The 57,339-nt window shown below is 64.4% G+C and carries 54 protein-coding genes and 1 pseudogene (1 of these 55 only partly in view); 33 read left to right on the top strand and 22 right to left on the bottom strand.

What is annotated here, in order from left to right; genetic code table 11:
• A protein-coding gene (locus K2R93_14620) for a hypothetical protein (GenBank protein MBY0491073.1) crosses the window boundary here: on the bottom strand, positions 1–766 show its 5' portion. It extends 464 nt beyond the left edge of the window; the window shows 766 of its 1,230 coding nt (coding positions 1–766); the start codon lies at positions 764–766; the stop codon falls past the left edge of the window.
• A 94-nt stretch (positions 767–860) separates the two neighbouring features.
• Here K2R93_14620 and K2R93_14615 point away from each other — a divergent pair, with 94 nt between their 5' ends.
• The 8 genes from K2R93_14615 to K2R93_14580 all read left to right on the top strand — a co-directional run bounded on the left by K2R93_14615 (position 861) and on the right by K2R93_14580 (position 8,410).
• Positions 861–1,571 carry a hypothetical protein gene (locus K2R93_14615; protein ID MBY0491072.1) on the top strand — a complete coding sequence of 237 codons (711 nt, stop codon included), beginning with the start codon at positions 861–863 and terminating at the stop codon, positions 1,569–1,571.
• 172 nt (positions 1,572–1,743) lie between these two features.
• Entirely contained in the window at positions 1,744–2,298 is a 555-nt protein-coding gene (locus tag K2R93_14610) for a sigma-70 family RNA polymerase sigma factor (protein MBY0491071.1), read from the top strand.
• Positions 2,295–2,966, top strand: coding sequence for a hypothetical protein (locus K2R93_14605; GenBank protein MBY0491070.1), 672 nt, complete (start codon positions 2,295–2,297; stop codon positions 2,964–2,966). Before K2R93_14610 ends, K2R93_14605 begins: the two co-directional genes overlap by 4 nt.
• Positions 2,966–4,843: a HEAT repeat domain-containing protein gene (locus tag K2R93_14600; protein MBY0491069.1), complete on the top strand. Its 1,878-nt coding sequence runs from the start codon at positions 2,966–2,968 to the stop codon at positions 4,841–4,843. The genes K2R93_14605 and K2R93_14600 overlap by 1 nt, the downstream gene beginning before the upstream one ends.
• Complete coding sequence (locus K2R93_14595) at positions 4,840–5,649, top strand: HEAT repeat domain-containing protein (protein ID MBY0491068.1); 810 nt, start codon at positions 4,840–4,842, stop codon at positions 5,647–5,649. Before K2R93_14600 ends, K2R93_14595 begins: the two co-directional genes overlap by 4 nt.
• Before the next feature lie 93 nt (positions 5,650–5,742).
• Positions 5,743–7,056 (top strand): M24 family metallopeptidase, encoded by a 1,314-nt coding sequence (locus K2R93_14590; protein MBY0491067.1) that lies wholly within the window; start codon positions 5,743–5,745, stop codon positions 7,054–7,056.
• Positions 7,057–7,096: 40 nt separating this feature from the next.
• Positions 7,097–8,047 carry an Ig-like domain-containing protein gene (locus K2R93_14585; protein MBY0491066.1) on the top strand — a complete coding sequence of 317 codons (951 nt, stop codon included), beginning with the start codon at positions 7,097–7,099 and terminating at the stop codon, positions 8,045–8,047.
• Positions 8,048–8,068: 21 nt separating this feature from the next.
• Positions 8,069–8,410, top strand: a complete 342-nt coding sequence (locus K2R93_14580) for an Ig-like domain-containing protein (GenBank protein MBY0491065.1) — start codon at positions 8,069–8,071, stop codon at positions 8,408–8,410.
• 13 nt (positions 8,411–8,423) lie between these two features.
• On the opposite strand, the gene K2R93_14575 is transcribed toward K2R93_14580, so the two are convergent.
• The 4 genes from K2R93_14575 to K2R93_14560 all read right to left on the bottom strand — a co-directional run bounded on the left by K2R93_14575 (position 8,424) and on the right by K2R93_14560 (position 10,556).
• Positions 8,424–8,813, bottom strand: a complete 390-nt coding sequence (locus K2R93_14575; protein ID MBY0491064.1) for a type II toxin-antitoxin system VapC family toxin — start codon at positions 8,811–8,813, stop codon at positions 8,424–8,426.
• Complete coding sequence (locus K2R93_14570; GenBank protein MBY0491063.1) at positions 8,717–9,034, bottom strand: type II toxin-antitoxin system Phd/YefM family antitoxin; 318 nt, start codon at positions 9,032–9,034, stop codon at positions 8,717–8,719. The genes K2R93_14575 and K2R93_14570 overlap by 97 nt, the downstream gene beginning before the upstream one ends.
• A gap of 120 nt (positions 9,035–9,154) precedes the next feature.
• Positions 9,155–9,616 carry an OsmC family protein gene (locus K2R93_14565; GenBank protein ID MBY0491062.1) on the bottom strand — a complete coding sequence of 154 codons (462 nt, stop codon included), beginning with the start codon at positions 9,614–9,616 and terminating at the stop codon, positions 9,155–9,157.
• A 37-nt stretch (positions 9,617–9,653) separates the two neighbouring features.
• A complete protein-coding gene (locus tag K2R93_14560) occupies positions 9,654–10,556 on the bottom strand; it encodes a sulfurtransferase (GenBank protein ID MBY0491061.1) in 903 nt (300 codons plus the stop codon).
• A 64-nt stretch (positions 10,557–10,620) separates the two neighbouring features.
• Here K2R93_14560 and K2R93_14555 point away from each other — a divergent pair, with 64 nt between their 5' ends.
• The 3 genes from K2R93_14555 to K2R93_14545 are packed head-to-tail and all read left to right on the top strand — an operon-like array spanning position 10,621 to position 12,470.
• Positions 10,621–11,724, top strand: coding sequence for a hypothetical protein (locus K2R93_14555; GenBank protein ID MBY0491060.1), 1,104 nt, complete (start codon positions 10,621–10,623; stop codon positions 11,722–11,724).
• A 17-nt stretch (positions 11,725–11,741) separates the two neighbouring features.
• Positions 11,742–12,056, top strand: coding sequence for a hypothetical protein (locus K2R93_14550; GenBank protein MBY0491059.1), 315 nt, complete (start codon positions 11,742–11,744; stop codon positions 12,054–12,056).
• A gap of 48 nt (positions 12,057–12,104) precedes the next feature.
• Positions 12,105–12,470 carry a (2Fe-2S) ferredoxin domain-containing protein gene (locus K2R93_14545; GenBank protein MBY0491058.1) on the top strand — a complete coding sequence of 122 codons (366 nt, stop codon included), beginning with the start codon at positions 12,105–12,107 and terminating at the stop codon, positions 12,468–12,470.
• Between the two features lie 32 nt (positions 12,471–12,502).
• Here K2R93_14545 and K2R93_14540 read toward each other — a convergent pair whose 3' ends face one another.
• Entirely contained in the window at positions 12,503–12,928 is a 426-nt protein-coding gene (locus K2R93_14540; protein MBY0491057.1) for an HNH endonuclease, read from the bottom strand.
• A gap of 29 nt (positions 12,929–12,957) precedes the next feature.
• Between K2R93_14540 and K2R93_14535 the strand changes: the two genes are divergently transcribed.
• On the top strand, positions 12,958–13,269 hold the full coding sequence (locus K2R93_14535) for a hypothetical protein (protein ID MBY0491056.1): 312 nt from the start codon (positions 12,958–12,960) through the stop codon (positions 13,267–13,269).
• Positions 13,270–14,010: 741 nt separating this feature from the next.
• On the opposite strand, the gene K2R93_14530 is transcribed toward K2R93_14535, so the two are convergent.
• The 3 genes from K2R93_14530 to K2R93_14520 all read right to left on the bottom strand — a co-directional run bounded on the left by K2R93_14530 (position 14,011) and on the right by K2R93_14520 (position 18,604).
• Positions 14,011–15,786 (bottom strand): hypothetical protein, encoded by a 1,776-nt coding sequence (locus tag K2R93_14530; protein ID MBY0491055.1) that lies wholly within the window; start codon positions 15,784–15,786, stop codon positions 14,011–14,013.
• The gene (locus K2R93_14525) at positions 15,783–16,661 is read right to left on the bottom strand and encodes an ATP-binding protein (protein MBY0491054.1); all 879 of its coding nucleotides are present in this window, start codon (positions 16,659–16,661) and stop codon (positions 15,783–15,785) included. The genes K2R93_14530 and K2R93_14525 overlap by 4 nt, the downstream gene beginning before the upstream one ends.
• A 113-nt stretch (positions 16,662–16,774) precedes the next feature.
• Positions 16,775–18,604 carry a hypothetical protein gene (locus tag K2R93_14520; protein ID MBY0491053.1) on the bottom strand — a complete coding sequence of 610 codons (1,830 nt, stop codon included), beginning with the start codon at positions 18,602–18,604 and terminating at the stop codon, positions 16,775–16,777.
• 256 nt (positions 18,605–18,860) lie between these two features.
• On the opposite strand from K2R93_14520, the gene K2R93_14515 reads away from it, so the two are divergent.
• A complete protein-coding gene (locus K2R93_14515) occupies positions 18,861–19,181 on the top strand; it encodes a helix-turn-helix transcriptional regulator (protein ID MBY0491052.1) in 321 nt (106 codons plus the stop codon).
• A 92-nt stretch (positions 19,182–19,273) separates the two neighbouring features.
• On the opposite strand, the gene K2R93_14510 is transcribed toward K2R93_14515, so the two are convergent.
• The gene (locus K2R93_14510; protein MBY0491051.1) at positions 19,274–19,549 is read right to left on the bottom strand and encodes a hypothetical protein; all 276 of its coding nucleotides are present in this window, start codon (positions 19,547–19,549) and stop codon (positions 19,274–19,276) included.
• Between the two features lie 426 nt (positions 19,550–19,975).
• Here K2R93_14510 and K2R93_14505 point away from each other — a divergent pair, with 426 nt between their 5' ends.
• The 3 genes from K2R93_14505 (at position 19,976) to K2R93_14495 (ending at position 23,674) form a co-directional block, all read left to right on the top strand.
• Complete coding sequence (locus K2R93_14505) at positions 19,976–21,349, top strand: Ig-like domain-containing protein (GenBank protein ID MBY0491050.1); 1,374 nt, start codon at positions 19,976–19,978, stop codon at positions 21,347–21,349.
• A 261-nt stretch (positions 21,350–21,610) separates the two neighbouring features.
• The gene (locus K2R93_14500) at positions 21,611–22,171 is read left to right on the top strand and encodes a PDZ domain-containing protein (protein ID MBY0491049.1); all 561 of its coding nucleotides are present in this window, start codon (positions 21,611–21,613) and stop codon (positions 22,169–22,171) included.
• 93 nt (positions 22,172–22,264) lie between these two features.
• Positions 22,265–23,674, top strand: a complete 1,410-nt coding sequence (locus tag K2R93_14495) for a S1C family serine protease (GenBank protein ID MBY0491048.1) — start codon at positions 22,265–22,267, stop codon at positions 23,672–23,674.
• 44 nt (positions 23,675–23,718) lie between these two features.
• Here K2R93_14495 and K2R93_14490 read toward each other — a convergent pair whose 3' ends face one another.
• Positions 23,719–24,198 carry a hypothetical protein gene (locus K2R93_14490; GenBank protein MBY0491047.1) on the bottom strand — a complete coding sequence of 160 codons (480 nt, stop codon included), beginning with the start codon at positions 24,196–24,198 and terminating at the stop codon, positions 23,719–23,721.
• A 261-nt stretch (positions 24,199–24,459) separates the two neighbouring features.
• Between K2R93_14490 and K2R93_14485 the strand changes: the two are divergent.
• The 4 genes and pseudogenes from K2R93_14485 to K2R93_14470 all read left to right on the top strand — a co-directional run bounded on the left by K2R93_14485 (position 24,460) and on the right by K2R93_14470 (position 29,631).
• Positions 24,460–24,843 (top strand): annotated as a pseudogene (locus K2R93_14485) (ATP-binding protein).
• Positions 24,844–25,511: 668 nt separating this feature from the next.
• The gene (locus K2R93_14480) at positions 25,512–27,089 is read left to right on the top strand and encodes a hypothetical protein (protein ID MBY0491046.1); all 1,578 of its coding nucleotides are present in this window, start codon (positions 25,512–25,514) and stop codon (positions 27,087–27,089) included.
• A 1,418-nt stretch (positions 27,090–28,507) separates the two neighbouring features.
• Complete coding sequence (locus tag K2R93_14475; protein ID MBY0491045.1) at positions 28,508–28,702, top strand: hypothetical protein; 195 nt, start codon at positions 28,508–28,510, stop codon at positions 28,700–28,702.
• 134 nt (positions 28,703–28,836) lie between these two features.
• Entirely contained in the window at positions 28,837–29,631 is a 795-nt protein-coding gene (locus K2R93_14470) for a hypothetical protein (GenBank protein ID MBY0491044.1), read from the top strand.
• Positions 29,632–30,074: 443 nt separating this feature from the next.
• On the opposite strand, the gene K2R93_14465 is transcribed toward K2R93_14470, so the two are convergent.
• The 4 genes from K2R93_14465 to K2R93_14450 form a co-directional block, all read right to left on the bottom strand.
• On the bottom strand, positions 30,075–30,431 hold the full coding sequence (locus K2R93_14465) for a hypothetical protein (protein MBY0491043.1): 357 nt from the start codon (positions 30,429–30,431) through the stop codon (positions 30,075–30,077).
• 1,207 nt (positions 30,432–31,638) lie between these two features.
• Complete coding sequence (locus K2R93_14460) at positions 31,639–33,408, bottom strand: hypothetical protein (protein ID MBY0491042.1); 1,770 nt, start codon at positions 33,406–33,408, stop codon at positions 31,639–31,641.
• Positions 33,398–34,384: an ATP-binding protein gene (locus tag K2R93_14455; protein MBY0491041.1), complete on the bottom strand. Its 987-nt coding sequence runs from the start codon at positions 34,382–34,384 to the stop codon at positions 33,398–33,400. The genes K2R93_14460 and K2R93_14455 overlap by 11 nt, the downstream gene beginning before the upstream one ends.
• Positions 34,384–36,228, bottom strand: coding sequence for a hypothetical protein (locus tag K2R93_14450; protein MBY0491040.1), 1,845 nt, complete (start codon positions 36,226–36,228; stop codon positions 34,384–34,386). The genes K2R93_14455 and K2R93_14450 overlap by 1 nt, the downstream gene beginning before the upstream one ends.
• Positions 36,229–36,491: 263 nt before the next feature.
• On the opposite strand from K2R93_14450, the gene K2R93_14445 reads away from it, so the two are divergent.
• The 3 genes from K2R93_14445 to tcmP all read left to right on the top strand — a co-directional run bounded on the left by K2R93_14445 (position 36,492) and on the right by tcmP (position 39,111).
• Complete coding sequence (locus K2R93_14445) at positions 36,492–36,797, top strand: helix-turn-helix domain-containing protein (protein ID MBY0491039.1); 306 nt, start codon at positions 36,492–36,494, stop codon at positions 36,795–36,797.
• A gap of 430 nt (positions 36,798–37,227) precedes the next feature.
• Complete coding sequence (locus K2R93_14440; protein MBY0491038.1) at positions 37,228–37,965, top strand: hypothetical protein; 738 nt, start codon at positions 37,228–37,230, stop codon at positions 37,963–37,965.
• A gap of 237 nt (positions 37,966–38,202) precedes the next feature.
• Positions 38,203–39,111, top strand: a complete 909-nt coding sequence (gene tcmP, locus K2R93_14435) for a three-Cys-motif partner protein TcmP (protein ID MBY0491037.1) — start codon at positions 38,203–38,205, stop codon at positions 39,109–39,111.
• Positions 39,112–39,114: 3 nt separating this feature from the next.
• On the opposite strand, the gene K2R93_14430 is transcribed toward tcmP, so the two are convergent.
• Positions 39,115–39,870 carry a phage Gp37/Gp68 family protein gene (locus K2R93_14430; protein MBY0491036.1) on the bottom strand — a complete coding sequence of 252 codons (756 nt, stop codon included), beginning with the start codon at positions 39,868–39,870 and terminating at the stop codon, positions 39,115–39,117.
• Between the two features lie 142 nt (positions 39,871–40,012).
• Entirely contained in the window at positions 40,013–41,365 is a 1,353-nt protein-coding gene (locus K2R93_14425; GenBank protein ID MBY0491035.1) for an AAA family ATPase, read from the bottom strand.
• 511 nt (positions 41,366–41,876) lie between these two features.
• Between K2R93_14425 and K2R93_14420 the strand changes: the two genes are divergently transcribed.
• The 3 genes from K2R93_14420 (at position 41,877) to K2R93_14410 (ending at position 45,201) form a co-directional block, all read left to right on the top strand.
• Complete coding sequence (locus K2R93_14420) at positions 41,877–43,592, top strand: Ig-like domain-containing protein (GenBank protein MBY0491034.1); 1,716 nt, start codon at positions 41,877–41,879, stop codon at positions 43,590–43,592.
• 146 nt (positions 43,593–43,738) lie between these two features.
• A complete protein-coding gene (locus tag K2R93_14415) occupies positions 43,739–44,218 on the top strand; it encodes a hypothetical protein (GenBank protein MBY0491033.1) in 480 nt (159 codons plus the stop codon).
• Between the two features lie 542 nt (positions 44,219–44,760).
• Positions 44,761–45,201 carry a hypothetical protein gene (locus K2R93_14410; GenBank protein MBY0491032.1) on the top strand — a complete coding sequence of 147 codons (441 nt, stop codon included), beginning with the start codon at positions 44,761–44,763 and terminating at the stop codon, positions 45,199–45,201.
• Between the two features lie 300 nt (positions 45,202–45,501).
• Here K2R93_14410 and K2R93_14405 read toward each other — a convergent pair whose 3' ends face one another.
• Positions 45,502–46,431, bottom strand: coding sequence for an IS481 family transposase (locus K2R93_14405; protein MBY0491031.1), 930 nt, complete (start codon positions 46,429–46,431; stop codon positions 45,502–45,504).
• A 497-nt stretch (positions 46,432–46,928) separates the two neighbouring features.
• On the opposite strand from K2R93_14405, the gene K2R93_14400 reads away from it, so the two are divergent.
• From K2R93_14400 to K2R93_14385, 4 genes are all read left to right on the top strand, one after another.
• Positions 46,929–47,531: a hypothetical protein gene (locus K2R93_14400; GenBank protein MBY0491030.1), complete on the top strand. Its 603-nt coding sequence runs from the start codon at positions 46,929–46,931 to the stop codon at positions 47,529–47,531.
• Between the two features lie 11 nt (positions 47,532–47,542).
• Positions 47,543–47,815 (top strand): hypothetical protein, encoded by a 273-nt coding sequence (locus K2R93_14395; protein MBY0491029.1) that lies wholly within the window; start codon positions 47,543–47,545, stop codon positions 47,813–47,815.
• A 1,350-nt stretch (positions 47,816–49,165) separates the two neighbouring features.
• Positions 49,166–49,918 carry a hypothetical protein gene (locus K2R93_14390; protein MBY0491028.1) on the top strand — a complete coding sequence of 251 codons (753 nt, stop codon included), beginning with the start codon at positions 49,166–49,168 and terminating at the stop codon, positions 49,916–49,918.
• Positions 49,915–50,100: a hypothetical protein gene (locus K2R93_14385; GenBank protein MBY0491027.1), complete on the top strand. Its 186-nt coding sequence runs from the start codon at positions 49,915–49,917 to the stop codon at positions 50,098–50,100. The genes K2R93_14390 and K2R93_14385 overlap by 4 nt, the downstream gene beginning before the upstream one ends.
• On the opposite strand, the gene K2R93_14380 is transcribed toward K2R93_14385, so the two are convergent.
• Complete coding sequence (locus tag K2R93_14380) at positions 50,081–50,494, bottom strand: hypothetical protein (protein ID MBY0491026.1); 414 nt, start codon at positions 50,492–50,494, stop codon at positions 50,081–50,083. The two genes, K2R93_14385 and K2R93_14380, sit on opposite strands and share 20 nt — an antisense overlap.
• A 62-nt stretch (positions 50,495–50,556) precedes the next feature.
• Positions 50,557–51,288 (bottom strand): glutaminyl-peptide cyclotransferase, encoded by a 732-nt coding sequence (locus K2R93_14375; GenBank protein MBY0491025.1) that lies wholly within the window; start codon positions 51,286–51,288, stop codon positions 50,557–50,559.
• 328 nt (positions 51,289–51,616) lie between these two features.
• Between K2R93_14375 and K2R93_14370 the strand changes: the two genes are divergently transcribed.
• The 3 genes from K2R93_14370 (at position 51,617) to K2R93_14360 (ending at position 55,127) form a co-directional block, all read left to right on the top strand.
• Complete coding sequence (locus K2R93_14370; GenBank protein MBY0491024.1) at positions 51,617–52,402, top strand: bacteriocin fulvocin C-related protein; 786 nt, start codon at positions 51,617–51,619, stop codon at positions 52,400–52,402.
• 1,064 nt (positions 52,403–53,466) lie between these two features.
• Positions 53,467–54,657, top strand: a complete 1,191-nt coding sequence (locus K2R93_14365; GenBank protein ID MBY0491023.1) for a hypothetical protein — start codon at positions 53,467–53,469, stop codon at positions 54,655–54,657.
• Complete coding sequence (locus tag K2R93_14360; protein ID MBY0491022.1) at positions 54,648–55,127, top strand: hypothetical protein; 480 nt, start codon at positions 54,648–54,650, stop codon at positions 55,125–55,127. The genes K2R93_14365 and K2R93_14360 overlap by 10 nt, the downstream gene beginning before the upstream one ends.
• A 696-nt stretch (positions 55,128–55,823) precedes the next feature.
• Here K2R93_14360 and K2R93_14355 read toward each other — a convergent pair.
• Positions 55,824–56,711 (bottom strand): hypothetical protein, encoded by an 888-nt coding sequence (locus tag K2R93_14355; GenBank protein MBY0491021.1) that lies wholly within the window; start codon positions 56,709–56,711, stop codon positions 55,824–55,826.
• A 309-nt stretch (positions 56,712–57,020) separates the two neighbouring features.
• The gene (locus tag K2R93_14350) at positions 57,021–57,206 is read right to left on the bottom strand and encodes a hypothetical protein (protein MBY0491020.1); all 186 of its coding nucleotides are present in this window, start codon (positions 57,204–57,206) and stop codon (positions 57,021–57,023) included.
• Positions 57,207–57,339: the final 133 nt, after the last annotated feature.

Below are 57,339 nucleotides of genomic sequence, written 5' to 3'. Positions count from 1 at the left end.
TGCCGCGGCCGAAGCCACGTCCGCCAAAGCCGCCACCGGAGCCGCTCGAGTAGTTGAGGGAGCCCGGGCCGCTCGCAAAGAAGACGCCGTCTACGTAGCGCAGCGTGGCGAGATCGGCGCTGTCGAGCGTGAGCCCCCGCGTGCGGGTGAGGTGCGTGCGCACCTCGTCGAAGGTCTTGAGAAAGAAGGCCGTGTCAGGCGCGGTGTGTTCGAGACGCGCCATCAGCGAATCACTCGGCCACGCATCACCATGCGGGGCGCCATGCGCGAGCGGGCGGCCGAACAGGCGCGCCAGAAACACGTCCCGCGAGGGGGAGAGCTCGAAGACCGCCTTGTACCAGAGATGCTGGAGCAGATTCTGGCGGCGAATGTCCACGATGAACGCGATGCGCGGTTGGAGCGCCGCGATGTACGTGAAGTTCTGCTCCGGGCCGACGCCCACGTAGACGCCGCCGGGGGGCGCGATGGTCTTGAGTGTGGCCACGACGTACTGCAGCCCGAGCTCGTTCGACACGAAGTTCTCGGAGCGGAAGTAGCCGCCGGGCTCGGACAGCTCGCGCACCATGCGCCACCAGGTGCTGTCGGCGAGGCTGTCGGGGAGCCGCGCATTCTTGAGCGCCGGTGCCAGCCGCGTGAGGGGCTCACCCACGGGCGCCGGTGCGGGGGTGGCGCGCGGCGCCGGCGGGCCGGCGTGACAGCCCACGGTGAGCAGCGCGCCAGCGACGCACAGCCGGCGGATCGGCGAACGGTCCAGCAGTCGGAGCATGGGCGCGGGACGAAGGGCAGTGGCCGAAACCGGGGACGGGAGAGATCGTACAGTCCGTACCCGTCGAACGCACGGCCGCTGCCGCAGGTTGAGCATGCGGCCCGATTCTCTCAGCCCGCCCGATCGCATGCAGCCCACCCCGCCTCAGCCGCCCAGCGCCCCCAACGTCATCGAGGTCCCGGTGCCGAGCGGCCGGGTCACGGTCTCCCTCCCGGGGAACGCGTCGCCGTCGGCCTTCTACGAGGCGCAGGTGGCCGCGCGTCGCGAGATCCAGCGTCAGCTCGAACGGGTGCAGGAGACGCGCAACGAGGTCGCCAGCTGGCTCAAGAACGACGAGATCACCACTGCCGACCGCAGCGGCCTCGAGACGCGCCTCAAGGAGACCGATGCTCGCATCTCCGACCTCGAGAAGCAACTGGCGCAGGCCGATGCGGCGGTGACCAAAGCGGCTTCGGTTCCGGGGGCGATCGTCGAGAAGCCCGAGCCCGTGCGCCCCCCGCAGTACGATGAGACGGCGGCGATCATCGGCTCCTGCCTCACGATCTTCGTATTCGCCCCCATCGCGATCGCCTACGCCCGCCGCATCTGGAAGCGTGGCGCGACCGTCATCGCACCCGTTCCCAAGGAAGTGACCGACCGCCTCGACGCCATGGGCCAGGCCGTCGAGTCCATCGCCCTCGAAGTCGAGCGCATCGGGGAAGGGCAGCGGTTCATCACGAAGGTGATGGGCGACCGGCAGCTCGGCGCCGGGGCGGCGCAGCCGATCAGCGTGGGGCAGGGGGAGCGGGTCGAAGCCAACCGCTAACCCAACCCAAGAACCCCAAACCCGAGAACCCCTAACCCCCAACTGATCAGTTCGGGGTTGGGGGTTCTCGGGTTTGGGGTTCCTGGGTTCATACAACCCTTTCCGCGCCTCCCGTGTCTTTACCGCGCACATGCATGCGCCCCCCGTCACCGCCTCCCTTTCCCGGGTTCACGTGACCGACGCGGCCCTCCTCGACCGGCTCAAGGCTGGGGATCCCGCGGCGGAACGCGCGTTCTACGAGCAGCACGTGGATCGGATCTACCGCCTCATCCTCCGGATGAGCGGGCGGCCCGAGCTCGCCCAGGAGTGGACGCAGGACACCTTCGTTCGAGCCTTCGATCGCATCGGGCAGTTCCGGGGCGACGCCGCGCTCGGCAGTTGGCTCCATGCGATTGCGGTGTCGGTGGCCCTCAACGGGCTGCGTCAGCAAAAGCGTCGCGACGCCTTTGCCGCGCCACTCGATGAGGCCACGGCGGTGTCCACTCAGGCGAGCGACAGCGATCCGGACTTGAAGACGCGACTCAAGCACGCGATTGCTGCGCTCCCCGAGGGCACACGCCGGGTGTTCGTGATGCACGATGTGGAAGGATTCACGCACGAGGAGATCAGCGAGGCGCTCGGTGTCGCCGTCGGCACCAGCAAGTCGCAGCTCTTCCGGGCCCGCGAAAAGTTGCGCAGTGCGTTGGCCGCCTTTGCCCCCGTGTTGCGCACCCAGGAGTCCGCATGAACCAGCAGCCGCACGAACAACCGAACGACGACGTGCCCCTCGAGCCGTGGATGCTCGACCTCGCGAAAGCGGCGGTCGAGGATCTCGACACCGAGGTGGCGGTGCCGCGCGACCTGATGTGGAAGCGCATCGAGAAGCAGCGGGCGCCGAAGACCACGTGGCGCTGGCGGCAGATCGCGGCCATCGCGGCGGTGCTGGTGGGCGGCGTGGCGATTGGCCGGTATGTGGTGCCCTCGAACACCACGCCCGCCGTCAGCGTCGATACCCTGGCGCAGGGCGGCACGGACGCCGCGGCACTCGCAGCGAATGATCCGTCGCGCGTGGCGATGCAGGAACATCTGGTGCACACCGTCGCGCTGCTCGCGGCCGTCAACGAGGGCGGATCGGAACAGAAGACGGCGCCCGATATCGGGCCGCAGGCGCGTGATCTGCTCACGACGACGCGGCTCCTCCTTGATCAACCGCAGCTGCGCGACAGTACGACGCGCCGGCTGCTGCAGGACCTCGAGCTGGTGCTCGTGCAGGTCATCCAGGCGCGCGGCAGTGCGCCGGAAACGCAGCGCGCGCCCCGCGAAACCTTGAAGGAAACCAACCTGCTCACGCGGGTGCGGGCGGTCGTGACGGCCTCGTCGCGGACCGACGCCCCGGTGTACGGAGGCAGCAACTGATGAAGCGCACCACGTTTGCTCTGCTCGCGATCTGCACGCTCCGTGCGTCCACCCTGGTCGCACAGCCACGCCCGGCCAAGGCACCGCCGGCGCCGGCGCACGCGCCCGCTCCCGTGTCCAAGCCCGCACCGGTCGCCAAGCCGGCCCCGGCGGCGCCCCGCGCGCCACTCGATCCATTGGATGCGCTCGATGCGGCCGACGTGATGTCGCTCGATCTCGCACAGATCCGGGCCGAGGCGATGGCCGCGATCCCGCAGGCGCAGATCGAACTCGCGCGCATCCAGGCGCAGGACATGGCGGTGAGCGCCAGGGCGCTCGCCGAGGCGCAGGTCGCGCTCAATCTCGACGCGTCCAACCTCGCGGCGATCGCGGAAGCGCCCGTGAACATCGGCAGGGGGAATGCGTGGGGCGGTGCCTGGTCCAAGGGGTATCGCACCGCGGCGCCCGAACCGTGGGCGCCGCAGGATGTCGCCGACTCGCTCTATCGCGAAGCGCGCAAGGCGCTCTCGGCCGACCAGTATGAAAAGTCGGCCGACCTGTTCCGGAAGATCTGGCGCGTGTATCCGCAGAGCGCGTACGCCGCTGATGCCTACTACTGGCAGGCGTTTGCGCTGCAGCGCCAGGGGGGCGACCGGAACTTGGGCGAGGCGCTGGCGAGTCTCGAAACGCAGGCACAGAAGTTTCCCAAGGCTGCCACGCTCGGCGATGCCCGTTCGCTGCGGGCGCGCATTGAAGGGCAGCTGGGACGTGGTGGCGATCTGGCCATGGCGACGACGCTGCGCGGTCGCGCCGAGCGGGTGGCCAGCGATGGCTGCCCGCGTGCCGACGAAGACGAACGCATCGAGGCGCTCAACGCCGTGATGCAGATGGATCGCGAGCAGGCACTGCCGATCTTGAAGAAGGTGTTGGCGCGTCGCGAACCCTGCACGCAGGCGCTCCGCCGCACGGCGGTGATGCTGATCGCTCGCAACAAGCAGCCCGAAGTCGCGCAGACGCTGATGGGCGTGGCGAAGAACGATCCTGATCGCGAGGTGCGCGAGCAGGCGGTGTTCTGGCTGGCGAATGTGCAGACCGACGAAGCGGTGGACATGCTCATCGATCTCGCGAAGCGCGGCGATGACCTCGAGCTCCGCAAGCGGGCGGTGTACTCGCTGTCGCGTGCCAAGTCGCCCAAGGCGCAGGAGACGCTGCGGCAGATCGTGCTGGATGAGAATCAGCCCGAAGAGCTGCGCGGGGATGCGCTCACCTGGGTGACGTCGCGCGGCAACGGCCTCGATGCGGCGCAGGCGTTCGCGTACCTGAAGGAGGTGTACGCGAAGGGCGGCACGATGAACTTCCGGCAGCGCGTGCTGTCGCAGATCAGCGTGGCGCGGAGTGACGAGTCGCGGACGTTCTTCGTGAGCGTGGCGCTCAACGAGCGCGAACCGATGGACTTGCGGCGCACGGCCGTGTCGTACCTCGGGGCCAGCGGCCGCTGGTCGGTGCGCGGCGGGCAGTTCGGCATGACCTACGCCGCTTCGCCGGCGATGGCGTCGAATCTGGCGGTGGTTGGCTCGAGTGGCAGCGGGGTGAGCGGCACCGTCAATGTGGTGGCGGGGCAGGCGCCGGCGCCGCGCGCGGCGACCGAGAGCGAAAAGGCGTCGCAGAGTGCGGCCGCAACGGCCCTGACCACGGTGTACGAAAAGGTCAGCGATCTCGATCTCAAGCGGCAGGCGCTTTCGAGTCTGGCGACGATTGGCGAGCCGGGCATCGACAAGCTCCTCGATGTCGCGAAGAACGAGAAGAACACGGAGCTCCGTCGCAGTGCCGTGAGCTATCTGAGCCGCACGAAGGATCCGCGCGCGCTGCAGCTCCTGCAGGACATCATCAACAAGTGACCCGCCGCGGTGTGGTGTCGGCGCTTGCCCTCGCGGCGAGCGCCACCCTGTGGGGTGCCCGGGAGAGTGGCGCCCAATCGCTGGAGCAGCGCATCGGCAGCGTGCGCGATGGTCGCATCCGTCTCACCTTCGCGGCGGCGCTCGGCGTGTGCGGCAACGGCAACAACTGGTCGCGCACGCGCAACGGCGGCAGTGTGGCGCAGATGAGCGGGGTCTTCTACGACGGCGGCAGTCGCGATGTGGAGAACACCTGCGAGCGCGGCCCCGTGCGGCTCGTCGTGGTGCGCGAGCAGGGCGATACGAAGCAGCTTCGCACCTACGTCGGTGGGCGCTGGAAGGCCGACACGGGCATCACCGACCTGGGCGCGATCAGTGCCCGTGAGGTCGGCGCGTGGCTCTTGGCCCAGGCCGAGCGCGGCCCCGATCGCGTCGCACGGAGCGCGCTGCAGGCGGCGATCCTGGGCGATTCCATCGCCACCGGCCCAATCCTGCTGCGCATCGCCCGCGACGACTCGCGCCCACAGGATGTCCGCAACAGCGCCGTGAACTGGCTCGGGGAAGTGGTCGGCGAGCGCGTGAGCGCCACGCTCGATTCGATCGCCTACGAGCCCGGCGACCGCGAGCTCCGTCGCGCCGCCATTTTCGCCCTCGCCCGCCGCCCGGCGGACGAGGCCATTCCGGCACTGCAGAAGCTCGCCGAGAGTCTGCCCGACCGGGAATTGCGGCGGAGCGCGGTGATGGCCTTGGCGCAGACGCGCGACCCCCGAGCGTTGCAGTGGATAGAGGGGCGGCTGGGCAGCAGGTAAACCCACAACCCACGACCTAAAGCCCGAAACCCAGAACTGATCAGTTTGGGGTTCCGGGCTTTTGGTTGTGGGTCGTGGGTGTAAAATCGGGGTATGCGCACCCTCTCCCGCCTCTCCCTCGCCCTCCTCCTCGCCTCCCCCCTCGCCGCTCAGCCGCCCGCCGAGCCGGCCAAGGTCCGCTGGGAGCGTCAGTGTCAGATCCGCCGCGACAAGTTCGATCGCATCTTGCCGCGTGCCATGCGCGATAACGGCGTGGACATGTGGATCACGATGCAGAAGGAGAATCAGTTCGACCCGATGTACGAAGACTTCGGGCGCGGCTATGTCGGCAGCGTGGGTTACTACATCTTCACCGACCGGGGCGGCGATCGCATCGAGCGCATCGCGATCGGCGCGAGTGGCGCGTTGCTTGAGGCGTGCAAGGTGTACGACCGCGTGCTGGCGCTCGCGAACCTCAAGCAGTTCATCGCCGAGCGGAATCCCAAGCGCATTGCGATCAACATGTCGGAGGAGGTCGGTGCGGCCGACGGGCTCTCCAAGACGAGTTACGATCGCCTGGTCAAGGAGATCGGCCCGGAGTTCGCCGCGCGTCTCGTGAGCGCGGAGAAGGTCGTGAGTGATTACCGGAGCGGCTACACCGCGAGCCAGATCGTGGCGCTTGGTGAAGCGGGGGAGATTTCGCGGCGCATCGCCGAACGGGCGTTGAGCAACGAGGTCATCACGCCGGGCGTCACCACGCTGGAAGACGTGGCGTGGTGGATGATGGACCAGCTGCAGCAGCGCGGGCTGGGTTCGAGCTTCGACATGCCGAGCGTGTACATCACGGGCCCGAAGGGCATCGAAGCGACGAGCGACGGGCGCATTATTCAGCGCGGTGACTTGCTCATCATCGACTGGGGCGTGGGGTACCTCGGTTCGTGGACCGATGTGAAGCGCATGGCGTACGTGCTCAAGCCCGGCGAGACGGCGGTGCCCAAGGGCATTCAGGCGGCATTCGACAATGCGCTGGCGGTGCGCGATGTCATTCGCCGCACGATCAAGCCCGGGCCGACGGCGGGGGCCATGGTGGAGCAGCTCAAGGGCGAGATCGCGAAGGCCGGCTTCCGCATGCAGGGGACCTTCAACGAAGTGAGCAACGACGGGAAGGTGGAGGTCATGTTCGGCTGCCACAGCGTGGGCGACCGCGGGCATGGGAGCGGGCCGAGCATCGCGTGGTTCAACCCCCGGCAGATGACCTTTCCCATCAAGCCGTTCAATCCGTTCAGCATCGAGCTGTTCGCGTGGACCCCCAACCCCGAGTGGGGCGGCGCCAAGGTGCGCATTCCGCTGGAGGACGACGCGATCGTGACCGAGCGCGGGGTGGAGTGGCTCTATCCGGTGAACCAGCGGATCTGGGTGATCAAGTAAGCGCACGAACACTCGGGGCGGCGCGGCCGTAGTTTGGGATATGCAGAGGATCCGGCAGGTCATGCGCGCTGCGCTGCTGGCGCTGCTGGCTCTATGGGGCTGTGGGGGTGGGGAGACCGCACCCACCACCACGCTGCCACGTGCGGCCATTCAGTCGGTGTCGATCACGCCGTCCGGGTCGCTCTCGCTTGGCGTGGGCGACACGCTGCGCTTCTCTGCGACGGTCAGCACGGCGGCGGGGGCCCCAGCGCCCGTCGTGACCTGGCGGGTCTCGCCGTCCGGGCTGGCCAGTGTAAGCGCCGACGGGCTTCTGACGTCGCTGGCGCCCGGTACCTTCTCGCTGCTCGCCATCGCCGCGACACCGGCGCGTGGCGCGTTCCGCGCCGACTCCATGGCGGGCACGGTGCTCGTGAACTCCCAGCCGCTCGCGCTGACGTCGCTGGATGTGCAGCCCGGCATTCTTACCACGCCGGTGGGTGGCATCGTGCAGTTCGATCCGCAGGTCGTGAAGGCCTCGCCGGCGGTGCAGGTCACGTGGACGTATCAGATCCAGCAGCCCCTGCTTGGCAGCATCGATGTGAACGGCGTCATCACGACGTACTTCGCCGGCACCACGTCGGTTCGGCTCACCGCGACCGGCTCGGCGCCCGGGTATCAGACCACGAGTCTGGTGGCCACGCGCACACTCAACATCGTGCCGGCGCCGTCGTTGACGTTCTTCGATATGCCCACGAACCTCACCGTGCCCGTCGGCGGCACCGTGCGGATTCCCCTGACCGTCGTGGTGCCGCGGAACGCGCCCTATCCCGCGATCTCGGTGGCCGACTTCCCGCCCGGCCCCGTGACCGTCGCCGGCAGTGACAGCGTGTGGACCGTGACCGGCGTGCGGCCGGGGACGCAGAACCTCACGTTCCGCGCGGTCGCGCAAGCGGTGGCGGGGTACTTCGGGATCACGCGCACGGTGGGGACGACGGTGACGGTGGTGCCCTGATCTCAACGAGAGGAGTGTCTCATGCCCGTACGTCTCGCTCTGATCTCCGCAACACTCGCGGCACTCGCCGTCGCGCAGCCGCCTCAGGCGATGACCGCGCTCACGGTCTCGCCGGCGAACGCGACCCTCGTGATCGGCGGCAGTCAGTGGTTTGAGGCGCGCGCCAGGGCTGTGGCATCGGCTCGCGTGCGCCACGCGTACGTCGTGTACGACACGACGATCGCGCAGGTGGACAGCACCGGGTTGGTGTCGGCGCGCGCGACCGGCAGCACGCGGATGCAGGTGACGGCGCGCGCCGAGGCGGATGGCTATAGCGCCTCGGTGCTGACGGCGGAGGTGCCGGTGGTGGTCGCGGTGCGCTAGGACACGAGCGCCGCTACCAGCGCGTCTTCTTGTACGCCTGCGCAATGCGACGGTCGCGCGATACGAGGGGCGCATCGAGCAACCGCGCATGCGCAACGATCAGTCGATCGAACGGATCGCGGGTCCAGGACTCCGTGAGCGCGGTGACTACAATGCGCTCGAAGCTGTCGGCGGCCACCCGGACCGGAAGCAGTCGTTGAAGCGTCCGCAGGGCATCAGCCGCCGGCGTCGTTACGCGTCCGAGTTCGTGGAGATACTGCATCTCCAGCACCACCGCCGGCGAGAGGATGAGATCCGCGGTGTCGATCAGCGACCGCGCGCCTTTGCCGAGCTTTTCCGTTTGCCCGTTGAGGATCCACGCGACGACGTGGGTATCGAGGCAGGCGATTGGAGTTCGGACCATTCCTGAGACCAGTCGAGTTCCACAAGGTCATCTGGATCGCCGACGATGTACGGCGGACTCGCCTCCCGCACCGCCAGGCGCGGTGGGTTGGCCACCGGTTGCAGGCGGATGATGCGTCCATTCCGCTCGATGTCGACCGACTCGCCCGTGGCGAGGATCTGATCGAGGATCGCGTAGATGTTCGCGCGGAGGTGGGTGGCGGAGACCTTCATCGTGTGCATCCTAAATGCTCATACGTACGTACGCAAGCGTACGTACGTACTAGTGCCGTCAATGGCAGATCACGAAAAAGGCCCACCAAGCATTGGTGGGCCTCCGGTCTCGCGATTGGAGCGACGTCCTCACGCCCCATTCAACTCCAACCCCCACGTAATCGGCATGTTCGCATCCAGCGAATCCCGCACCGAGCAGTACTTCGTCACCGCCAGCTCGATCGCGCGCTCCGCGTGCTGGCGCTCGATGTCGGCGCCGATGATGCGGTAGACGAGGTGGATGCGTGTGATGCGCCCGGGCGTGCCGGCGAAGCGCTCGCCTTCCACCTCGATCGACAGCGCCTGTACGGGGGTGCGGCGCTTGGCGAGGATATCCACGACGTCCACGCCGGTGCAGCCGGCGAGGGCGCAGAGCAGGGTGTCCACCGGCGACGGGCCGGTCTGCCCGGTGGAATCCATGCGAATCGAGGGGCTCCCGCTCTGGCGCATGCCATCGAAGCGGTGCTCGCCAGCCCACGTCACGCTCACCTTGGCGGGCGGCTTGCCCACGGCGGGCATGGCGACGGTGTCCTTCAGCTGTTCGGAGCTCATGGCGTGACCCTCTCGAAGAAATGCGATGCCTGCCCAGTTACGGCGTCGGTCCTTTGCGGATCGGCGCCCGGACGGCGTTCCCCCACTCCGTCCACGACCCATCGTAATTTCGCACGGCTGTAAAGCCCAGCAGGTACGTCAGGACAAACCACGTGTGGCTCGACCGCTCGCCGATGCGGCAGTACGTCACCACCGCGTCGGCCGGGAACAGCCCCAGCTCCCCTTCATAGAGCGCCCGGAGCGCTGCGGCGTCCTTGAACGAGCCGTCCGCCTCGGCGGCCTTGGCCCAGGGCATACTCTTCGCCCCGGGAATATGGCCACCCCGCAGCGTGCCCTCCTGCGGGTAGTCGGGCATGTGCAGCCGTTCCCCGGTGTACTCCTGCGGCGACCGCACATCGATGAGCGGTTTCCCCGCGTCCATCTGCGCGCGGGCATCGGCAAAGAACGCCCGGATGCGCGCATCGTTGCGCTCCGGCGCCGTGTACCCGGTGGGCGCAAAGCGCGGGCGATCGGTGGTCATCTCCCGATCTTCCTCGAGCCACTTCGCGCGGCCGCCGTCGAGCACCCGCGTGTTGGTGAAGCCGTACAGCTTGAACACCCAGAGCGCGTAGGTCGCCCACCAGTTGTTCTTGTCGCCGTAGAAGATTACCGGCGTCGACTCGTCGATCCCCTTCGCGCGCAACAGTGCTTCGAACGCCGCCCGCCCGATGTAATCGCGCTCGACGCTGTCGTTGAGATCGATGTGCCAGTCGAGCTTCTGCGCGCCGGGGATGTGCTCGACGTCATAGAGCAGCACATCCTCGTTGCATTCGAGCAGACGCAGCCCCGGCGTGTTGAGATGCTCGGCGAGCCACTCGGTGCTCACCAGACGGTCCGGTATGGCGTAGCCCTTCGCAACCACACGCGGATCGGGCAAGCCGGGAAGCGGTGTCAGAGGCATATTGAATGGTACCGGCGCCGCCGGGAATCGGTAACCAGCCGAACGCGGCCCGGAGGAGGGAGGTATGCCCGTCGTCACGGGATCGGCCGTCTGCTATCGGCTCTTCGATATTGGCTACGCCATCGATCTGGAGCGCGCCCTCGACGTGCTGGCCACCAGCGCCCCCGAGCGGGTCCGGCCGCTCCGAGGGGAGGCGCAGGCGCTCCAGATCAGCAACCCGCCCATCACGGTGCTCCTGGGGGCAGAGTCGCTGCTCGTCGATGACCGGTCGTGCCCGGTCGAACTCTCGGCGCGCATCTTCGACTTTGGCGTCGTGTCCCTGCGCGCCCGCGTCCGCATGGCGCCCGAGATGCCGTGGGCCGAGTTCGCCCGACTGGCGCAGGGGATCGAACACCACCCGCAGATCGAGGCGATGGTGCAGCAACAGCTTCGCACGCTCGCGGAGCGCATCGCGCCCGCGGTTGAGCGACCGGCGCTCGCCGACGTCCGCGAGGAGTACACCGTCTTCCGGGTCTCCCACATCACCGACACCGCCGGAGCGCCACTCACCCCCGAGGCGCTGAGCGAACTGGATGTCGTCCCCCTGCTGCTCCAGGAAGCGCGCCCATTGAGCGCCGACGCGCGCCGCGAGCTGCTGCCGCATCGCTTCAGCTACTATGCCGACGACCTCGCCGTCGTGACGTGGGAGAACGCCCTCGTCATCGAAGACGGCGAGCATGACACCGATATCCAGTACATCGTGGAGTTCGCCAATGCGCAGCTCCTCGAACTGCGCTACTACGATGCGTTGCTCGATGCCGAACTGCCGCGGCTCTACGACGCCATTCAGGCCGCCCGCGCGAACCGGGCGGTCTTTCCGGGCCGACGCTTTGGGGCCCTCCTGTCACGGCTGCAGGCGCAGGTCGCCGATTCCACCGAACTGGTCGAGCGCGTGGAGAACGCCCTCAAGGTGACCGACGATGTCTATCTGGCCCGCGTGTACTCCGCGGCGCTCGAACTCTTCCGGGGGCGCGCCTGGCGCGCCGGGATCGATCGCAAGCTGGCGATCCTTCGGGATACGTACGCCATGCTCAACGACGAGGCCCAGGCCGCCCGCAGCGAGACGCTGGAGTTCGCCATCGTTGGCCTGATCGTGCTGGAGCTGCTCTTGGCGCTCTGGCGCCATTGAGGCACTAGATTCCGGACATGGTCCTCGACCGCGACACCCTCGCCTCCGCCATCGTCGGCACCGGCGGCGCCTGGCTTCTGGGCTCGGCGCTCCTGCACGCGCGGGACGGCCGGTGGAACAGCACCCAGCTCAAGGGGCTCGTCTACGCCGGCGGCGGCTTCCTGATGAGCGCGGCGGCCTCCCGCTGGCTCCAGGCGACGGGGAACCGGGGGATCGCGGTCGGGCTCATGGGAACCGCCTTTGCGCTTCGCGGCATGTATCTGCTGGTGCGCGAGCGCGCCGCCGAAAAGGCGGCCGCGGATGAGGCGCGCAAGAACCCGCCGGTGCCCTGAGTCTTCCGCGGCGCCGTCACACCCGCGGACCCTGAGTAGCCGAAGCCGATGTCGCAGTCGAGTGGGCAGTCGATGGTGCCGGAGATGGAGGCCTACAGTCGCCACGTGCTGGTGTGCACGGGGGGCTTCTGTCAGGAGAATCGGGCCGGACGCAGTCTCTACTCGCGTCTCGCCTCCCTGCTCCAGCGAGAAGGGCTGCTCTTCGGCCCCACCCGCGTCAAGCGCAGCGAAGCCCCCTGCCTGGGCGTGTGCGCCGGCGGCCCCATCGTGGCCGTCTACCCCGAGGGGGTCTGGTATCACCACGTCACCCCCGAGCTGCTGGAGCGGATCGTCCTCGAGCACCTGAAGGGTGGGCGGGTGCTGGAGGAGCATGTGTTTCATCGGATGCAGCCCGAACCCAGTACGAACCCATGACCCATAACCAAAAACCCGGAACCCCAAACTGATCAGTTTCGGGTTCCGGGCTTTTGGTCTTGGGTGTCGGGTGGCCTTTCGGCCTCCCCCAGCACCTCAGCGATGGCCTCGGAGCTGCGCAGCCCACGGACCCCCTCCACGAGTTCCGATGGGGCCTCCACAATGCCCCGGCGCACGAGCTCCTCGGCCACCGCCTTGAGATGCCGTGCCCAGACATACCGCGCCAACCGGAAGAAGTTCCGTCGACTCTCCGGCTCCTCGGCCAGGAACTGTGCCAGCGGGCGCCCCGCCTTCCGCGTGTTGCAGCCCCTGCACGCGCTTACTACGTTGCCGGGAGACCCATCCCCGCCGCGCATCCGCGGCTGGACGTGGTCCACGCTCAGCTCGTCCGGCTCCTTCTGCTCGCCGCAGTACACACAGCGGTAGCCGTCGCGGGCAAAGACCTCCGAGCGGTTCATCGTGTGACCACCTGCATCCCCCTCGACACGTGGACATTCAGGATCGCGGCCGTCGCTACATGCTGGAGCGACTGACGAAGTTCCTCGACCCCACGGAAAGTGTCGAGACGGATGACGACGCCCCGCCCCGCCTGACCTTCAAAGCCCTCGAGGCCCTGCGTATGTCGCGTTCCCGTGAGCGGATCCTGACCAATCTCGAAGAGATGTACCGCGAAGCCTTCGAGCGCGCCAAGGAGTCCGGTGATCCGGCCCAGATGGCCGCGCTCGATTTCTCGTATCGTCGCGAACAGCTCTACTTCGAGATCCTGCTCGACGTGCGCGACGCCATGGAGCGCCGCTAACACCGCACCGCGCGATGTCGGCTGTCGGCCTCCATATCTCTTGATAGGGGTTTCCGAAAGTTTTGAGAGGCGCGCCATAAGTCGAGAGAGGTGCGCGACGGTTCGACGGACACTATCGCGACAGCGATTGCGGTTTACAAAAAGTCAGCCCCGCGACCGTGTCGGCGCGGGGCTGAAGTGAGTGTAGGGTCGATGTTAACGCCGTATCGCAGACGTCATCTGGCTCGCCACGAAGGCGTCGATCTCACGGTAGGCGACGCCCTCCCTTTGCCAACGTCGCTCGAGCTGTGGACTCGATCCCCAAGGCATGCGTCGCGCGTCGCCGAGCCAGGCATCGAGACCGTCGGCCAACAAGGCCAGAATAGCCCGGGCGATGAGGTACGCCTCCCGGTCAAACGTCGCGCGCTCTCCCTGCCGAACTGCGTGTACGATGTATCGACGCCACAAGGCCGCATCGAACACGGGTCGGTCGCGCTGGTGCCATCGAACGGCAAGGTTTCTCATAGCCACCCGCGCGCTATCCCAAGGCGTCGGGCTTCCCTCGGGAGCGACCAGCAGAAAATGTCGAGTGGCTGAACCTGGCGGCCCGACCACCGCAATGCGTGCAGGTCTGGCCAGCCATGCCTCCTGGCCGCGAATACCCGGCAACCAGAGTCGATACTCTGCGCTCAAGACCGGCCGACGAAAGGCCAAGGTCGCGCACTCAATCGCCACGCAGCGACAGCTGTGTCGCGTCACACCTCACCAGACGTGCGTAAGCCCAAGGCGTGCGCCTTGCTCAGCGCGACGTATCAGCAATTCGGCGCGCGCACGCGTCGCCAGTGGGCGATCGGCGATAGGCGTTAATGCCGACACGATGCTCTCAAGGCTTGCGGAGGGTTCGAGTACGGCCGCCAAGGCCAACGCATCAAGATCGAGCTGCTGGTGGCCATACTCTACGGGATTGATCTCCAGATCGCCGCCGAGCATGGCTATCGCCACAAGCGCCGCGCGGCGAAGCAGCGGCGGCACGTGATCGTCCGGGGTGAGCAAGGGCGTCAGCTCCTCGGGCGCGCGCATCACACTCCCAAGCAGCATCCATACGCCGTCGAGCAGTGCCTTGGCGCCCGGCAATGGCGCGGTCGCTAGCAGTTGGCGCAGGGCATCGACGACGTCGAGCGCCGTCTCGGCGGTCTCGACTACGGACTGCTGATGGGGGACAGGAAAGCGGCGGGCCTCCGCCATGATGGACGATGCGCTGCGACTACGTGGCGCTAGATCGACCAGCTCCTCCTGCCACTGCTGCAGCACACCCCAATCTCGAAGGGCGGCATCTCCGGCGAGTTGCCAGCGTCGATCCTCCTCGAGAATCCCCGCTGCCTCGGCGTCCACCACCGCCGCATCCTCGAGAATCCGACGGGCACGTCGATAAGTGGAGCCCGCTCGTTTTTGCAGAGTAGACGTGGGCAGCCAGCGGATGATCTCCTCAGCCGCGGTCGTGGCGAGGTTCAGCCCGTCCCTCGTGGGGAGACCGGCCGGAATCGCGACCCGCAGCGCCGCCCGTCGATAGATCGCGCGACGTTCAAGCAGCTTCGCAATTACCGGTACGCGGACGTCCACCATCGCACGCAGTTGGCGCTCCGCGTCCAGATCCCAGCCGAAGCGGAAGCGCTCAATCGCGTCTTCAACCGACACCGCCGCCGCTTCAACAGCTGACAGCGAGTGGAGCGCATACCGCGGACCCAGCGTACCACGGGCGGCTGCGCTCGGTCGGTGTGCGACGAGTCGTTCGTGCTGGGTGAGCAGCGCCGGAAGCAGTCGCCGACTAATGTGATTCAGTGCTTCGGCATTCGCCTGCAGGGCCGTGGATGCATCAGGAAGTCCGGCGGCGACCCACGCCTTGATCTCGCCGCGTGCGGCCGGCCTCCCGAGGCGGGCCGTGAGTTCATCCACGCAGCGATAGAGCAGGTCCGCATGCGTCGCCATCACGTGCTCGACTCGCAGATTGCAGTCGGGCACGCCCCAGGCATAGCGAACGCGCCGTCTCGTGGTGTCCGTCGCTGGAATCTCTACGCGTACGGATCGCCCGTGTTTGCGCAGCCACGCCAAACCATGGCACACCGTCTGGCTCGTCACGGGATGTCCGGCGGCAACCATGGCACGTCGCAGTTCGCTGCCGAGTACGGCGCGTTCGCATCGCTGCACCTCCGATCGTAACACGCGTTCGATCGCATCCACCCACGGCACTACGCGCTCATCGAATTCCACGGCGTGGACGACGGCGCCCCATCTCCGGGTTGTCGGCGTGACCACCAGTTCCGATTCATGCCAGTGACCGATAACAACCTGCTCGGGGTGTAGTCTCCGCAGCGCTTGCTCCACGCGATCGACTGATCGCCCCATGCGTGTGGCGATCGCGGCCACTGCGTCATCGAAACGAGGCGGTCGCGAAGCGTCTTCGATGAGCGCCGCGAGGTGTTCAAGCACCTCCCCATCGCGTCGGGTGGGGGAGGTCGACCATCGGTTCGCTCGGGTCATGGCGCACGCTCCGCGCGGTCCGGGCGCTCCGGACGACGCGCCGGTGGCTGTGCGGCAGAGCCATTCAGCGTTGGCGGGGCGAGCAGGCGTTGCTGAACGCCCAACAGTCCCTTCACTTGCGCGTTCAACAGCTTGAGGTTCAGCGGCGCCTCCGCCGATCCTTCGCCGGCGTGCTGTTGCCGCGCCTGATATCGCTGCACGACGTCGGCGATCGCTCGAAGACTCGGGACGCCGCCGCCGAACTGCAGGTCGATCCACTGCTCCAACGCGGCCTGATTCGTCGAGAACGCGGGATGGTTGGCCAGTTCGGGCAACCATTGGCGCAGGATGGTTGCAATCGTCTCGCGCGAGTCCGCGGTGAGCTCCACGATCGACTGCACGCGCTCGTTAGCCTCGAACGCGCCAAGCAGCGCGCGGTGATGCGGACTCGAGGCGATGAGCATGACCCCTAGCCAGCGCGCTTCCGCGCCGCCATTGGTGGCGTAGTCTGCCTCAACCATCAGATCCAGCACCGCCTTCAGCGCACTCGGCGCCAGCTGATGCGCTTCGTCAACGATCAGGATGGTGCGACCCTGCTGCCGTAATGCGCTCACGAGCTCGGATCGGACGTTGTCGACGGAGAGGCGATGTTGCCGCGCCCGCTGCGCGAGAGAGGGAAGCGGGACGTAGTGGGCCATCGAAATGAGCGCGTCGCGTTCGCGCTGCACCCCAATCAGCGGCACGTGGACGATCCGAGGAGCCGAGTGTGGGTGCGCCAGTGTCCGTAGCTCCTCGCGAATCAGCCGTTGGAGCGTTTCGGTCTTTCCGATTCCCCGCGGCCCCCAGACCAGACAGCGAGAGGAGGCCCCGATCGTCTCAACCAGCGCCCGCCGCAATTGATTCTCGACCGCGCGATTCGCGATCCAAGGCAACGTGTCGGCCGAACGCGGCGACATCCCTAGTGTGTGCTCGCGTTGCGGCGCGTGGTCGTGCGGATTGATGCGAAGACTCACAGGGCGTCCTCGTCGCTGGCCAGGAGTTCGTCGAGTGCACGACTGCGGCCGGACTGATCGCGCCGCACCATGTCGTCATCGTCCGTATCGTCGGGGTGCGCGGGCGGCGCGTAGAGCTGGTCGAACGACCCGACCACGAGTGCGCGGTCAACGGACGCGTCGCCGGCATCGTCCCGAAAGCCATCGCCGCGGCCGCCGGCCGCTTCGTCGCCCAAGGCGTTGTACGCCGCGGCCTCGTCGGATGCTCGACGCGCTCGGATTCGCTGTTCGATGACAAAAGTTCGCCGCTCCTCCGCCGTCAGAGGCTGATCGGCCCGGCGCAGGAAGATCAGGCGTCGCTGATGGACGGCCCACGCACCGCGCGCAGCGGGATCGAGATGCAGGGTGATCTCATCCGGAATCGCCGCAGCAAATCGCTCGCGCGTGTTCTCAGCCGCGACAATCACGACGCCATCGTCATGGCGACACCGTACGCCTTCGCGAGATACGGTCGCCGTCTGGAGCTCCAACAGCCGGATCAGCTCCGTGCCCGGGCGTGGCGAGCGGGACGCGCGCGATGCAAACACGTCGCTTCGACGTAGCCGCCCCTTTCGGAACGTACTTTTGTTGTAGCGCGCAATCTCGTCGTCGACGAGCCGCGCCACGTCCTCATGATTGGGGAGGTCTTCCGGCGATACCAACACGCGACGGGCGAGTCGCTCCGTGGTGTGTGCGGCCATGAGTGACCGCGCGCGCCCCGGGCCCTCCCGCACTTCAATATTCTCAGCGTCCCGCGGCCGCACGGCGTCCACGTGCCACGGCGACTTTTGCAGGAGATGCTTCACGACACCGATGCTCCGTTCGGCGGCACCGTTGTTGATCGGCCGGCGAACCGGTCCGCGCTCGGTCTCAAACGTGCGCAATCCCGGTTGCTGAGTGGACCATTGCTTCTCGAGCGAGATGTGCGTCGCGTGGTTGTCCCAGCGAATGGCCAACGGCGCCGCGCCCGCGAAAGCGACGCACGACGGTGGCGCCACGTCGCGCGATGCGGCCGCAATCAACGCCGCGGTGACATCCAGGGAGCTAAATCCGAAGCTCGGCTCGCGATCAGGGCGAACGGGGCCGACGGGGTTCACCACGTACCAGCCGACGATGACACTCGACGCGTGGTCGCGAACGATCACGATCCATGGCCGGTAGGAGCGGAATCCTCGACAGAACGGATCGTAAAAGCGGGCCCAGATCGGAAGCATGGCCTCGTCGACACACCATCGATCGTGCGTGTGACCGCGCGGGACGACCCCCGTCGGCATGGCATCGAGCTCTGCCGCCCGGCTCCCGTGGCGCGCCGCCACCAGCGGCATGTGCCCGATGTCCGCCAAGACCCGTCGCGCCGTCGTCGCGGATGGGCTGGTCCACCCGCGCGCGGTCGCCGCTTGGCACATCAAGGCGTGGGCGACGGCCGGCGCGGTGGCGCGCGCCGCGAGAACGGTTCGCCGATACACGGCCGCATGCTCGGCGTCGCGATGCAGTGCGGGACGGCCCGTGCGGGGGTGATCGAAGTAGTCCTCAAGTCGCTGCGCACCTGCTTCCCACCGCGACCGCAATCGGGCGAGCGTCGCCGGCGACGGGATGGGACCGGCCGGGGCCACACCCATCGCCTGCAGCTCGTGCAGCCGCTGATAGCGCGGCGTCTCTCCCGACTGCATCGCCAGCGCGACCGCGCGGGCCCACGCGAGGCGCGACGTGGCGCGCGCGAGTGCATTCGCCTCACGCACGGTCCGCTCGGTGCGCGCCGCCTTGGTCGGGCGGTCAATAGGGTGGAGCTTCGGTTCCGTTCCGAGCATACGTCCTCCAGCGGGGCATTCAGTGGTTCACGGTCAGCGGATCATCAGCGGGGCAGACTGCGGGGTGCATAACGCGTTCGCTGAAACGTGACAGGACCAAAGAAAAACCGAAGAAAAACCAAAGACAAGCGAACTCGACAATTAATGCTGTTCGGCTCGGAAAGCGGGGCCATTCTCCTGGGTTCGCGGGACGTGCTCCATTCACCGATCTGTTCGCCCAAACGTGACACAGGTGGCGCGCAGTACCTTTGGGGCCATGTGGGGCTACGAGGGCGTGACCGACATGGACATTCGCCGCCTGCTCGCGTATCGCGTGCGCCGGTGGCGCCGCGCGCGCGATCAGTCCACGCGCGACCTCTCGCTCACGCTGGGCTTTGCGCCCAACTACGTCTCAGAGCTTGAACATGGGCAACGGCGCGCGCCGTTACTGACGCTTTGGACCCTCGCCGTGCATTTCGGGGTTACCGTCGACGAGTTGCTGGGACCGCCGCGGACTCGCGAGGAGCACGAATGGTTTCAGGGGATCCTCGCCAATCGGCCGAGCGCAGCGTGGCAAGACGAGGACGAGGAGGAATGAGCGCGGCTTAGGCCGATCGCCTGCGGCCCGGTACCCGCTGGCCGGCCTCGGCGTTAGTCACCCCGGATGTACTGGGCGTCAGTTACGCCGTGTCACGGTACGCCGCCAGTGATGCCGACCACGCCGTCGTCATCACGGAGATGAATACGCCAGCAGCGCATCGGGAGCGCCACAGATGCGATCGCGCCATCCGCGAGTAATCGCTGCGCCTCGCATACCGCCGCACCGATGGTCAAGGCGCATTCACTGACGCCCAACGTATCCGTTGCGGGGGCAGTGAGGCGCTGCCACGCCGAGTCGGCGATCGCCGCCGCAGCATTTGCGTTCAATGCGCAAATCGGTACCCGAACCGAATGCGCGCCGTCCACCACTCCCACAACGGGGTTAACGGAATGGTCCGTTGGAGAGACGGAAGGACAGTTTCGAGCCTTAACGCGGCGTTGGAAGCACTCCTTCGAATCGAGGACCGAAGCAAGCCGACTCAGCCATTCCGGCGCGAGCCGGTAGTGTACGGAGGTTTGGTCCGGTAAGCCGAGTGCGGCACCCCGGCGCGCCTTAGGCTCGGTCCACCCGCACGGATCCCACGCGAGGCGCGCGTGACGGCGCAAAGGTCTGCGGGAAACGGTCTGCGGTCGATGCGCCGGTGCTTTCTCTGGGACAAGACGCGTCGCCCGAGTAGCGCGTCGGCGATCGGCGCATACGTTGGAACGGTGATCCTGCGTTAGGAGCGGCCTCTGTCAGTGCCGCTCGTATGTCGAATCCGTGTGGTGTGCGCCAACCAATCGGAGACCTGCATGTCATTGCGTTCGTATGTGTGGCTCGTTGTGCTTTTCGGGGCGGCCTGCGGTGGTGACTCCACCTCGGCACCGCCACCACCCCGACTCGCGAGTCTGAGCGTTAGCATCGCAGCCAGCTCGATCGTGGCCGGTACCTCCACTACGGTTACGGCGTCGGGGCGCGATCAGAACGGGCAGCCGATCGCGATCGGGGCCGTTGCGTGGGTCTCCAGTAGCGGTGTGGCGACGGTCGATCAATCCGGGCAAGTGACCGGGGTTGCCCCTGGCCTCGCGACCATCACTGGCACAAGCGGGGGTTTCACCGCGAGCGTGGCGGTGACGGTGACGCCCGCCCCGACGCTCACCCGTCTCGTGCTGACGGCAGCGAACTCGACCCTCCGGTCTGGCGAGCGGACAACCCTGACGGTGACGGGCAACGATCAGTTCAATGCGCCCATCGCCGTGCCGACGGTCACCTGGAGTAGCGCAGCACCGAACGTGGCGACGGTCGAGAGTGACGGGCGCGTGCTCGGCATCCTCGCAGGGAGTGCGACGGTGACCGCGCGAGCCAATGGCGTCGTCGCGTCGACAGTGATCACGGTCGTGCCTGGGGCCGCCGTACGCCTCGGGTTAATTCGGCCCGCGAGTGGGGTATTCAACAGCTGGCGCTTTCAGGTGCAGCCGCAGGTGGAGATCGTCGACGCAGCGGGCAACCGCATCACGTCGGACAACGCCACCGTCGTCCAACTCGGCGCGAACAGCCCGACGCAGGGCGGGCTCACCGCGACGGCCGTCAACGGCCTTGCGACGTTTACGAACGTCGGCGTGGTGGCGCCAGTGGGAGCGGCCGTGACGTTGGCGTTTTTCGCGAACGGACTCTCCTCCACCAGTCAGGTGCTGACTGTCGCGCCATTCAGCTTCGGGAACGGCGTTCGCCTGGTCGGCACGGACATTCGGCCTGGGCGCTATCGGAGTGTTAACGCTGCGTCGGCGTCGTGCTACTGGGCGCGGCTTCGCAATACGACGGGCGCGAACGACATCATTGCTAACGATCTCGGACCCGGGCCGCGCCTTTTAGAGGTACTGGCGACGGATGTCGCAGTTGAGTCGAGCCGCTGTGAAGCGTGGGTGGAGATCTCAGGCCCCGCGACGACGTCACGTTCGGCGCCCTTCACTGATGGGGCGTACCTCGTGGGCGTGGACATCGATCCCGGAACCTGGCGGGCAGACGGTGGTGGGACGAGCTGTTACTGGGCGCGCCTCCGCAACATCAACGGGACTGACGACATCATCGGAAATTATCTCGGCAGTACGCCAGCGACCATGACCGTGCTTTCCACGGATGTGGCAGTAACCGTGTCCCGTTGTGGTTCGTGGACCCGTGTGCCCTAACGCGCTTTTCGTTGTTCCAACCCCTTCTGCGAGCGACGCATGCGACGGTCTTGGATAGCCAGCGTGATACTTCTCGGCGTCTGTGCGTCGAACCCCTATGCTCAATTTTACCAGGGCTTACCGAGCGCCCAGGCGGCAGCGGGGGCGATCCCCGCGGCAGGCGCCCCCGCGGTGTACTCCTCCAACAACCTAGACCGGGACGGCCGCGACCTGCTTCGTCGGGGGTATGCACTCATCGGTCAAAGCGCATTTAATGCCAACATGAGTTCGGTGAAGCTGTCGCAACTACAGACCCAAGCGACCAAGCTTGGCGCGTCACTGGCCCTCGTTACGTCGCGCTACACGAATACGATTCAGGGCGCAACGCCACTAACCATTCCGACAACCTCGACGACGAATACGAGCGGAACGGCGCGGGTTACCGGAGCCGGTGGAACGGCGACGGTGACTGGGTCTGGGACAAGTACGACGACGAGCAGTCGAACCATGATGCTGCCGTACACAATCAATCGCGGTGACTTCACAGCGCTCTATTTCGTGAAGGTGCGGGCTCGTGTAGGTCTGTTCGTACTCGCGCTGGACGACCTCACCCGGCGCCAACTGGAGACGAACGCGGGCGTACGCGTCGATATTGTGGTGGAGGGGACTCCTGCCTTCGACTCGGACATCCTTCCCGATGACATCATCCTCGCGATGAACAGCACTCGCATTCGATCGCCGGAGCATTTTGTGGAAGTAGCGCGCCAGATGCCGGCTGGCGTCGTTGAGGTGCACCTCATGCGGGGTGGTCGCCCCCTGACGAAGCGCCTGACGATTTCGTGATTACCTGCCCATGCCCCCGTATTTGCAAAGGTGATTAGGAGAACCACTATGACCGTGTTTCCGCGCGACGCCCGACGCAGCGCCCTTGCCTGCATGGCTGCTGCGCTGACGCTGAGCACAGCGGGTGCTGCTCAGGCTCGCCGCCCCAGTGTCGCACCGGTGCGAACGGTGCGCGACATCGCTGCGAAGGCGGTACCGGCCAGCGTGACGGTGATCGCCCTCGGGGCGGACGGCGATACCATCGGCATCGGCAGTGGGTTCGTTATCCGCGCAGACGGGGTTGTCATTACCAATCACCACGTGCTCGCGGGCGCCTCACAGGCCAGGCTTATTCGTGCGAACGGTGAGGTCCTCGATCGCGTGACTGTCATTGACGTCGACTCCCTCACCGACCTCGCCGTGCTCAAGGCGACCGCGATTGACCTGCCCACACTCACGCTGTCGTCGACGGCCCCGAGCGTCGGCGATCGCGTGGTCGTGATTGGCGCTCCGCTTGGCCTCGAACATACGGTCTCAGACGGTATTGTCAGTGCGGTTCGTGTCGAGGGCGGACGGGAGCGCATTCAGATGTCCGCTCCGATCAGCCCTGGATCGAGCGGCGGCCCGGTGATCGATGACCAGGCGCGCGTCATTGGGATCACACGCGCGACCGTTCGTGCCGGGCAGGCGCTTAACTTCGCGATTCCGGCGAAGTACGCTCTGGCGCTCCTCGCTGAGACGCGGTCTGCGCCGCCGCGTTCAGTCGCCGAGGTCTTTTCCGGATCTGGGGCCGGCGAGGCGGTGAAGCGTCCTGCCGCACCCGCGCCGGCAGACGCCCCGACACGGGCGCCATTTCGAGCGCCGGCGCCCGGGACACCACGGAAGAACGCCTTGGTCGGCACTTTCAAAACACTGACGGAAGCAACGAACCCCAACGCAGCCCCGGATACTCTGGTGACTGGTTTGCTCGTGCTACCGGAAACGGGCGTGGGCTTCTGGCGTCCGCGGTACGTTAACGACTACGTCATGCTCGTCTCGGATGCGGTCGCGACAGGAAGCGGGCGTGTCGGGGTCAAGGCGGGGAGGATCCCGCTCGAGGGGTGGGTCACGGATAGTGGGTTCTACATCGCGGGTGAGGATCCTCGCGAGCGCCTCACGTTGCGCATCATCGCGACGCCGATCGATCTCCCGTTGTCGTATACGCAGGGCATTTATGACATCGCGGTGCGAACGTCGTATACGGCTGGCTCTTTCACTGGCACACCAACCAGCTGGTCGGGCACCGCGGCCATTATGACTACCGCGGACTCGATATTCGCGGACGTTTCGCTCACCAATACGGTCGGCGGAAGTACAGGGGCCTTCATCATGGCACCCATCGGGCCAACGGGCGCCTTTAAGTGGGAAGATCGGACGAAAGCTGTGAACGGTTACGTGCGGAACGGAAAGATCGAGTTTGACTGGATTGATCGACGGGAGAACAACGCGGTGTATCGCGGAATCGTCAGCGGGCAGCGCCGATGATCGATATTTTCGATTCAAGACTTTTGTCTTCCACCACGCAGGCGTTATTCACTGCACGCTGGGGGCTCGTGGATGCTGCCGCACCGTCCGCAGAGAATCTGCCGTCGGGGTGCTGATGACGTAGACGACGGTGTGGAGACTATGGGAGTCTTCGCGTGATGCAGCTTTGACACGCGCCGCAGTTCTTCTCGCTGGGTAACGAGGGCGCGCCACTGCTGCTCCCGCTCAAACTGCTGGCGAGCCGCATTGCGCTCGGTGGCGCTCGCCCACGGCGAGAGGTGTTGTGCGGACCATTGTACAAAGGTTGCCTCCGCTTCGACCGCTGCTTGCTGCGAGGCGCGTCGATCCTCCTGCGCGCGCGCAGCGGCCTCCATCGCTTCTCGTGATCTCCGCGCTTCACGCAGCGACTGAATGGCATCGACTGCGAACGGTCCAAAGATCATCGCGAAACCCGCGAGGACGCCGCCTGTCGTCCCACTCCCGAGCAGCGCCATCACAATGGCGACGTAGCCAAGGCCAGCCATGCATCCAACGGTACCTGTCATTAGCCCTCACAATCAGCGACCGCATGATTCCACCTATGTCCAGAGCGAGAATCTACGCGGTATTCACTGCCGTTGCCGACGTCCAGCATCCCGTGCGCCCGTTGTGCGGGTGTGAATGATCAGGCTGCTTACGTGGCCACTAGAAGGGATACCGTCTCTATTCCAAAGAGCCGACTCGGCGAGAGCCAGCGGTTCGGGGCCTTATCAGCTCGAATCCACCTCTGATAAAGGTGCTTCGTTCTGGCGTGTGCTCGACTGAAACACTATAGCCCGCCTGAGTCTGCCTCTCAGGGGCCATGGCGTGACGCCGGCCCAAACCGCGCTTTCGACCGAGCAGGCCTTACGGTTCGGCGATGCCGTGCCGACAGATCCCGTCTTCGAAGCGCTCTCTTCTTCCAACTGATCAGCCGCCGCTAGGAACGACGGGCCATCCTGCTGACCAGCAACCAGAGCCTCGAGGCCTGGGGTGACGGCTTCGGCGAGGCCGCCATCGTCAGCGCCATCACCGACCGGCTCCTGCACCACGCGACCACGATCAAGATCAGGGGCGACTCGCGCCGGCTCCGCGAGAAGCGCAAAGCGAGGCTGCGGCGGTCCACCGTCACAGCTCACGCGGAGCTGTGACCTTCACCCGGTGGGACTTTGAGACGATCACTGGGGGGAGAATCATTCGATTATTGACACGGTCGAACCGCGCGACGCCGTCCTCCGCAGGGAGGTACCGTCTCTCCGACCGTCCCAGCTACCGTCCCACCCACAGCTAGCGAACGCGCGACTGCCGAACGCGGCCTGCGGCGAGTGCAGCGAGCCGGTGGCTGACTACGCATTGGTGCGCCGCCAAGTCCATTCGTATCCCTTTGAAGCGCAATGGGTTGCAGGTCGGGAAGAAGAGGGGACGGGGAGGCAGCGGAAGTGCGCAGCGGTCACACGACACTTTGGATGACACCAAAGTTTCGGCAAGAAACGGGTTTATCCATGGTCGTCATTCGGCGAAGGTGGTCGCGCGCGCCTCTCGCTACGAGTGCTGAGTTCGCCACCGGCACGCAATTGGATATGCGACGCTTACTGGGACCAGACGGATGACGCGGCGGTGACGCGGCGAATTACTTCTCTGTTTTCGAGCTGAACGTCCCTGCACAAAGCAACGGGAGTGGCTACCCGAAGCGGTTGAGAATGATTTGTCAACCTTCGACGGAGTACATATGAGAATCCCCCATGGTAATCGCATTGCATGTCTCATCTTTTCTGCCGTGCTCCTCGGATGCGTCTCAGAGTTCGCGTCGGCTCCGTCAATGGCGACAGAGGTGCGAGAGTCAAAGGCAGGCACCGAAGAACTGACGAGCCGTATCCCGATATTCACCCTTGAGAACATCCCGGCCAATCAGAATGTCTGCGAGACCCAACGCTTCGACCCAACAGCACGGAAGTGGACGGCGGAACGTGAGGCCGTCGAGGCGTCTGTAAGCAAGCAGATCGAGTTTGCGCCGTATTCGGCTTTCGCGCTGTCGCGATCAACGCGCAGATCTGTCGCGGTGACGAACTGCATCTTGCGAACAGCGGCCTCGTCGCGTGCGTTCATCAGAAACTGGAGGGGCGCGCAGGCTCGGTCGAATGGGCGTCGCAGTACGTTCTCGGGTGACGAAATTTGGTGTACTGCTGATTATGGCAACGCGGATCGAATCGAGTGTAACGGAGTGACCTGCTTTTGGGGCGGCTACGCGACTAGTAGATCTGCGCTGCGTAGTCAGGGCGCGTCGCTCATTGGATCCTCTTGGGAGTGCGGAAACGGCTGTCAGGTGTTTGCAGTGGAAGGGGGCCTCGGGTTCTCTTGTCAGGATAATCAGGACTTCCCGACAAACTCGGGGGGAACCGCCTTGCCAAATGACTTTGAGTGTACGCCCGCACAAGTACCGTGGGGCGGAAATATCACCTGTAAACTTACCATTTCCGGTCACGCAGTCGGCGACGATACGGTGTATTGGAAGTTTGAGGCAGCAGACACGATTTCTGGCATGCAGTCGAATGTCGTCGTCGAGGATACGACCAACGCATTGACGTGGTCGGGGCCGATGGTCAAGTCGGGACGGGTGTCCGTGCAAGTACGGGTCAACGGCGTCCAGTACGCCAAGAACGCGAGTGTAACTGTTGATCGACGTCCTGGCTGGTCTTGGAGCGCCGCTCTTGGATGGCAGCCCGGTGCGCCGGGCGATATCGATGGGTGCTTTGATCCAGAAGGCCCCAATCGGATCACCGCTGGCCTGACGGCATCTGCAAGTTGTGCACAAACCGTTAACGCAGACATCCTCATTCCGATCTCTAGTCGATATAGGCGGGGGAGCGGATATACTCTTGATCAGGTCGTCGGTGGAGGGCCGAATCGAGGTCTCTGGTATGTCTCGTCGTTTGCCGTAGGTGCAGATCTCCGCACGCAGTTGCACAAGAAGTTCCGGGCCGACGGACCTACGTACAGCCTATCGCAGGTCGACTTCGGCTTCTATGTGAATCCCTGTGCCGGTAGCCAGCCAAGCAGAACGCATGAGTCAATGAATGCGTGCTATTCAACCGAATCAGCAGAATACAATAGGTTTACCTCGGTCATCTGGGCTCACGAAGCAAGTCACGCAAATCTGATCGTGAACATGGGCCGCACCACTTCATTCGATCTGCAGCGACTGACAGAGCGGGTTGTTGCGAACGAGAGCAACGTCGCGAGCTTTTTTGCTGAGACGGCCTACGAAGTTGTTAGGGATTCGCTCTTCAGAAGATCAAAAACGCTAGATCCGAACTCTTTCACGGACCACGCGACCATCAAATACGTGCCGCTGTCCACCGGACGATGGACGACGCAGAGAATTGACTTCTACCGGTGACTAACATGAACCGCCTTCTGACCTCTGTCACCTCACTGATTATCTTCGGAGCTTCGTTCGCGTTTAAGGCGAGCGCCCAGAATATTAGACTTGCATCGTCGGTCGCGAGCGCTATTCGAGACCGAGGAGACTTTGCACAGGTTGGCCGTAGCCTTCGAACGCCGCAGTCTTCCGCTACCTCGCGGGGCGATCTTGATGAGGCGGCGGACTCTCTGGTAGCGATCGCACTCTCGCCCGGCAGCGCTAACGTCGCAATTCGCACCCGCACCGCGGCCACCCTAGCATTGGGATACGCATCGCTTCCGTCGGAGGGACGCTTTGTGCGATATGCCGGAGCTGAGTCGCGTCTGTTCGCGATCGCGAGAGGGTCCACCGAAGATGACGTCCGACTCACGGCCATTCGCGCCCTCGCTTCGCCACGTGACACGATCGGCTTCATTGGAGCGTTGGAAGCGGTGGCACGAAAGCCCGGGTATGCCGCGACATGGGCAATCGAACGCCTGCTTCTTAGGACAGGGAAGGCTGGGATCGACGCTGCGAGACGCTTGTACCTTCAGCAGGAGGTTCCCGATCGTGACGCGTCAGCGGATCTGGCACGCGCAGCCGTCAGGCATGGATGGAATCGGTAGTGCAGCTGTGAGAGGTACGATTGGAGCGGCTATCGCATGCTTGAGCTGAGAGATCGTTTCATGCACAGGAAGTGAAACGGAAAGCGTCGCGAGCTGTTGGGCAACCACAGATGGGCCCAACAGACTGTCCGCGTAAGCCTTGGTCGGTGTCGTTTGGCTTGAAGTCCCCAGGCGGAACATCCCTAGGTTTTTGGGTGAATCGCTCGTGAGCCGTTAGCCGGGGAACTCGGTCAGTAGGTGAGTGCCCCGCTCGACGCCGAGCCGTAAAGTCGCGGTCTCGATGGCGGGCATCAGCGATAGATCACGGCAGACGGGGCATGGACTCGGCTGCGGGGTGATCGTCAGTCGGATCAAGGGCCAACTCGCGAGATGCGGGCTCGCCACCAAGAGCGCCCGGTCGATCAGCCAGTCGCGGGCGAGCTCCGCATCGCGGACTTCCACCACTCGAGCGAGGGTGGAAATGGAAGAGGGTGCTGGGAGGTCATTGGTTCGGAGTTTATTCGGGTACTCTCGGATATCACCCGCCCACTGACAGTTCGTTACAACGCCGACCCGGCGGCGCCGAACGGATCCATAGCGAAAAGGAGAGAAGTCGCCAGCCGTCGACACCGAAACTCACGGAACCACAATGGGTTACGGCGTCACATGCAATGCCTGGCGGCCACGCCAGGGAACGCGCGGTGTGCCGTTGGCGTACTTCTTGTCGTCGGTATTGCACCGGTGCCTGTGGCGCTTCGCTTGACACCCCCTGAACGGACCCGTAGGGTGTGGCATTCACCCTCGATGCATATGACCACTCTCTCGAAGTCTTCGCGGGCGCTGCTCGACGTCGCGTCGCCGCCCCGCACGCAGCCGTCGGACTCAGACGAGTCGCGCCGGGCCCACGCGATGGCCATTCAGAAGCAGATTCACGATCAGGGCCTCGCGACGATCGGCGCCAAGAACTCGCGCTACTTCGTGCGCAGTGACGAGGTTGCGGACTGATCGCGCTATATTGAGACAGTGAACGCTGAAGTGTAGCGGCCAGAGTATTCTGGCCGCTTTTTTTGCCCCTCGATTGCGACCCAACGATACGGATGACCACACCGGGACCGACCGCTTCCGTCTCTCCGCTCGCGGTGCTTGACGTTGCCCCCGCCGGCCGTGTGCACGTCGTTCCCGAGTATGCTGCCTCGCTGTATCGCGATCCCTTCGCCCATCGGCACATCATGGTCGGCCGTGACTCCCAAACGGATGTCGCGGTGATGGTGTTCGGCACGAGTGCGTATACGCAGTGTGCCTTTGGCGCGCCCTGCTTCGCCCTTGATGTGGCGCCCAACGGCCCGCCAAACGGTGGTGTGGAGCACCTCACGCACTTCAACTGCGCCGCCATCCGGCGCGTCCCCCTCGCTCGGCTCGGCAACCCGCGTGGTGTATTGCCGCCTGATTATCTGTGGGCACTCCGGCGACGGATTTCCGCCGGCATGTCGACATCAGGGCGGGCGACATCTGGGGCCGGTGAGCGCGGGGCGATCGCACGCCTTACGAAAGTGGGGCATGACTATTTCCACACCGAGTATGCCGTGATTCTCACGACGGCCGCGTACGCAGCACGCGAACAAGAGCACGTCGTCGTGCCCATCTACGACATGCGTCTAACCACGGTGCAGGAGCTTCCGTCGGACTGGCTCCGCTTCCCCGCGCTCTGGGGAAAGCAGATCACTGGTCATTTGGGGTCCGTTGAGTTCGCGGGGAGCCCCGCCGATGTGGCCTCGGTGCGCACGACGGACCATATCGCACAGGTGTTTCCACAGCGACTCACCACGGCGCAACTGGACCTGATTACCGACGGCGTAGCGCGGTTCTTAGGCCTGCACCATGGCGCCCAGGCGGACGAGAACGGTGTCTACTTGGCCGCTTGCCCGCATCAATGAGCGGGATTCGCGAGACGAAGGTCTGACCGACTACCCGAGGCGGCCCCGCCGCCGCAGTCGATCCCGCACGCCGTCCTCCGCCTCAACCATCTCCAGAGAAGGCGGGTCAATGTGCTGTCGCTCGGGGCACCGCACGCTTTTTCGCGCCATGCTGAGTAGCTGCACGAGCGGTGAGCTGGGTCCCGGCCGCATGTCGCGAGTAACGGAGCTGGCGAGCACCTCAAAGACTTCCTGCGCGTGTGCGGCGCTGCCCAATGAATGATCCCTCAAACAGGGCAGACCGTGCTCGAGCGAGTCGCGAAAGATGCTCCGGAGCTCGGGAATGTACGAGGCGGGGTCGACGCCGCTGGCAATTGTCGCTTCCAGTTGTGCAAGCCGCGCGGCGAGTGTCTGGGGATTCCGGGATGGCATAGCATCGAAAGTCGCAACACACGCGACTTCGATCAATACTCGGCAAAGATTTCTTCAGCGAAGCCGGCCAAGCGCCGCACTACCGTCGCGCCGAATGCATCGGTCAGTATGCGCAGATTCTGGACATCGCGATCATACATCGCATCGATCTGCTGCAGATCATCAGGTGTCCGACCCTCAAGCGGCCAGAAGAAGCCCGACGCCTCACACCACGCGCGGGACCCCCGTGGATGGCCGCTGCGAGCCGCGCCATGGGCAAAGATCATTAGCGCGAGCACCGGCGGCGTCGGGGCATTCTGCGGCGTCCGAACGGAGATGCGCAGATTGTTCGGAGTATAGAAGTCGACGAGCCACAGTCCGGCTGGGGTGCGCCGGACGACCCATACCACCCCAAGGCGACGCAGCAGCGCGGTCGCCCGGGCGATGGGTCGTAGACTGCGCCGAACGCGATGTCTCTTTGAGGGCTTAGTACGCATGTCGCTATCAAGCCACCGTCGGCCCTCCAAAGACAATTCGGGAGCCTGCCTCTGTCTCAAAACCGGCAACGGCTGAGTCTGTCAAAACTGTCTGGCTACGACAGTTCGGTATAGGACAGGATTAACGAAAAATGTGCTCCGTGTCCGCTTTCGGCACACCGATGAAGCGCGCATCTCGAAGTAGAGATGGCGGTCAATCCACCTCGACGGGGCGTATCGCCAGGGATCCCTCGGTGTTGATTGAAACCCGGACAGACTGTCGCTACTCTGGTGCCTGCTTTTCGTCCTCTCAGGACTTACGGAGGGCACCTCTCAAGACATCTGAAGCCCGACAGTCGGCCTCCGTATCTCTTGATGCGGTTCGCCAGAAGTTTGGAGCGGCTCACCAAAAGTTCGGAGCGGTCGACGCGGTCGAGGGTGCAGTATCGCGACAGTCGATCGCGAATGGCAAAACGGCCCGCTGACTCTGAGGTCAGCGGGCCGTTCAGTCTGCGATACGGGTGGTAGGCGATGCGCGATAGAGGTATAGATACCTCACATTCGTGCCGAGCAATTCGCTCGAGTTATTCTCGGGTGGTCCTCACCGAGCAAATGGCTGCCGGACTAGCCAGGCGTCGAATGTACGAGAGGCTGCGGCCTCAACACGCCAGCGATGCGCGATCGTAGGCGACTGCGTGAGATTGACGGGCGAGCCAACGTTCAAGAGTGCTGTATATGCCTCAAGAAGCATGTTGGCAATCACGCGCGCATTCAGATAGCTCTCGCGATCAAAGCGGACGACACTTCTGATCGAGGTCGCCTGCGCAACGAGTCCTCGAAGCGGCTCATCCAGCTCGGGGGAAAGCCCCGGTTCGAATCGAGGAAGAAGCGAGTGGACTGAGGCCCGAATACGGTCCCAGTCCGTCAGCCCCTGCGCGCCTATCCTTGGTGCGAGATACGTTGTGGTCCCGATTGAGTACTCCGCGATGCATCGGGGGTGGCACTTGGCCAGACACTCAATGGCTCCGCCTGCCGTGTCGCGCCACGGAAGATCGAGTTCGTCGTGCGTGACCGGTCGACCACACCACCGCATCGCGTTCCGCAAGGCGATCAAGGCTGAGCATGTCCGGTCCACGGAAGGTCAGTCGTCAATGAGCGTCAGGCGCGCGCCCTCATGGGCTCGCTCAATCAGTTTCAGCGCACGGCCGCGCATAGGCAGTGGCTCCGCCGCGATTGGCGTCAACACCGCCTCGATCGTGTCGGCGGACGCTTCCGGCTCGACCGCCGCGGCGAATGCCAGCGCATCAATATCCTGCCGCTGATGGCCGAATGATCGCGGGTCAATCCGTAGCGGCGCTCCCAAGAGCGAGGCGCCGATCAACGCGCCGTAACGAATACCTCGAGGGACCTCTGGATCACTCAGCAGCGGGATCACCACGGCGGCATCCCGCATGATGGTCCCGAATAGCATGCACGTGGTGTCAACAAGAGTCTTGGCGCGGGGCAGGGGCATGGTCTCCAGCAATCCTTCCAAGCCATCCAGCACGTCGATGCTCGTCTCGGCGGTGGAGATCTCCAGCACTCTGCCTAAGCCAGGGAACCGCCTGGCGCCGCTCAGAATACTCGCCGACCGCCGGCGCCTCGGCACACGTTCGAAGAGCTCCGCCCGCCAGCGCTCGAGAGCTGTCCAGTCGCGAAGCCCTCGATCGGCCACGAACACGCGTTTACTGCTCGTGGGGGCATCCTGTGCGGCGAGCTTCACCAGGAGCGGCGCGACGGCGAGCACACGTTCGCAGCGCAGAACGACCCGCTCGCAGGTCTTGCGTAGGCGCGGGGTGGTGATCCAACTCATGATCTTCGACGCGGCCGTCACTGCGTGTGCGGCCAGCGCCGCGATGTCCGCCTCACTCCGCACCATGGACCGAAGCGCCGCCCTCCGATACTCGTCGCGTGCCACAAGCACGTGTTGAAGCGCGCTGCCGATGGAGCCCGCCCGCGAGCGGAGGTCGTGCTCAAGGTCCAGGTCTTTACCGAACGCGAAGCGTTCGATCGCATCCTCAAGCCCGATGAGGTCATGGTGCAGCGTCGAGCTTCCACCGGTGGAGTACCGCGAACCGAGCGTACCGCGCGCGGCACCCGACGGCCTCCAGGCGTTCAGCCCCTTGGTCTGCCCGAGTACCACGGGCAGGTACGACTGCATCAGTCTAGAGACCGCGGCGCGATACTCAAGCAACGCTGCCGAGGCCCCGGGCAGTCCAGCCTTCGCCCACGCCCGAATCTCGGCGCGTGACACCGGACGTCCAAGTTCGCGCGCCAACTCGTCGACGAGCTGATGCGCGAGAGCGCCCTGCGAAATGATCACCCGTTCTGGTTTTAAGTCGATTCCGAGTGGACCCCACACCCAACGCGGTCGTCGTTGATCGGGGTTGCGGGTGGCGACAAATGCGCGTGTGATCTTTCCGCGTTTAAGCAACGCGTGGCAACACACCGTGGCAAACTGCGAGGTGCAGAAGATGTTCTGCTGCAGGAGCGCATCTCGGACGGCCATCGACTCTACGCCGCGTCCCGCGCGGGCGACTTGCTCCTTGAGCGCCTGCTCGAACGGGCCGATGATCTGGCGTCGTCGCAGCGAGTGTTTCGCCGGCACCATGCGGTGCACCTCGGGATGCGTCGCGGGGGCGACCGCCAGCACGCCGGTCGGCAGATATCCGATGTGGACGGCAGTGCCGTCGAGTCGCAGCAGGGCCTGAAAAACGCGGTCGAACGATCGCCGCGAACGCCTGGCGACGGACTGTATTGTCGGCACGAGAGCGGGCGGCTCCTGCTCTCGTGTCACGATCGCCTCGAGCAGCGCGATCACCTGAGGGTCGCGTACCGTCGACGAAGTTGCGACACCGGCTTTATTCGGCATGAGGCGTTCCTCGCTTCTTGTTGCGCCCGGCTTTCCTTCGAACGGGGAGGATGGCGATGCGCGCACCCTCGCGATGCTGATGGCCGATGTACTGACGGGCGAGCACGGTCAGTTGCCCAAGCAGGCTCTGGGTCGTAAGGGGGCCGCGCTGCTGGAGTCGATCCGCGATGACTCGCAGCGAACTTGCTAGACTGACGATCGTTCTGAGCGTGACATCGTCATGGCCAAGATGTCTCGCGATCCAGTCCGCACCGCTGTCGTCGCTCGAAAATTCCGGCGTGGTTCGGAGTTCGGGAATCCACGCGACGAGATAGCGCGCGAGGTCTCCGAGCGCATCGGCGTTGAGGGTGACGACGTTCTGGATCCGTTCGCGTGGACCGATGCGGGATAGCAGCGCTCGATCGTGTGGCGTTGATGCGATCAGCACTACCCCAAGCCAGGGCTCCCGCGCTTCATTGCCGGCTCGATCGTCCGCTTCGGCAAGCAAATCCAGAATCGCCTGCGTGGCCGGTCCACTCAGGTTGTGCGCCTCGTCGATGACGAGCACGGTGCGCCCATGTTGACTCATGGCGCTGAGCAGTTCGCCGCGCAGCGCGTCGTCCGGCACACGATGGCGTGACACGCGTTCTACGATGCGGCGGTACTCCGCCTGTCGGGCGATGGCGAGAAACGTGTCCCGGGCTGTATTGGCGACAATGAGTGAGCAGGCGATCACACACGGTAATGGTCCATCTCCAGCGAGCTCTCGGAGATGGCGCGTGAGCAAGCGATTGACCGTGAAGCTCTTTCCGATACCGCGTGGACCCGTGAGAATCAGGCGCGCATTGGCGCAGACCGCCTGCACGAGCGCATGACGGAGCTGCCCTTCGAGTCGACGCTCCTCGATGTAGGGCAAGGCGCGCTCCTCCGGTTGCTCCAGCTGTATCGTCTCAGGCACCGGCGCGGATTCCCGGTCTAGCGTCGGGATGATGGGCATTACAGGGTATCCTCGGCGATGTATTGATCGACGCGCTCAGCCTGGCGGAGCTGCTCAGCGGTGAGGATGTCGAAATCGGTTCGAAGATCCTGCGGCGTGGAGTGCCGCTCGCCGGCATGGTCGTGATGCCTCTCGGTTGGTGTGAACACGGCAGGGTGGCGCGCCTGTTCAGACAGTGCGTCAAGGGCGTCGTCCATATCGCTTGGATTCAGCGCTGAACGGTCGGGCTGCGGAATTGCCAGATGCACGCTGGCCGGATCGACATCATCAGAGGCTCGCCGCGCCCGCGCCGCGCCGTTGATGACGAAGTCTCGGAACGCCGTCGGCGAGAGCGGTTCGTCTCGGCGTGCGAGGAATACAAGGGCGTCGCGCTGGCGCGCCCAGACGCCGCGCGCTCCGGGATCGCCGTAGAACGTCACCAGCTGAGGAATTGCGGCCGCAAACAAGGCCGCCGGGTTTTCTGGCCGGATCAGAACGCGCCCATCGCGGTGCAGAAAAGGCAGGCCCTCTCGGGTCACGCGGTGGGTTTGCACGGGCAGGAGCCGGAGCAGCATCTGACCAGACCTGGCGGTCGACGACCGATGACGAAGAAACGCGTCGGCTCGCGTGAGGCGCCCCTTCTGATAGCGGGACCCGTTGTACTGGGTCACCGCAGCGTCGACGAGATCAAACACGGCGGCGTGGTCCGGAAGCTCTTCCGCTTCGACAATGCGGTGTCTCGTGAGTCGCTCCGGACCGTGCGCGGCGACCATCGTTCGCGCGCGTGGGGGCCCCTCGCGTACTTCGAGGTTGGCCATATCGGCCGGGTGCACCCGATCCATATGCGATGGCGTGGTCGCGAGGTGCGACTTGAGGATGCCGATCGTGCGTTCAGCGGCGCCGTTATTGATAGGCCGTCGCACCGGCACGCGCTCGTGACGTGGCGGCTCGGCCTCTTCTATCGCTGGCGCCGCGCCGCGGTAGTCAGCCCAGCTGCGCTCGAGCAGACGATGGGTCGAGTGATTATCCCAGCGGATCACGTTCGGGCTCGCACCGGCAAACGGGCGGCAGGAGGGCGGCGCCACGTCGGCCGACGCCGCCGTGATCAGCGCCGCCATGACGTCATCGGCATCGAAGCCCAAACGAGGGTCACGGTCCGGTCTCCCGTTACCCACGGGATTCACCAGATACCATCCGACGATGATGCTAGAGGTATGATCCCGTACCACGACCACCCACGGCCGGTACGAACGGAAGCCACGCGCGATCGGACAGAAGTACCGAGCCCACAGCGGCAGCATGCCTTCATCGATGCACCATCGATAGTGCGTATTCTCTCGGGGGAGATGCCCCGTCACACTCGCATCCAGTTCGGCAGCGCGACTGCCATGCCGTGCGGCCACGAGCTGTCGATAGCCGACGTCAGCCAACAGGCGTCGAACGGTGCTTGGCGACGGCTGCGCCCACCCGCGCTGCGCCGCGGTTTCGGCGACGACCATCGTCGCGGCTTGCGGTGCCACGGCTTGTGCCTGAAGAATGGCGGACCGAAACGCTTGAGCCTTCACTTGGTCACGATGGAATCGTGGGCGTCCGGTTCGCGGCTTGTCGAGATAGGCGTGCGGCTCCCGATGGCCGGCGTCCCACGCCGCCTTCAGTCGGCGCACTTGCGCCGGCGACGGAATGGGACCGGCGGGAGCAATGCCGATCGCCTGTAGATCGCTGAGTCTGGCGCGGATGGACCCACGCGCGGTTTGTGATGCGACTGCGATGGCCCGCGCCCACTGCCATCGCGCTCGTGCGCGTTCATCTGCCTGTACTGCGACCGCCGTCTGTTCCTCGCGGTTCGCGTCCGTGGGGCGATTCACGGCGCGTAAGCGTGGTTCTCCGCCAAACATGTTCTCCTCGTGTGGGCGACGATGTCGGCGCACCGCTCGGCACGCCAACCTGCCGACACCCTGGTCCTCGCGGTCCGCGTCCGCGAATTCGGGAGAACATTGCACCGAACAAACGCCGAAACACAAGCAAGCTCGTCCGTCAAACACGGACGTTAATCATTGCTTTACAAGGACATATTTGCGTATATGACCGCAAAAACGGGATAAATGTTGATTGGGCTACGTTTCGCCAAATGTGGGGCTATACCGATCTTTCGGATGTCGACATTCGTCTCCTGGTCGGGAGACGCATCAAAGCCTGGCGTACGCGGCAGGGCATGTCGGCGCGCCATCTCTCGCTACAGCTCGGGTTCTCGCACGGCGCGCTCAACGAGTACGAAGGGGGCCAGCGCGAGCTGTCGTATCGGAAGCTGTGGATACTCGCTGACTTCTTCGGGATCACGGTGGAAGACCTCCTCGGTCCTCCCCGGAGCAAGGACGAGCACGAGTTCCTGCTCGAGCGTGCCGCGATACCCAAGTTTGAGGACGACGACGAATAGTTCCGGTGGGCACTGCGCCGACGCCTCGCGCGACGCCCTCGCGGGCCTCGCGCATGAGCACGAGCGCGTCGGCCCATGTTCGCTGTCGCTTCGTACCTTCGACTGTCCGTCGATCGGTCCTTGGCATGGCTATCGTGTACTGGAGCGTGACTGATGAGCGATCAGGTCCCGCCCCCGCCGCCCATCTCCTCTGTCTGCTTCGATCATGAATGCTCCTGGGCATGATCTCCGGCCGGCGCTATTCGCTGGTGCACCGTGGTATGAGGCCTTGCAGGCGGGGGACGCTGAGACCTTCGGCGCGTGGCGAGTCACGAAGGGGGACGAAGAAGCGTACTGGAGGCACCTGCTACAGCTCGCCGCGGCGTTCGCGCAGCGACACGGCCTACTGGACGCATATCGAGAACGCTTCCGAGGGATTCCTCCCCATGCGTTGACCCATGCCCGTGCGAAGCGCGAGCAGCGCGGCAGCACGGATCCAATCTGGGACATCGCGAACGAACTGATCGTCGCAGCCTATCTCGAGCGACTCGTGGGCTGGACCTACCTCGCCCATGAGCCCCCGGGCCGTGGCTCTCACAAGGGGGAGTGGGCCTTCCGGACGTTGTCGGGACGTACCGTATTCGTGGAAGTGAAGAGCCTCCACGAATCCGAAGAACTGCCCACCGGCGTGTATAGCCGCAGTGTCCAAGGTCCCCGAATACGTGGTGTGCTCAAGGGGGCCTACAAGCAGTTGCCGAATGACGACCGCGCCACGCTGGTAGTGCTCGTGAGTCGCGGTGAAGTGTTGCGGCTGCCGTTCGGTATCCTGTTCGGCGACATTTTTCAGAGCTTGTTCGGACAGATGCAAATCCGCTTTCCCGTGGGCGCTGCGTTCCACAGCGGCGCGATGCGGATGACCCCCTCGTTCGTGGACACGTTCGTTCAGTCTGGCAAGCATCGGCAGTTGGGCGTAGTAGCCGGACTCTCCATTAGCGGCGATGAACGTCCCAAAGCGCGCTTTTATGCCATTCACAATCCGTACGCGCGCGAATCGTGTCGCTTGCCGCCGTCCGACTTCGACGGCATCGCGCAATTCGTGGTGGATGCGAACGGCACTGGCGTTCAGCTCGACGGACTCAGCCTTGAGGAGTCCTGGGCACGTATCGCAGCTTGGGCACCCCCTGGGTGATTGACACTCCCGTTGGCGCTGCGCGAGAGCGTGCAGACGCACGCCGTGTCAGCCTTTCTTGACAGTGAAGCGCGCCTCCCTCTCACGCGCGCCGCGCGCTCGCATGTCAACAAATGTTGACACTGTCGGCGACCAGCGCGAGCCACTCCTCCGCGTTTTGTGTTCGTTTGGTGGATGTCACGAGACCGTGTTAGGCTCCATGGTCACCGCGTTCGTGTCCTTTGCCCGGAGCCGTGCGTGAAGTCACCGATGGTGGAGTATCGGAAGGGAGACCCCGTTGCCCATGACGGCCACATTGCGCGCTCGAATGGCCGATGGGCAGACGACAAGCTGTCGTTCCTCGATCGCTACTTGGCACCTGCGCTGACGGTGGCAGCACGTCACTTTTGCCATCGCGTGTACGTGGACCTTTTCGCCGGACCGGGCGTCTTCTTTGATGCGCGTGCTCGGGAGTTCTTGCCGGGGGGCGCGATTCGTGTCCTCGACGCGCTCGGCGAGCCGGCGCGCGCTCGACGGGCTCAGTTCACGCATGCGATTCTGGTCAATCTCGATGAGGACGATCACGACGCGCTGACGGCACGTGTCGATGCACTCCACGCCGAAGGACGCCTCACCGTTCCGCGGCAGAACATTCAGGTCATCAACGACGACGCCAATGCGGTCGTGCGACGCCTAGCGCGCATGATGCCGCCACGGCCATATGTCTTTGCGTTTGTCGATCCGGAGAAGCCGGGGCACTGGCCCTGGGCATCCTGCCAGGCGCTCCGCGCCTCGGTTCCCGGGGCGCTCGATCTGTACCTGCTGTATCCGGGGATGATGGGGGTCAATCGCGCGATCTCCTATCGCGGGAATCCCTTGGAGCGCGCCTTAACCGCGTACTTCGGTTGCGACGATTGGCGTCGCATCGCGCGAGCACGCCGCACGGACGCGGAGAGTCCGGAGATGCGGCAGGAGCTCGAAGCGCTCTACGAACGGCAACTGGCAACGCTCGGGCTGGCGCATGTGTTACGCCCGCGTCGCATCTACCGGACCGGTGCGTGCGAGTTGTACACGATGTTCTTCGCAAGCCGGAAGCCAGTCGCGCTGAAACTCGCCGAGTGGGAGATGGATACTGTGAGCCCGCAGCTCGGATTGTTCGCTGGGTGAGTCCTACACGTCGGACAGGGTAGGCGCGGGGTACTCGTTCCACTCGACGCCGTCGAGCAGGCGTCCGCCTGCTTTCGGGTGCGCGCCGCCCCACTGCTTCCAAAAGAACGCCGCGCCGGCGCGCTTCACGCCATCGCGGAGCCCTCGTGCCCACTCCAAAGAGACCGGGCGAGCGCCGGGGCCACTCTCTCCGCCGCCAATCACCCAATCGATGCCACGAAAGTCCACGGCATCGAGCGGGCCCAAGAGCGGCTCCGCGCTCACGAAGCGCACTGCGGCGGGAATTTCTCGGAGCAGGTCGATCCGCCGCGCCGTGTCTTCGTGTTCGACTGAAACCCCAAGCCAGATATGCGACGGCCACGCAAGTAGTGTGGCGAGTCGCCGTGCGCGCTCCGGGCGCTTCGTCAGGACCTGAAACTGGTGCTGCGGGGCGGCGACCATGGCCTCCCACACTTGGCGGATCTGCGATTCCGGGAAATGAGCGTGAAAGACGTCGGACATGCTATTGACGAACACGCGCCGGGGCGCTCGCCAGCTTGTGGGGAGCCGCAAACGATCTGGCCAAAACCGAGGGGCAAACGGATCCGCCCGATTGCGTGGCGTGTCCCGGACCGGAGTCTGTTGCCGATAGATAGTGTCAAGGCGTGTGCGCGCTACCGACGCCGCATAGCAGTGCTCGCATCCCGCGGAGATCTCCGTGCAACCCGTCATCGGGTTCCACGTGACGTCTGTCCATTCGATCCCGGTTGTTCGCTTCATCACCAGTTCTCCGATCGCTTGGTCAGGTCACTTTAGCGGCACGCTACTTTCGCCACGAACCCCTATCCGCTGTCGCGCCGGTCAACGCGCGGCGCTCGTAAACACTACCCGACGACGCAAGGTCCTCCGTCGTGCCCAGCGCCTAGAGCGCAAACACTTCGTCCTCGCCATCCCGCGGAGGACGACGGCGTACGGGCGCCTGCACCACAATCGTGAGGTCGTCCGGTACGAGGCGCAAAGCCTGCCCAATCTGCTGCGGTCCCATGCGCGCGAGTCGCTCAAGCACGGCCTGTGATAAACAGCCCGATGCCGCGCGCACCGTGAAGGCCTGCGGATCAGCCTCGGCGGCCTGCGCCAGGAACGCGAGCGTCTGCTCCGGCACCTCGAGTTCAACGCCCAAGGTCGCTGCGAGCGCACGGACATGCGTGAGGCCGCGCGGGTCATGCTGCAGTCGCTCCACGAAGGCCGCCCGCGTGAGCGGGGCGAGGACGAGTCGGATCGGGAGCCGACTGGCGAGCTCCGGACTCATCCCCCAGGCAATCAACTCTGGATCGGTCGGCGGACGCTGTTCCGCGACGAACCGCGTGGTGGCGAAGGCGCCACACGCCGCGACAACCCACCGGTCGGTGCGGATCGCCGCGCCATCCTTCAAGCGAATTGGCGTGCCGCCCCAGACCAGCCCGAGCATCGCGTGCTGTCGCTCCAGCCGGACCTCCGTGCCATACCGGTCATCCGGCGACGCCCGACACGCCTTGTCGATCTCGTCGAGCACCAGCACCGCCCCCGCGCGCCACTGCTCGATCGAATACTGGCCCGGTCCCCGACCGATCCGCGCGTTGATCAACTCACTCACGTTGGTGCCGGACCAGCCTTCGGGCGTAATGATGCTGGCATCGATATGCAGGCTGGGCACGCCAAGCGCGTCGGCGAGGGCGCCGAGCAGAAACGTCTTCCCCGCGCTGGGCGGGGCCGTCAGTAAGAAGCGCGGGCCGTACCCGTGCGCGCGGTAGGCCGGTGACGCCAGCAGCGCGAGGAGCCGTACCACCTCAGGATTACCCGTGACTCCCGCCTCGCCGAGCCGTTCAACAATCGCTTCAATGCCCATCCACGCGTCCCGGGCCTCGTAGACCGCGCCGGTTGCGGCCCCCGCGGTGTCGGCCTCGTCGTTCGTGTCGTCAGCGTCGAGCGCATCGCGATCGTCGCGATCGTCGCGATCGTCGTCCTCATCGAGATCCGCGAGGCTGACCGCATCCGATCGCGGACGCGTCGGGTCGCGTGGGGCCGTCCCTGGAACACTCCACAGCTCCAGCTGCACCGCCGCATCGACCGCGGACACACACGCGTCAGGATGGCCCCAACGGCCCCACGAGGGGGCCAGTGCGGTGCAGGTCAGCGCATACTCAATCACGTGGTCCATGGCGACCTGGGCCTCACGCACCAGCCACCACGACCACGACGGAGCGAACGGAAGAGTCAGCTGGAGAGAGGAGGCCATTTTCGGTATTTATTCGGCACCTTCAATTTCATTAAATCGGTGCCCGGGAGCAAGCTGTCTCATCCATATGAGATACCTACCCGCGCGGACGGCAGCGCGCGCCAGAATGCGTAGCGCACCGCAGCGGTCGCCGTGCCGCACCTCAATGACGACCGATCGCTGAACCGACGCGATGGCAATCCCACGCGTCTATCAATGTCAGCATCACGCGCTTGTGTAAGGGCCCCGCCGCGCACCCACGCGATATGTGGCGTGCTGCATTCGGGTTTGCTGTCATGGAAAACGTGAACTCCGAATGGCTACTGTATTCCGTCGCGCGCGATCATATCGTCCCTAGACGTGTTGATGCTGATTGCATGCGTTCGCACGCATCATGCGCAGGGACGAAATACGCAGGTAATGCCGTATTGCATTACGTGGCGCGACGTCTACTTTCTTCCGCGCTGTTTGTTCACTTGTAGGTATTTCATTGAAGCCGTCATGCTGCACCGTGACGGGAATCGGAGGACGTATGACGCGAATCGCGCGGAGCGCTCTGCGCTCGCTGCTGGTACTGAGTGTCGTCAGTTGCGGTGGTGGCGGTGGTGACGTGGGGACCACGGCGCCGCCCCCGGTGCCCTCGATCGCCACCGTCGAGGTCTCGCTCGGTGCGAGCGCGCTCACCGTCGGCGCGACCACGACGGCTGCTGCCACGCTCCGCACCGCGACCGGTTCAACCGTTTCCGGAAAGACGGTCTCCTGGTCATCCAGCACCCCAACGGTCGCATCGATCGACGGATCGGGAACCGTCACGGCGCTGAGTGCGGGCACCACGACGATCACGGCCACCGCCGAGGGACGCAGTGGATCGGCGGTTGTAACCGTAATGCCCGTGCCCGTGGCGAGCATCAGCGTGTCCCTCGCCGCCACGTCGATCGTGGCGAATACCAGCGTCCAGGCGACCGCCGTGGCGCGCGATGCCGCCGGCGCCGTACTCTCAGGCCGGCAAATCACGTGGACGACCAGTGCGGCGCAGATTGCGACCGTCTCCCAGACGGGGCTCGTTCAAGGGGTCGCGCCGGGAACCGCCACGATCACCGCTACGTGCGAAGGCCGGAGTGCCAGCGCGACGATTACGGTGACGCAGCCGCCAGTGGCGAGTCTCGTGGTCAGTCTGGCCACCACGACCCTCACACCTGGCCGCACCACGCAAGCCACGGCCCTCCCCCGAGACGCGAGCGGGGCTACGCTGAGCGGACGCACGGTCACCTGGGCGAGTACGAACGAATCGGTGGCCGTGGTCTCCGCGAGTGGGGTGGTCACCGCGATCGGTGTTGGCGCGGCGTCGATCACCGCGACGAGCGAAGGCGTGACGGGCAGTGCGGCACTCACGGTCGGACCGGCTCCCGTCGCGACGGTGCAAGTCACGCCAGGGACGAGCACCCTGGCGGTTGGACAGTCCACCGCGTTGCAGGCGACATTGCGCGACGATCTGCAGAACGTGCTGACGGGACGACCGGTGGCCTGGACCACCAGCAACGCGACGATTGCCCAAGTCTCGTCGTCGGGCGTGGTGACCGGCGTCTCGTCGGGGAGCGCCACGATCACCGCGACCAGTGAGGGCAAGTCCGCCACGGCCGCCATCACCGTGACGGCCGCGGCCGTCGCGTCCGTGACGCTCTCGACCAATTCGTTCAGCATGCTGGCGGGGGACTTCCGCACGCTGATTGCGACCTATCGGGATGCGCAGGGCAACGTGCTCACCGGACGGTCGGTCAGCTGGTTCTCGAGCAATCTCAACGTCGTGGATGGCCAGGTCTTCGGGGACACGGCGGTCATCACCGGGCTCACCGCCGGTGCGGCGGTGGTCACCGCCAATGTCGAGGGACGGCAAGCCAGTATCACGGTGACCGTACTGGCTCCGACGACGAATGTTTGCACGGCCATCGCGGGGGCGTCGATCTTCGCAAATGATGGGAAGTATCTCGGGCGCTTTACGAACCGCTTCGACGCAGAGTCCGTGTTGAACCAGTTTGGCCAGTACGGGAGTCCGTATGCGGCGCTGAGCACCAACAATCAGTACGGCACCTACGGCAGTCCGTATAGCAGCCTCTCAGCGAGAAACCCGTACACATCAACACCGCCGATCATTGTGAAGAACGGCACCGCACTCGCGTACTACACCGTGAATGCGACCAAGACGCCAAGCGTCGCGCCCGCATACGCGCTGACCTGCACGTTTCCGTAGGACGCGGATCGTGAGTGACGTCTTCCACCGTTTCACCAACGAGCATCCCAATGTACAGAGTCCAGTCGCGGTTCCCTAACGTGCTACGCGCCGGTTCATTGCTGCTTGCCGGCCTCCTGTCGGGGGCCTGCGCGCCGAGTGGGACGGTGCAGCTTGAGCCGCATCCCGTCCTCGCGAGCGTGCCGCCGGGGGATGTTCAGTTTTTCGACGATGTCACGCTCGAGGAGATTGATGCCGCGCATGTCCAGCGCATCGGTATCGTGGGGGAGAAAGCCCTGAAAGGATTCTCGACCGAGGCCGTCAGCGCACGAAAGCAGGCTCGAGAGACGGTCGCGAGCGCGGGAGCAAACGCGTTTTTGCGCCGTGACAAGCGGTCGCTCGTCGCGGTGCACCTAGACTCGGCGGGGTTCGCGACCGTTCGGTCCATCTCGTCCGCGCGGACAGCGCGCGCCATCGGCGCCTCCCGAGACGGCGCGTCAGCGAAGTCTGGCGACGTGGTCCAGGTCAAAGGCTACTGCCGGAAAGATGGTGTCTGCGTGGCACCGCACACGCGCGCCAAGCCGTCGAGCAAAGGGAGCACGAAGAGTACGGGTGGCACATCGAGTTCCGGTCGCCGTCGCCGCTAGCGACATCCCCTCTGTCCCGAATCCGAACGTCGCATGCGAACGATTGCCCGCCTGGTGGCCGTTGCGATCATTATCCTCGGTGCGGCGGCCCCCGCATCGGCCCAACGCCAGTGCAAGAAGGGGATCCCGTGTGGGAATAGCTGCATCGCGGCGAACCGAACCTGTCGCGTGGGTACGCCTGCTGCGGCGCCCGCGCCCGCGGAGGCTACGCCAGCGCCTGTCCGTTCACTCATCGACTCGAGCGCGCTGAGGCCAAGGGATTCAAGCTCGGCTCCAGGAGCCCCCGTGGGCGGCGGTAGTGCCAAGGTGTGGGTCAACCGGACAAGTCATATCTATCATTGTCCGGGAAGCCGGAACTACGGCACGACGAAGAACGGCGTGTTCATGAGTGAGAAGGACGCCATGGCCCAAGGCAATCGGGGTGCCTACGGTCGACGATGCGACGGCTAACGGCATTCGTTGCGTTCTGTGGACTTGCTTCGACTGAAGCGGCTGAACCACGGCCCCAGCATCAACCCCGGTGCGGAGTCGATCGTTGGCCGGTGAAGGTGCTCGCCGACTCGGATGCGGCGGCAATTGATAGCCGCGTGGTCGAAACCACGGTCGCGGCGCTGAACGAGCTCCCGATACCGGAGATGGCGTACCCGCAGGCCAGACGGCTGCCGCCTCACGAGCTTCGCGTCTATCGCGTGCGCGCTCAAGTTGCCCAGATCATCGTAGAGGATGATCGTGACTGGCACGTGGTGCTCCGGGACTCCGCTAATCCGACGGCAACGATGATCGTTGAGATTCCCGACCCGAGCTGCGTGACGAACCAGGATCACTCGGCCCGCTTTTCTGCCGCGCGCGATTCGCTCCGCCTGGTTCCTCGAGCTGCGATGGCCACCTTCGAAGGCGTTGGGTTCTTTGACTTCATTCATAAACAACGAGGGCGTGCGCGAAATGGGTTTGAGCTCCATCCCATCCTCCGGATCGCCCGGTGATCGGCGCCGTCGGCTTGTAACGGTGCGGGCGCTGAAAATGCGTCGGAAGCGAGTTCGTGATGGATGGCGACGCTGCCGTACACGGCCTTCGGCAAAGCATACGGCGTGGTGTGGGTTGGGCGCACTCTTTGAGTCTATGCGATTCGCGAGCCCGAGTACCGCCGAAGCATCGCGCCTGTGCGTCGGCCATCAGAACGAGGAGCGGTATCAGTGACCCGTGTTCAGAGTTACCAGCTGATTGGCCTCCTCGCCGGGATACTGTTCACCGGCGGCGCTAGGTGTAATTGCTAAGGACGTTGTTCACAGCGCAGCAGGTAGGCGTGAGGCTGGGGGAAGATAGTTCAGGGCGCTGTGACGTCGCTGAAAGTTGTAGAAGATCAGGTAGTCATCGAGGGCACGGGTGCGCCAGTACGAGCGGCCGAAGGCCCGCGCGTAGGCCCATTCCGTGAGCAAGGTCCGGATCACGCGTTCGGCTTTGCCGTTGGTTTGGGGACGGTAGGCGCGCGTAAAGCGTTGACTGATCCCGAGTTCAAGACACGTGGTGGCAAAGGTCAGCGAGCGGTACGCACTGCCGTTGTCCGTCAGAAGCCGCTCGACCGTGATGCCGTGACTCGCGAACCAGGCGACCGCCCGCACGAGGAAGGCGGCGGTGGTCTCCCCCAGCTCGTCGGGGAGGACCTCGGCATAGGTCAGGCGCGAGTGATCGTCGATGGCGACGTGGAGGAACTCCCAGCCGATGCCTCGCACCCGTGTCTCGCGCTGGCCGTGAATGCGGTGCCCGACGCGGCCGATCTTGCCCAGCTTCTTGATGTCGAGATGGACCAGCTCCCCGGGACGCGGCCGTTCATACCGCACGACCTGCCGTGGCGGCTCGAGGGCGGCGAGCGTGTTCAGCCCCTGGCGACGCAGCTCGGCCGTGACGGTCGACAGCGGAATGTCGTAGTGCTGCGCGATGCGCGGGCTGCTCCAGCGCTTCTCCCGGGCTTTGCGGATCTGGCGCCGCTTGGTGCGGCGCAACCGCGTGGGCGACGTCTGCGGTCGCGAGGAGCGGTCTGGGGCCGCCTCTGCCGGCTCCGCGGCCTGCGACAGGCGACGGTACCACTTATTCACGGTCTCGCGCGAGACGCCCAGCGCCGCGGCGATGGCGCCCTGCGTCTCGCCCGCCTCCACGCGGGTCACGATCGCCTGTCGCGCCCACGCCGTGAGGCGGGCATTTTTGTGGGTGTTCATGGGGGCTCTGGCGGTTGTGAGTGATGGCCTCGACAACCTCAGCTTGTAACTGCTATCCCCTGTGAACAACCTCTTTAGCATCTACAGCTAGGCCTGCGCGAGCGCAATCCACGCCGACGCGCACGGAGAACGCGCGGACGTGCCTGACCGGGCGCTATCGGGCACTGTGCCGGTATGAATGGCTGACGGCGGAGGAGCGCGAGCAGGCGCGACGCGCGGAGCGACGCGTCAACGAGGAGACCTGTGTCTCGGGGAAATACCGCGCGCTGTGTCGATACGAGGAACTCAGCCCCGAAGCGCGCGCGGTAACAGCGGCCGCTGAGCGCCGAGAGAATCTGGCGACGTGTAGTTCGGGCAAGTACAGAGCACTCTGTCGCTACATTGAGCTGACCCCATCAGAGCTAGATCAGGTGCGAGCAGCCGAGCGTCGAGAAAATCTGGCAACGTGCTTGGTCGGCGCGTTCCCAGCATTGTGCGACAAGACGGTTCTTTCGGATATGGAACGACGACGCGTGGACTCAGCGGAGGCACGAGCGAGCGCCAACAGTGTGCGCGGCCAGGGTTCGGCGAGGGTGTCGCCGGAGGCGGGCAGCCGGGCTCCACTGAGCGCCCGCACAAGCGACGCGTGTATCGAAGGGACCATCCGAACGCCGGCCCCCTTCTTGGGCAACAACGACGAGATCTTCCGCCTCGACGACGGTAGTCTCTGGCAGGTGCAGTTTGAGTATGAGTATCTCTATGCCTATTACCCGTCGGTTGTGGTGTGTCCGAAGCAGGGATTCATGATCGTCGAAAAGAAGAAGCTGCAGGTGCGCCCGCTGCAGTCCAGTCCGTCGACCTCCACGGTTGCGCCGCAACCTTCGGAGGCCCCCTCCGCCACAGCGGCCGTGATCGAATCCCGCATCGACGGAGATTTCGAGGGATGGGATGGCGAGACAGTATTCCGCCTCCAGAACGGGCAGATTTGGCAGCAGGTTGGAGCCGGGATCACCGTCCACTACAAGTACAGCCCGAAGGTCCTCATCTACAAATCGGGTGCGCGATACAAGCTTCGTGTCGATGGCGTCGACCGAGAGATTGTCGTGGAGCGCATCAAATGACACAAACTCGTATGGCCCGTCTCGCCCTGACCGTGGTCGCTATGGTCACGGTTGCCGCGTGCGGCCCGTCGGAACACGAGCAAGCATTGGCGGCGCAGGTCGAGGACCAAGCGGCCGAAATTCAGAAACTGCGGAGCGCGCTAGAGGAAGCACAGTCCAACGTCCGAGCGGCGAACGACGCGATTTCGGAGGTGCAGGTCGCCTCGCTCGGCAGTTGCGCGGAGCTGCGCGATGCTGCGGACAATCTCGAGGAGATTGCCGAGGTGGAGGTCCCGCCGAACTAGCATTGCCGCCATTCGTGGCCGCACTACAACGCCGCTAGCTCAGGCAGAACCGTGCGGCTGCGAGCTGCGGCATGAGCAAAGATCATCAGCGCGAGAACCGGCGGCGTCGGGGAATTCTGGGGCGTCCTGACGGAGATGCGCAGATTGTTCGGGGTATAGAAGTCGACGAGCCACAGTCCGGCTGGGGTACAGCGGACGTCCCATACCACCCCTAGGCGACGCAGCAGGGCGGTCGCCTGGGCGATGGGTCGCAGGCTGCGCCGAACGCGATGTCTCTTTGAGGGCTTAGTGCGCACGCCGCTATCAAGCTACCGACGACCCTCCAAAGGCAATTCGGGAGCCTGCCGCTGTCTCAAAACCGGCAACGGCTGAGCGTCTCAAAACGGTCTGGCTACGACAGTGACACGACCCGGCACGAGGACGGCGAACCCGAGAGAACTCACCCCCCCCGGTAGCAGGTCTCCCGGTCGACGCTGTAGCGCAGTGTCAGCGCCTCCCGGCCGGGCGCCCAGCGCATCGGCGGCCAGACCACCGGCTCCAGTCCACCCAGGACAAGTCGCAGCTGCAGTTCAGCGGGTTCGTGATAGGCGGTCACCCGCTGATCGTGTGTCCCCCCCCCGCCAAAGCCGCAGCCCAGGTCCGACGCCTGGGGCGTGCCACCGGCAGGGCTTCGCGGTACTCTACCCTCATCCACCTCGATCGACCAAGCGACCAGCATATGCGCGCACAGGAATGTGGCGCGTGCGCGGGGGCTCGCGTCGGACCCAGGGGCGACGGCATTCCGCGCCGTCCTCCGATCATTCTTGGCGACCGCGCTCCCGTGCACCATCCGCTCGAAGGTACCGAAGTGATCGATGTCCGCGGCCGCACTTGGTACGTCGGCCCCCTATCGTCTGGGCGGCACGACGGCCTGCGAATGTGGGTCGCGCGCGAAGGCGAAGCGCGGATCGTCGAGCTCGGGCGGGGGCGGACCTATTCACCGGCGGCCATCACGGACGCCATCTCCCAAGGCACTCCATAGCGTGCCTGGGTTCGCGTCGCCGACCGGACTCCGGGCGCCGCGGTCGGACGCAGCGTCGCCACCGGTCGGGGCAGCGTGGTGGACACCCATTGGTGTGGTGTCACCCGCGCAAAACCCCCAGGTAGACGTTGTCAACTAGAACTTAAGCCGGGCTGTGCCTATGCTGGGGATGTCGCCCAGGTGAGCGGCGTTGTGGACGGCGTGAAATGATGGCGGCGCTGATGGCCGCGTGTTCGATCGGTTCTGGGCCCGCGGAGGCGGGGAAACGACGAGTCTTCCGGGGCACGCAGTACATGACGCACGAGGAATTGGTACGTCGATGGGAAAGCGTGAAGCAGAGTCGGGCCGCCGAGGCGGCGCGCCTGCGGCCGTTCGCGGCGCAGCCGACAACAATCCGGCCGCTGTTATACGACTTTTTGGAGAGTCCGCGCGGTGAGCACGCTCGTCCCAAGCGGATGCAGAGCCCACTCGAGGCGCGGTTCGCGCACTTCGCGGTCAAGGTGCTGGACCGCGAGACGCAGCTCGTCGCGCAGCACCAGGTACGCACGATCGGCGGTCTGTTCCGCCTCGACTTTCTGCTCATTGCGCCGGACGGCTGCCGGCTCGGCATCGAGTGCGACGGCGCCGACTTCCATCACCCCGTTCGCGATCGCTGGCGGGATGCTGCGCTGCTCGGGGAGCGCGCCGCGCGCGACATCGTACGGATCGAAGGAAAGGATCTCCATCGGCGCCCGTGGGATGTGCTGTATCTCATTGGGCGACTCTACCCCGCGCAGTTCAGTGCGCGCGGCCTCGCCCTCCTCGAGCAGTGCGCATCACCGACCATTCGCGAAACGAGCGGGCTGCCGGACTACGTCTACTATCCACCCGAGGTGGAGATCGACGACGAGGCCATGTTTGATCCTGAGGATTATCCTGAATCACCCTATCCTGACGACTTCTTTCACTTGGCGATCGCCGGACGCAGCGCGCACTCGTTACAGTCGTGGCGCTTTCGGTACGACTGCCTCCTTCGGGAGCCGGAAACGAGCCTCGATGAATGGGTGCGTCGCGAGGAGCGCGCGGGTGGGATGGGCGCATGAGCCAGCCGACCCCATGGGATCGGCTCGCGACCTCACCGAACCCGGACGATCGCGCTGTGCTTGCCCTCGCTCAGCTCTTCGCGCGACAACAGCCAGCCGTCGAGGCCATGATCACGGAAACGGTGCACACGGGGCAGCACCCGCGCGAAACCGCGCGACAGCTCAAGTACGGCGCTCGCTAATCGCGAGCGCGCCATCCACGGGGCCCACCGCAAGGCGACGGCCAGCGCCTCCCGCATGGGTCTCGCGCGGGGTGAGTCGTGGCGCGAGATCTACCAAGCGGGCCATGCGCCCTTCGGCCGAATCCCCCAGCTGTTCGGCGATCCATTCGACCGCCGGCCGAAGCGACTCAGCGATCACCGCGGTCTTCGGCCCCTTGATCGCCCGACGCCACGCCCGAGTCGGCAGGTCGAGTAGCCGCGGCAGCATCATCGCGTGGTGGGCGAGTCGCTCTGTGATCACGCGGCCCTCTCGATAGCGATCATTGTCGTCCGCGGTCACCTCGCCATGCCACGCTTGAACGCGTCCAAGGCGCGCGATTTCGCGCTCGCACAGCTGCCGCAGATGGTCAGCCACTTCGGGGAAGTCTTCGCTGGTCTGCCCCCCGAATCCTGATCCGGCAGCTCCTCATCGGGGACTCAACGCTCTCGAAGTCGAATCTGAAAGAGCCGAGGCCAGTTCTTGCCGGTCACAAAGATTCGATCCTGCTCTGAATCGTACGCGATCCCATTGAGGACGTCGGATCTACTGCGCTCTGCTTCGGATAGCAGGCCGTTAAGGTGAATCCAACCGACGACCTTTCCGCTTGCCGGGTCGATACGAACGATTTGATCCGTTTGCCAAACGTTCGCCCAGATCTCGTTCTTGATCCACTCAAGTTCGTTGAGCTGGGATACCGGGAGCGTTTGATCAACAACCTGAATCGTGCGTCGCACGGCGAAAGTGGAAGGATCCAGAAAACGGATCGTACTTGACCCGTCGCTCATAATGAGGGAAGAACCGTCCGTGGTCAGTCCCCATCCTTCGCCCGTGTACGCAAACTCACGCACTGGGCGAAAGGTGCGCACGTCAAACTGGAAGGCGCGCCCGGATCGCCACGTGAGCTCATAAAGTTGATCAGCGAGGATCGCGATACCTTCGCCGAAATGCGGGGAAGGCAACGCACGCTTACGTAGGACGCGGCCCGTCTGCAGAGCGACTTCCCGAATATCCGAGTGGCCTACTTCACCGGTGCCCTCAAACAGACGCTGCTTGTACCATACTAGTCCTTCGGTGAATGCAGCGGTGTCGTGTGGGTAGCTCGCGACAACCTCCACATCGTATCCTGGCAACCGCTCTACCTTCGCGACGGGATTACGAACCAAGGCCATATCCTTCCCGCAGCTTAGTGAAGTCCCAGCAACGAGAAGACTCGCTACTAATGATGCCTTTCGCGCGCAAAAGCCGAATTCCCCAGCTCGCATACACAGAATTCCTCAGCGGTCGTACACTCGATTGATCTAACGGAGAAACAGCGAGCGGCTTCTTACGTAACAGCAACGTGCAGGACGGAAGCGAGTCGTCCCGCGAGTCTGATAACGCGACGAACAGTCGAGGCTGTCGGGCAAAACTTTCCTCTTGCCGAGGTTCGAGTGATTGCTATGCTGCAGTGCCGCAAATGTCAAATAGCGGCACCACTATTTATTTGGAGGCAATTCTATGACACGGCAATCTGCATGGCGAGCATGGCTGGGCGTCGCAACCTTTTGCGGCATTGCGTTGCTTGGCGTCGGAGCAATTGGCTACATCAGTAAACCTCCCACGCCGACCAAGGAGGTGCAGGATTGGCTCAAACTCAGCTCTAATGTTCGGCCGACGACGCTCTCAGGGATTGCAGCCCAACCAGAACGTCGCCGGCGCCCTCTAATTGCGATGCTTAGTGCCGAAGAAAAGGTTGCACTTTGGAGGGAACATCTCTCTTCATTTGTTCTCCCAAGCGAGCAGCTCTCACCCGCGCAGCGAGCCATTCGTCTCGCGTTCCGAGACTCTCTTTCCGAAGCTCAGATTGCACAGATTCGCTTCGCGATTGAGCGACTTCCGGACGTATTTGATGAGCGTAAGCCGCTCGCGGCGCGACAGAAAGTTGCAAACGAGCTTTGTACGTTTAATAGAACGCTCTTTAGTCGTGCTCAAGCCGGTGCGATCTTCGCAACCATTGGAGTCTCCGACGTAAAGCTCCGTCCGAAAGCTGCCGATAGCCTCGTGCAGCCGAACCTGATCCGGGCAAGCATCATTGGAGGGTCAAGGGCTTTCGCACTCCTTAACATTGGTGCGGCAAAACTCGGGCTAGTGCAGCTTAGGCCGTGCAACTGCTCCGCTTCCTCCTACTGTAGTTGCGGGAACTGTGGTATCGGTGGATCACCGTGCGCGCCGGAAACGGGTGAACAGGCTTCATGCGGCTGCTTTATGACGTGGCCATGCGACGGCCGGTGTCCTTTCACTTGAACGGATTGTGCATTCGCAGGGGGAAGCTAAAACACGAGCGGTTTCGTTCGCGCGCATGAGGCTTCTCTCTCGTCTGGTTTCAAAGCACAGTAGCCACTAGGTCTTGTACCTAGTGGCTACATGCTTTGCGCCTTGCATTGGCGACACCGAGCAGGGATTTGAGGGAGGGGTGTTCCTTCGCACGATAAATGAGCTGCCCGAGCGCTGCCGGAGACTTCTAACCGTAGACACTTCACGACGGAGCAGCGTGACGCTGACGAGTCTCTCGTCGGGTGCATCGGCATTGGCTGGCATGAAGTCGCTGGCAAGCGCGACGAGTTTATGACCGAGGTGAACCCTCGACGCGATGGCCGAGAAGGCGTCGTGAGGCTGCTGCCTGAGCAGCGTCGCAGGGTGTGCTCCGACGCGTGAAGATCATTCCGGCGTGGTAGTAATGCAGAGGAACGATATCGGACTCGCGTTCGCCTTACGGCGAATGCGTGCATCCGCTAGCGACCGTTGGTGCGTTCACACATGCTAAGGATGTACCGATCGCGGTTCGTCACAGTTTTCTGCGTGGATCGATCCTAACTTCTCTTGACGAGATCAAGCGGCGGATGAGAATTGTGCCCGTGAGCGGTCCGTGGTGTTGGAACGAGGGCGCCGCCACCGCGCTTACTTGACGTCTTTCAATACTGAGCAGCGCGGCTTCTTCAATAGAGAAGTCTCCATTTCCATACACTTGTAGGGTGTTATCACTTCCGGAGGAAAATGACTTGCGCGCTCTGCCACGCCTTACGCGATGGGTACGAATCACGGGGATTGCGACGGTAGCACTGTTGGGTGCATGTACGGACGCCATCACTGATCCACCCGTAGGTTTGCCTAACAAGAGTTCACCGATAATGCTGCCTGGCTCAGATAGTCTCGTTCCAGGCCCCATCCCGGGTTTGGCGGAGGCGACTCTTCTCGCTCGAGACCCTGCAACCGGCGCCGATTCGGTGCTTTGGCCTCGATCATACACAAATCGTACGCGGGTCAAGCTCACCGTCAAAGGTCGCCTTGCGCGCACTTACACAACGGCGATGACTCCGAGTTTTGCCTCGCTCAGAGGAGCCCCATACTTCTACTTAGATGCAGACGGCGAGTGGGTCAGCAGTATGTGCAATGGGGTGGTGGTTACTGATTTTCGATTGGCATCCGGCTCGCCGGGTGACTGGGTCATGTCGTGCAAAACGGGTCTTAATCCTCCATCCGACGATGCGACGTCGGAGTACAGCACGGTCGGCATCGTGTCAGGCGGAGGATTCGTCCGCCGCTGGGGACAAAGCCAGCCGACCTGGCCGGGATACTTCAACTGCGGTAGTGGACCGTGCGTGTATGTCGCTGGCGGATCGCAGAACGTAAGGATAGAGCCGATTGCAACTGTACTTACGCTAGCCGCGAACAAGACGAGCGTCTTGGCCGGAGACTCGGTTCTGTTCACCCCCTCTGCGAGCGGACTCTCGATCAGCGTCATCGGCTGGTACTGGGTGCCGGATTCAGTCGTCGGCAAGCCGTCCGTCTCACCGCGAACGGGTACGTGTTCCTCAAGCACTTCCTCGTGCAAGGTGCCGGTGTTTGAGACCGGCAGAATGTACCTTCGCGCACTGGTCGGCTCTGGATCCAGTGCGGTCGAGGAGCAGGCGAGCGCACGTGTCTCCGTTGCCTGCGGCAGTGGCGATCCTTTGTTCGATTCTCGCGAACTGCGAGACGAGATGAAGCGGATGATGCTTCTTTCAAACGCCGATGATACCGTTACGTATCGGCGAAGTGAGAGAATGAGACTCGTTTATCGAAAGAACGGAGTGTACAAATTTGTAGATCCGCCAGCGTACAATCCGAATCCCTGCAGAGTCGGCTTCTATCCGCCGCAATCAAACGTGACGGTCGATGGAGACACGCTGGTATCCTGGATCCACACGCACCCATATGGACCGAACGAGGTCTTGCAATGTGGTGATCCAGCGGCATATCCCGCTCAGGATACCTCAAGGATAGCCTACGTGAAAGGCGCGAATCCTCAGGACCTATCGTTCATGATTATGAATCCCGTTTATAATCTGGCGACTGGAAGTACGACCCCCGTCACGAATCCTGCGCTGAAAGGATTGCCCATGTTCGTTATCGACAAGCAGTACGTCATGTTTTACAAGCCGCCGAGCCAGGGTGGAGACAGCAAATATCAGCCGCTGTACGAATACAACTGGAAATCGGGAGTGTGCGCATGGCCGTAAAGCATTTTCTCGCGACCCTCGCGATCCTAGGCCCCGCACTTACGAGCGGCTTCACGCGATGGGAGCCAGGCGAGGCCGCGATCGTGCGCACGATAGCAAGCGGCAGTCCTTGCCTGGACACCACTGATGAGCTAGCCGATATCAACTACAAGTTGCTCTCGGGTTTTCTGCTGAGCGCTGATTCGACTCACGTGGTCCTCAAGAGTCAAATGAACCTGCCACTCACGAGCGGCGTCCCCGTGGTTGTCTCCGACACGCTGATCTGTCGGAAGTATCGACGGGCAATCGACTCGTTGAGCGGCAAGTTGGGGAGCGCTGGTGTCGCGCAGCCAGATACCACGCGCGCGATTGCGGTCTTCTCGGTAGACTCGCTCTTCGTGGCGGTAGATGTGTACAGTGTGGAGCAAGCACGAGCGAGTGTATGGCAGCTGTTCAGAAGCAGCGGCGTTCGCATCGGTCAGATTCGGTAAAGGCACGGTTGCGTTCAGCCGACAACGACCACGACGTAAGGAGAAGGATCAGCCGCTCCGGTTCTGACGTGACCCCCGAAATCTGATCCACGCTCACGGGCCCTAGGGCGGAGCGATGGTCTTGCCGCTAAGCGGCGGGTCACAGCTGGCGACTGTGCGCCGCTTAGCTTGTGGTCGAGTTACTGCCTGTGGGGCGCGGCGTAGTCCGTGCGGCGCCAGACGCGTGTTCACGCATCACAACCCGCTCGCGAAGGATACATGCGACGGTCACAAGCGGGGTTTGACTCCCCTCGCGATTGCCTGGAACGATACGCGGGACAAGATATCCGACCTTGTGAGTCAGCTCGTCGGCAGCATGGCCCTGCGCGTCGGGCCATTTATCTCTGGAAACCCGGGCGATAGCGACGGGCCGCTATCGCCCGGGTCGCGACCCCGACCCGCGCTATCTCCTCAAGTACCTCGACGGCCGAAGCGTCTCCGCTCAGCGCGATATCGGTCATCAACGCCCCTACGCCCCGCTCGTCTCCGGCGCTCCATTGCTCGGCAGCATGACCCTTATGCGCCTCCTCGAGGACGACAAGAGCAGCGAAGACACGTTCTAGGGCCGCCGCCCGACCTGAATGCCACTCTGGAATCCAAAGGCCTCAGACGATTCCGGAGGCATCGGGCACGCGACGCAGGTCTTAAGCCATACAGTCACCGCTTAGTAATGGCGTCTAGCATCGCGGTCGCTGCTTCCTCGCGGTCACTCGCCGGTAAGGCCTTCAAGGCGCGAACGACGCGAACAATCGGATCGGCGCTTGTACCGGGACCCGCGCCAAGTATGTCCTCGGCCAACGGGCGGTAAACGCCGGGGCCTACACCGAACACGGCAGGGGCACGCGATATGGTCGTGACCGCCGCAGCAAGTGTCGGATTCATCCACGAGAGGCAGTGGAGCGCGCGGTCGTGCTCAAATACGTACTTGCGGTCCCAAATGGGGTCATGATGGGCTACGCGATTACGGAACATCCGAATGGGGTCAAACGCATGGAATAGATCCACGGCATCTTTGATATGCTTCGGGCGATGCTGGAATGCGTATTTGAGTCCGGCTGGCCACAGTCGTGGTCCGTCAGCGCGAGCGTCTGCATACGGCTTGCGCAACAGCGCGACCCAGAACCCAAGGTCGAGTTTCGCGATCAGATGGCCTTCGGTGTGAGTTCGTCGGTCACTGCCGAGGTCGCTCTTGGCTCGCTTTAGCTTGGCCAACTCGTTGTCCAGCAGCATGGTGGGCTGCACATCAAGCCACGTCGGAAACAAGCCCGGCGTGAATACGGGTACCGTTACTGGAGCAGCTGAATTGGCTGCGGTGATGCGAGGCGGGACGATTTTTGCTGCTGCACGAACCACTTCGTTGCGGAGCGTCAGCTCAAACGCATGAAGGACCGGGGAGATGGCATCGGCGAGCGCAAGATTCCAGATGTATCGCGCGAGTCCATCGGTGAGGTCTTTATCACCCGGCTGTCGGTAACCGGCCAGACGGTTTGGCGATAAGGCTCGTTCTAAAGCCGCAATACTGATGAGCGCCGGGGCACTAGTCATGGACAATGGGGGTACACGATTGGGTAGATTAGCTCACGAGATGGCGCCCCTTCGTCATGGGGACAAAGGTCCGCCTTTGGCTGGAGGCTTACTTTAGCGCCTTTAGGAGGGGGGCTTGCGGGAAGATGGCAAGTCCCATAAACTTACTCTGTTATTCCTCGGTTACGGTGCCGATCGCGTAGGAGCCTTCGGGCTGCGAAAGGCGTTGTCGAGGTACGGGGCCCTGCCAGTCGACTGACTGGTGGGGCTCTCGTCGTTTCTGGCGCAGGGATCCGAGACGACAGTCCCGTGGCAGGGGCCGGCTGGCGCCTATTCGAGCGCGGTGAGCGGGAATCCCGCGCGATAGCGACGGGTCGCGATCGCTCCGGTTGCGACCCCCTCTCGTGCCAACTCGTCGAGCAACTCCGCGGCGACACCGTCCCCGCCCAGCGAGATCCCCGTCATCAGCGCGCGGACGTCCAGCTCGTCCTCCGCGCCACTCGAATGGGCTGACAAGGCCGGGCATGCCCTCGGCGACCAACAGCGCCCGCCGAGCGTGGTGGGTCGCTGACTGAAGCGCCCCGGGTTTGATGGAGGCTCCCCGCTTTGAGAGATTGGGAGCATGGCACGAGACAAAGGGATTGGTCGG

The sequence above is a fragment of the Gemmatimonadaceae bacterium genome, from assembly GCA_019752115.1.
In the GTDB taxonomy this organism is placed as follows: domain Bacteria; phylum Gemmatimonadota; class Gemmatimonadetes; order Gemmatimonadales; family Gemmatimonadaceae; genus Gemmatimonas.
The sequence above is the reverse complement of the archived record's forward strand: the minus strand, read 5'-3'. Positions and strand labels throughout refer to the sequence as shown.

Bases quoted from the DNA above. Each gene is read 5' to 3' on its own strand.
- K2R93_14615 (MBY0491072.1), top strand. From the start codon at position 861: ATGCGGCCCGATTCTCTCAGCCCGCCCGATCGCATGCAGCCCACCCCG.
- K2R93_14605 (MBY0491070.1), top strand. From the start codon at position 2,295: ATGAACCAGCAGCCGCACGAACAACCGAACGACGACGTGCCCCTCGAG.
- K2R93_14600 (MBY0491069.1), top strand. From the start codon at position 2,966: ATGAAGCGCACCACGTTTGCTCTGCTCGCGATCTGCACGCTCCGTGCG.
- K2R93_14590 (MBY0491067.1), top strand. From the start codon at position 5,743: ATGCGCACCCTCTCCCGCCTCTCCCTCGCCCTCCTCCTCGCCTCCCCC.
- K2R93_14585 (MBY0491066.1), top strand. From the start codon at position 7,097: ATGCAGAGGATCCGGCAGGTCATGCGCGCTGCGCTGCTGGCGCTGCTG.
- K2R93_14580 (MBY0491065.1), top strand. From the start codon at position 8,069: ATGCCCGTACGTCTCGCTCTGATCTCCGCAACACTCGCGGCACTCGCC.
- K2R93_14575 (MBY0491064.1), bottom strand. From the start codon at position 8,813: ATGGTCCGAACTCCAATCGCCTGCCTCGATACCCACGTCGTCGCGTGG.
- K2R93_14570 (MBY0491063.1), bottom strand. From the start codon at position 9,034: ATGCACACGATGAAGGTCTCCGCCACCCACCTCCGCGCGAACATCTAC.
- K2R93_14565 (MBY0491062.1), bottom strand. From the start codon at position 9,616: ATGAGCTCCGAACAGCTGAAGGACACCGTCGCCATGCCCGCCGTGGGC.
- K2R93_14560 (MBY0491061.1), bottom strand. From the start codon at position 10,556: ATGCCTCTGACACCGCTTCCCGGCTTGCCCGATCCGCGTGTGGTTGCG.
- K2R93_14555 (MBY0491060.1), top strand. From the start codon at position 10,621: ATGCCCGTCGTCACGGGATCGGCCGTCTGCTATCGGCTCTTCGATATT.
- K2R93_14550 (MBY0491059.1), top strand. From the start codon at position 11,742: ATGGTCCTCGACCGCGACACCCTCGCCTCCGCCATCGTCGGCACCGGC.
- K2R93_14545 (MBY0491058.1), top strand. From the start codon at position 12,105: ATGTCGCAGTCGAGTGGGCAGTCGATGGTGCCGGAGATGGAGGCCTAC.
- K2R93_14540 (MBY0491057.1), bottom strand. From the start codon at position 12,928: ATGAACCGCTCGGAGGTCTTTGCCCGCGACGGCTACCGCTGTGTGTAC.
- K2R93_14530 (MBY0491055.1), bottom strand. From the start codon at position 15,786: ATGACCCGAGCGAACCGATGGTCGACCTCCCCCACCCGACGCGATGGG.
- K2R93_14520 (MBY0491053.1), bottom strand. From the start codon at position 18,604: ATGCTCGGAACGGAACCGAAGCTCCACCCTATTGACCGCCCGACCAAG.
- K2R93_14515 (MBY0491052.1), top strand. From the start codon at position 18,861: ATGTGGGGCTACGAGGGCGTGACCGACATGGACATTCGCCGCCTGCTC.
- K2R93_14505 (MBY0491050.1), top strand. From the start codon at position 19,976: ATGTCATTGCGTTCGTATGTGTGGCTCGTTGTGCTTTTCGGGGCGGCC.
- K2R93_14500 (MBY0491049.1), top strand. From the start codon at position 21,611: ATGAGTTCGGTGAAGCTGTCGCAACTACAGACCCAAGCGACCAAGCTT.
- K2R93_14495 (MBY0491048.1), top strand. From the start codon at position 22,265: ATGGCTGCTGCGCTGACGCTGAGCACAGCGGGTGCTGCTCAGGCTCGC.
- K2R93_14490 (MBY0491047.1), bottom strand. From the start codon at position 24,198: ATGGCTGGCCTTGGCTACGTCGCCATTGTGATGGCGCTGCTCGGGAGT.
- K2R93_14480 (MBY0491046.1), top strand. From the start codon at position 25,512: ATGGCGACAGAGGTGCGAGAGTCAAAGGCAGGCACCGAAGAACTGACG.
- K2R93_14475 (MBY0491045.1), top strand. From the start codon at position 28,508: ATGACCACTCTCTCGAAGTCTTCGCGGGCGCTGCTCGACGTCGCGTCG.
- K2R93_14460 (MBY0491042.1), bottom strand. From the start codon at position 33,408: ATGCCGAATAAAGCCGGTGTCGCAACTTCGTCGACGGTACGCGACCCT.
- K2R93_14455 (MBY0491041.1), bottom strand. From the start codon at position 34,384: ATGCCCATCATCCCGACGCTAGACCGGGAATCCGCGCCGGTGCCTGAG.
- K2R93_14445 (MBY0491039.1), top strand. From the start codon at position 36,492: ATGTGGGGCTATACCGATCTTTCGGATGTCGACATTCGTCTCCTGGTC.
- K2R93_14430 (MBY0491036.1), bottom strand. From the start codon at position 39,870: ATGAAGCGAACAACCGGGATCGAATGGACAGACGTCACGTGGAACCCG.
- K2R93_14425 (MBY0491035.1), bottom strand. From the start codon at position 41,365: ATGGCCTCCTCTCTCCAGCTGACTCTTCCGTTCGCTCCGTCGTGGTCG.
- K2R93_14420 (MBY0491034.1), top strand. From the start codon at position 41,877: ATGACGCGAATCGCGCGGAGCGCTCTGCGCTCGCTGCTGGTACTGAGT.
- K2R93_14405 (MBY0491031.1), bottom strand. From the start codon at position 46,431: ATGAACACCCACAAAAATGCCCGCCTCACGGCGTGGGCGCGACAGGCG.
- K2R93_14400 (MBY0491030.1), top strand. From the start codon at position 46,929: ATGGAACGACGACGCGTGGACTCAGCGGAGGCACGAGCGAGCGCCAAC.
- K2R93_14395 (MBY0491029.1), top strand. From the start codon at position 47,543: ATGGCCCGTCTCGCCCTGACCGTGGTCGCTATGGTCACGGTTGCCGCG.
- K2R93_14385 (MBY0491027.1), top strand. From the start codon at position 49,915: ATGAGCCAGCCGACCCCATGGGATCGGCTCGCGACCTCACCGAACCCG.
- K2R93_14375 (MBY0491025.1), bottom strand. From the start codon at position 51,288: ATGGCCTTGGTTCGTAATCCCGTCGCGAAGGTAGAGCGGTTGCCAGGA.
- K2R93_14370 (MBY0491024.1), top strand. From the start codon at position 51,617: ATGACACGGCAATCTGCATGGCGAGCATGGCTGGGCGTCGCAACCTTT.
- K2R93_14365 (MBY0491023.1), top strand. From the start codon at position 53,467: ATGACTCCGAGTTTTGCCTCGCTCAGAGGAGCCCCATACTTCTACTTA.
- K2R93_14360 (MBY0491022.1), top strand. From the start codon at position 54,648: ATGGCCGTAAAGCATTTTCTCGCGACCCTCGCGATCCTAGGCCCCGCA.
- K2R93_14355 (MBY0491021.1), bottom strand. From the start codon at position 56,711: ATGACTAGTGCCCCGGCGCTCATCAGTATTGCGGCTTTAGAACGAGCC.